The 57,671-nt window shown below is 42.5% G+C and carries 52 protein-coding genes and 1 tRNA gene (1 of these 53 only partly in view); 16 read left to right on the top strand and 37 right to left on the bottom strand.

Features of this window, described 5'->3' with window-relative positions; genetic code table 11:
- The first annotated feature begins 134 nt into the window (after window positions 1–134).
- On the top strand, window positions 135–746 hold the full coding sequence (locus CW749_RS14940; RefSeq protein ID WP_101113066.1) for an outer membrane beta-barrel protein: 612 nt from the start codon (window positions 135–137) through the stop codon (window positions 744–746).
- A gap of 375 nt (window positions 747–1,121) precedes the next feature.
- On the top strand, window positions 1,122–1,370 hold the full coding sequence (locus CW749_RS14945) for a hypothetical protein (protein ID WP_101113067.1): 249 nt from the start codon (window positions 1,122–1,124) through the stop codon (window positions 1,368–1,370).
- Between the two features lie 129 nt (window positions 1,371–1,499).
- Here CW749_RS14945 and CW749_RS14950 read toward each other — a convergent pair.
- Both CW749_RS14950 and CW749_RS14955 read right to left on the bottom strand, forming a co-directional pair.
- Window positions 1,500–1,574, bottom strand: a tRNA-Gly gene (locus tag CW749_RS14950).
- 116 nt (window positions 1,575–1,690) lie between these two features.
- Window positions 1,691–2,155 carry an Lrp/AsnC family transcriptional regulator gene (locus CW749_RS14955; protein ID WP_101113068.1) on the bottom strand — a complete coding sequence of 155 codons (465 nt, stop codon included), beginning with the start codon at window positions 2,153–2,155 and terminating at the stop codon, window positions 1,691–1,693.
- A gap of 410 nt (window positions 2,156–2,565) precedes the next feature.
- On the opposite strand from CW749_RS14955, the gene CW749_RS14960 reads away from it, so the two are divergent.
- The gene (locus CW749_RS14960; RefSeq protein ID WP_101113069.1) at window positions 2,566–3,519 is read left to right on the top strand and encodes a hypothetical protein; all 954 of its coding nucleotides are present in this window, start codon (window positions 2,566–2,568) and stop codon (window positions 3,517–3,519) included.
- A gap of 35 nt (window positions 3,520–3,554) precedes the next feature.
- On the opposite strand, the gene CW749_RS14965 is transcribed toward CW749_RS14960, so the two are convergent.
- Together CW749_RS14965 and CW749_RS14970 are read right to left on the bottom strand one after the other, a co-directional pair.
- Window positions 3,555–4,268 carry a DUF1223 domain-containing protein gene (locus CW749_RS14965; RefSeq protein ID WP_101113070.1) on the bottom strand — a complete coding sequence of 238 codons (714 nt, stop codon included), beginning with the start codon at window positions 4,266–4,268 and terminating at the stop codon, window positions 3,555–3,557.
- 77 nt (window positions 4,269–4,345) lie between these two features.
- On the bottom strand, window positions 4,346–5,302 hold the full coding sequence (locus tag CW749_RS14970) for a DHH family phosphoesterase (protein ID WP_101113071.1): 957 nt from the start codon (window positions 5,300–5,302) through the stop codon (window positions 4,346–4,348).
- A gap of 241 nt (window positions 5,303–5,543) precedes the next feature.
- Here CW749_RS14970 and CW749_RS14975 point away from each other — a divergent pair, with 241 nt between their 5' ends.
- Window positions 5,544–5,903: a diacylglycerol kinase gene (locus tag CW749_RS14975; RefSeq protein WP_101113072.1), complete on the top strand. Its 360-nt coding sequence runs from the start codon at window positions 5,544–5,546 to the stop codon at window positions 5,901–5,903.
- A 71-nt stretch (window positions 5,904–5,974) separates the two neighbouring features.
- Here CW749_RS14975 and CW749_RS14980 read toward each other — a convergent pair whose 3' ends face one another.
- Window positions 5,975–6,193: a ribosome alternative rescue factor ArfA gene (locus CW749_RS14980; RefSeq protein WP_101113073.1), complete on the bottom strand. Its 219-nt coding sequence runs from the start codon at window positions 6,191–6,193 to the stop codon at window positions 5,975–5,977.
- A gap of 96 nt (window positions 6,194–6,289) precedes the next feature.
- Between CW749_RS14980 and CW749_RS14985 the strand changes: the two genes are divergently transcribed.
- Together CW749_RS14985 and CW749_RS14990 are read left to right on the top strand one after the other, a co-directional pair.
- The gene (locus CW749_RS14985) at window positions 6,290–7,060 is read left to right on the top strand and encodes a DUF4344 domain-containing metallopeptidase (protein WP_101113074.1); all 771 of its coding nucleotides are present in this window, start codon (window positions 6,290–6,292) and stop codon (window positions 7,058–7,060) included.
- Between the two features lie 540 nt (window positions 7,061–7,600).
- Entirely contained in the window at window positions 7,601–10,762 is a 3,162-nt protein-coding gene (locus tag CW749_RS14990) for an Ig-like domain-containing protein (RefSeq protein ID WP_101113075.1), read from the top strand.
- Window positions 10,763–10,850: 88 nt separating this feature from the next.
- On the opposite strand, the gene CW749_RS14995 is transcribed toward CW749_RS14990, so the two are convergent.
- Both CW749_RS14995 and CW749_RS15000 read right to left on the bottom strand, forming a co-directional pair.
- Window positions 10,851–11,162: a hypothetical protein gene (locus tag CW749_RS14995; protein ID WP_101113076.1), complete on the bottom strand. Its 312-nt coding sequence runs from the start codon at window positions 11,160–11,162 to the stop codon at window positions 10,851–10,853.
- Window positions 11,159–12,133, bottom strand: a complete 975-nt coding sequence (locus CW749_RS15000) for a hypothetical protein (RefSeq protein WP_101113077.1) — start codon at window positions 12,131–12,133, stop codon at window positions 11,159–11,161. Before CW749_RS15000 ends, CW749_RS14995 begins: the two co-directional genes overlap by 4 nt.
- 295 nt (window positions 12,134–12,428) lie before the next feature.
- Between CW749_RS15000 and CW749_RS15005 the strand changes: the two genes are divergently transcribed.
- A complete protein-coding gene (locus tag CW749_RS15005; protein ID WP_101113078.1) occupies window positions 12,429–12,809 on the top strand; it encodes a VOC family protein in 381 nt (126 codons plus the stop codon).
- Between the two features lie 54 nt (window positions 12,810–12,863).
- Here the strand turns inward: CW749_RS15005 and CW749_RS15010 are convergent, their stop codons facing one another.
- The 23 genes from CW749_RS15010 to CW749_RS15120 all read right to left on the bottom strand — a co-directional run bounded on the left by CW749_RS15010 (window position 12,864) and on the right by CW749_RS15120 (window position 40,723).
- The gene (locus tag CW749_RS15010) at window positions 12,864–13,478 is read right to left on the bottom strand and encodes a fumarylacetoacetate hydrolase family protein (protein WP_101113079.1); all 615 of its coding nucleotides are present in this window, start codon (window positions 13,476–13,478) and stop codon (window positions 12,864–12,866) included.
- Between the two features lie 33 nt (window positions 13,479–13,511).
- Entirely contained in the window at window positions 13,512–13,964 is a 453-nt protein-coding gene (locus CW749_RS15015) for a MarR family transcriptional regulator (RefSeq protein ID WP_101113080.1), read from the bottom strand.
- 29 nt (window positions 13,965–13,993) lie between these two features.
- Window positions 13,994–17,662 carry an AAA family ATPase gene (locus tag CW749_RS15020; protein ID WP_101113081.1) on the bottom strand — a complete coding sequence of 1,223 codons (3,669 nt, stop codon included), beginning with the start codon at window positions 17,660–17,662 and terminating at the stop codon, window positions 13,994–13,996.
- Entirely contained in the window at window positions 17,659–18,939 is a 1,281-nt protein-coding gene (gene sbcD / locus CW749_RS15025; RefSeq protein ID WP_101113082.1) for an exonuclease subunit SbcD, read from the bottom strand. Before sbcD ends, CW749_RS15020 begins: the two co-directional genes overlap by 4 nt.
- A 137-nt stretch (window positions 18,940–19,076) precedes the next feature.
- Complete coding sequence (locus tag CW749_RS15030; protein WP_101113083.1) at window positions 19,077–19,487, bottom strand: VanZ family protein; 411 nt, start codon at window positions 19,485–19,487, stop codon at window positions 19,077–19,079.
- A 25-nt stretch (window positions 19,488–19,512) separates the two neighbouring features.
- Window positions 19,513–20,379, bottom strand: coding sequence for a UTP--glucose-1-phosphate uridylyltransferase GalU (gene galU / locus CW749_RS15035; RefSeq protein ID WP_101113084.1), 867 nt, complete (start codon window positions 20,377–20,379; stop codon window positions 19,513–19,515).
- A gap of 126 nt (window positions 20,380–20,505) precedes the next feature.
- Window positions 20,506–21,813, bottom strand: a complete 1,308-nt coding sequence (locus CW749_RS15040; RefSeq protein ID WP_180958415.1) for an HlyD family type I secretion periplasmic adaptor subunit — start codon at window positions 21,811–21,813, stop codon at window positions 20,506–20,508.
- Window positions 21,814–21,823: 10 nt separating this feature from the next.
- Window positions 21,824–23,524, bottom strand: a complete 1,701-nt coding sequence (locus CW749_RS15045; RefSeq protein ID WP_101113086.1) for an ATP-binding cassette domain-containing protein — start codon at window positions 23,522–23,524, stop codon at window positions 21,824–21,826.
- A gap of 211 nt (window positions 23,525–23,735) precedes the next feature.
- Complete coding sequence (locus CW749_RS15050) at window positions 23,736–24,641, bottom strand: hypothetical protein (RefSeq protein ID WP_101113087.1); 906 nt, start codon at window positions 24,639–24,641, stop codon at window positions 23,736–23,738.
- Window positions 24,642–25,025: 384 nt separating this feature from the next.
- A complete protein-coding gene (locus CW749_RS15055; protein WP_101113088.1) occupies window positions 25,026–26,279 on the bottom strand; it encodes an O-antigen ligase family protein in 1,254 nt (417 codons plus the stop codon).
- A 2-nt stretch (window positions 26,280–26,281) separates the two neighbouring features.
- The gene (locus CW749_RS15060) at window positions 26,282–26,977 is read right to left on the bottom strand and encodes a heparin lyase I family protein (protein WP_180958416.1); all 696 of its coding nucleotides are present in this window, start codon (window positions 26,975–26,977) and stop codon (window positions 26,282–26,284) included.
- A 58-nt stretch (window positions 26,978–27,035) separates the two neighbouring features.
- A complete protein-coding gene (locus CW749_RS15065; RefSeq protein ID WP_101113090.1) occupies window positions 27,036–27,758 on the bottom strand; it encodes a WecB/TagA/CpsF family glycosyltransferase in 723 nt (240 codons plus the stop codon).
- Complete coding sequence (locus CW749_RS15070) at window positions 27,758–28,870, bottom strand: glycosyltransferase (RefSeq protein WP_101113091.1); 1,113 nt, start codon at window positions 28,868–28,870, stop codon at window positions 27,758–27,760. The genes CW749_RS15065 and CW749_RS15070 overlap by 1 nt, the downstream gene beginning before the upstream one ends.
- A gap of 2 nt (window positions 28,871–28,872) precedes the next feature.
- Window positions 28,873–29,766 carry a glycosyltransferase gene (locus CW749_RS15075; RefSeq protein WP_101113092.1) on the bottom strand — a complete coding sequence of 298 codons (894 nt, stop codon included), beginning with the start codon at window positions 29,764–29,766 and terminating at the stop codon, window positions 28,873–28,875.
- Between the two features lie 20 nt (window positions 29,767–29,786).
- Window positions 29,787–30,917 carry a glycosyltransferase gene (locus CW749_RS15080; protein ID WP_101113093.1) on the bottom strand — a complete coding sequence of 377 codons (1,131 nt, stop codon included), beginning with the start codon at window positions 30,915–30,917 and terminating at the stop codon, window positions 29,787–29,789.
- Between the two features lie 12 nt (window positions 30,918–30,929).
- On the bottom strand, window positions 30,930–32,342 hold the full coding sequence (locus CW749_RS15085; RefSeq protein WP_101113094.1) for an oligosaccharide flippase family protein: 1,413 nt from the start codon (window positions 32,340–32,342) through the stop codon (window positions 30,930–30,932).
- Window positions 32,335–33,315: a polysaccharide pyruvyl transferase family protein gene (locus CW749_RS15090; protein ID WP_180958417.1), complete on the bottom strand. Its 981-nt coding sequence runs from the start codon at window positions 33,313–33,315 to the stop codon at window positions 32,335–32,337. The genes CW749_RS15085 and CW749_RS15090 overlap by 8 nt, the downstream gene beginning before the upstream one ends.
- Window positions 33,316–33,319: 4 nt before the next feature.
- The gene (locus CW749_RS15095) at window positions 33,320–34,315 is read right to left on the bottom strand and encodes a glycosyltransferase (protein ID WP_101113096.1); all 996 of its coding nucleotides are present in this window, start codon (window positions 34,313–34,315) and stop codon (window positions 33,320–33,322) included.
- A gap of 9 nt (window positions 34,316–34,324) precedes the next feature.
- A complete protein-coding gene (locus CW749_RS15100; RefSeq protein ID WP_101113097.1) occupies window positions 34,325–36,535 on the bottom strand; it encodes a polysaccharide biosynthesis tyrosine autokinase in 2,211 nt (736 codons plus the stop codon).
- A gap of 27 nt (window positions 36,536–36,562) precedes the next feature.
- Entirely contained in the window at window positions 36,563–37,096 is a 534-nt protein-coding gene (locus CW749_RS15105; RefSeq protein WP_101113098.1) for a polysaccharide biosynthesis/export family protein, read from the bottom strand.
- Between the two features lie 8 nt (window positions 37,097–37,104).
- Window positions 37,105–38,355, bottom strand: coding sequence for an outer membrane beta-barrel protein (locus tag CW749_RS15110; protein ID WP_101113099.1), 1,251 nt, complete (start codon window positions 38,353–38,355; stop codon window positions 37,105–37,107).
- Window positions 38,356–38,368: 13 nt separating this feature from the next.
- A complete protein-coding gene (locus CW749_RS15115; protein ID WP_101113100.1) occupies window positions 38,369–39,769 on the bottom strand; it encodes an undecaprenyl-phosphate glucose phosphotransferase in 1,401 nt (466 codons plus the stop codon).
- A gap of 306 nt (window positions 39,770–40,075) precedes the next feature.
- Window positions 40,076–40,723, bottom strand: coding sequence for a LuxR C-terminal-related transcriptional regulator (locus CW749_RS15120; protein WP_101113101.1), 648 nt, complete (start codon window positions 40,721–40,723; stop codon window positions 40,076–40,078).
- A 563-nt stretch (window positions 40,724–41,286) separates the two neighbouring features.
- Here CW749_RS15120 and CW749_RS15125 point away from each other — a divergent pair.
- Both CW749_RS15125 and CW749_RS15130 read left to right on the top strand, forming a co-directional pair.
- On the top strand, window positions 41,287–41,769 hold the full coding sequence (locus CW749_RS15125; protein WP_101113102.1) for an acyl-CoA thioesterase: 483 nt from the start codon (window positions 41,287–41,289) through the stop codon (window positions 41,767–41,769).
- Window positions 41,770–42,065: 296 nt separating this feature from the next.
- Window positions 42,066–42,317, top strand: coding sequence for a hypothetical protein (locus CW749_RS15130; RefSeq protein ID WP_101113103.1), 252 nt, complete (start codon window positions 42,066–42,068; stop codon window positions 42,315–42,317).
- Window positions 42,318–42,806: 489 nt separating this feature from the next.
- On the opposite strand, the gene malG is transcribed toward CW749_RS15130, so the two are convergent.
- From malG to malE, 3 genes are all read right to left on the bottom strand, one after another.
- Window positions 42,807–43,697 (bottom strand): maltose ABC transporter permease MalG, encoded by an 891-nt coding sequence (gene malG, locus CW749_RS15135; protein WP_101113104.1) that lies wholly within the window; start codon window positions 43,695–43,697, stop codon window positions 42,807–42,809.
- 10 nt (window positions 43,698–43,707) lie between these two features.
- Complete coding sequence (gene malF / locus CW749_RS15140; RefSeq protein ID WP_101113105.1) at window positions 43,708–45,279, bottom strand: maltose ABC transporter permease MalF; 1,572 nt, start codon at window positions 45,277–45,279, stop codon at window positions 43,708–43,710.
- Window positions 45,280–45,402: 123 nt separating this feature from the next.
- The gene (gene malE / locus CW749_RS15145) at window positions 45,403–46,584 is read right to left on the bottom strand and encodes a maltose/maltodextrin ABC transporter substrate-binding protein MalE (RefSeq protein ID WP_101113106.1); all 1,182 of its coding nucleotides are present in this window, start codon (window positions 46,582–46,584) and stop codon (window positions 45,403–45,405) included.
- Between the two features lie 397 nt (window positions 46,585–46,981).
- Here malE and malK point away from each other — a divergent pair, with 397 nt between their 5' ends.
- Entirely contained in the window at window positions 46,982–48,091 is a 1,110-nt protein-coding gene (malK, locus tag CW749_RS15150; RefSeq protein ID WP_101113107.1) for a maltose/maltodextrin ABC transporter ATP-binding protein MalK, read from the top strand.
- 77 nt (window positions 48,092–48,168) lie between these two features.
- Here the strand turns inward: malK and CW749_RS28210 are convergent, their stop codons facing one another.
- From CW749_RS28210 to CW749_RS15170, 4 genes are all read right to left on the bottom strand, one after another.
- On the bottom strand, window positions 48,169–48,339 hold the full coding sequence (locus CW749_RS28210) for a hypothetical protein (RefSeq protein WP_180958418.1): 171 nt from the start codon (window positions 48,337–48,339) through the stop codon (window positions 48,169–48,171).
- A 141-nt stretch (window positions 48,340–48,480) separates the two neighbouring features.
- On the bottom strand, window positions 48,481–49,134 hold the full coding sequence (locus CW749_RS15160; RefSeq protein ID WP_343232619.1) for a LuxR C-terminal-related transcriptional regulator: 654 nt from the start codon (window positions 49,132–49,134) through the stop codon (window positions 48,481–48,483).
- 627 nt (window positions 49,135–49,761) lie between these two features.
- Window positions 49,762–49,962 (bottom strand): chromosome partitioning protein ParA, encoded by a 201-nt coding sequence (locus tag CW749_RS15165; RefSeq protein ID WP_101113110.1) that lies wholly within the window; start codon window positions 49,960–49,962, stop codon window positions 49,762–49,764.
- A gap of 79 nt (window positions 49,963–50,041) precedes the next feature.
- A complete protein-coding gene (locus CW749_RS15170; RefSeq protein WP_101113111.1) occupies window positions 50,042–51,958 on the bottom strand; it encodes a methyl-accepting chemotaxis protein in 1,917 nt (638 codons plus the stop codon).
- Window positions 51,959–52,230: 272 nt separating this feature from the next.
- Here CW749_RS15170 and CW749_RS15175 point away from each other — a divergent pair, with 272 nt between their 5' ends.
- The 6 genes in view from CW749_RS15175 to CW749_RS15200 are tightly spaced (at most 9 nt apart) and all read left to right on the top strand, a layout consistent with a single transcriptional unit that may run on beyond the window.
- The gene (locus CW749_RS15175; RefSeq protein ID WP_101113112.1) at window positions 52,231–53,187 is read left to right on the top strand and encodes a MoxR family ATPase; all 957 of its coding nucleotides are present in this window, start codon (window positions 52,231–52,233) and stop codon (window positions 53,185–53,187) included.
- Between the two features lie 9 nt (window positions 53,188–53,196).
- A complete protein-coding gene (locus CW749_RS15180) occupies window positions 53,197–54,117 on the top strand; it encodes a DUF58 domain-containing protein (protein WP_101113113.1) in 921 nt (306 codons plus the stop codon).
- Between the two features lies 1 nt (window position 54,118).
- On the top strand, window positions 54,119–54,607 hold the full coding sequence (locus tag CW749_RS15185) for a DUF4381 domain-containing protein (RefSeq protein WP_101113114.1): 489 nt from the start codon (window positions 54,119–54,121) through the stop codon (window positions 54,605–54,607).
- Complete coding sequence (locus CW749_RS15190; protein ID WP_101113115.1) at window positions 54,604–55,566, top strand: VWA domain-containing protein; 963 nt, start codon at window positions 54,604–54,606, stop codon at window positions 55,564–55,566. Before CW749_RS15185 ends, CW749_RS15190 begins: the two co-directional genes overlap by 4 nt.
- Window positions 55,559–57,478 carry a VWA domain-containing protein gene (locus CW749_RS15195; protein ID WP_101113116.1) on the top strand — a complete coding sequence of 640 codons (1,920 nt, stop codon included), beginning with the start codon at window positions 55,559–55,561 and terminating at the stop codon, window positions 57,476–57,478. The genes CW749_RS15190 and CW749_RS15195 overlap by 8 nt, the downstream gene beginning before the upstream one ends.
- Window positions 57,472–57,671 carry the beginning of a BatD family protein gene (locus CW749_RS15200; protein WP_101113117.1) on the top strand. Its footprint extends 1,429 nt past the window's final position, so only the first 200 of its 1,629 coding nucleotides appear in the window; its start codon is at window positions 57,472–57,474; the stop codon falls past the right edge of the window. Before CW749_RS15195 ends, CW749_RS15200 begins: the two co-directional genes overlap by 7 nt.

Raw genomic sequence — 57,671 nt, forward strand, 5'->3', positions numbered from 1 at the left:
ATCTATAAAGGCGGCAAAAAATGCCGCCTTTTTTATTTCCCTTCCACGCTTACACTCACTTACCAATCTGCCACTCAATAATGTGATATTCATCGTAAAATGTTCGCCTCTTAAACGATGCCTTCACAAAAAATATGACTAAGTTCTACCTTCCATTTTTGCTCCTTTCAATGCCCTTTCAAACGAATGCTTACGAAAAAATTAATGACCTGATGCTGAATGTTAAGCTCGGAAAAGCGAACCTGTCCGCCGTAAACAGCGTTGAAAATTTGGAAGGAACAATACTCGGTCTTGGTATTACATTCCAAACCAATGAATATACGGGCAGTGAGAATACTCTCATCGGTTTTGAGATGGGAATGGAGCAATTTTCCGAAAGTGGAGAAACCGTCGATTTTGCAGGAAGTAAGATGCAAAGTGATGTGGTGTTGAATACTTTTTCACTTTCTCCAGTATTCACTTACATTCCAATGCAAAACATACAGCTTTACGGTAAAGCCGGGCTTGGGTTTGCCTTTGGAACCATTCAAGGAAGCAACCCACTTCATTCAGGGTCAATCGACATGTACAGCCATGGTGCATCTTTGGGGTTTGGAGTTGGAGCTAGATACCAAATCAAGAGAATCTTGCTGGGAATTGAGTACACCAAGCAAGACTTTACATCCACGTTTTCCAGTGTACAGACGCAATTTAACGGCAAAGGACGCATCAACAGCTTGATGCTTTCCGCTTCCTATCAATTCTGAAAATAAGCATTCTATTGATTAACTTAGTACACAACATTCAATCTTCAAACTCAAATCATTGAGCCCTAAAATAAACATGTTTCACGTATAAGAATGGGTTGCGAAAGTTATATGTAACATCGAAAAATATATTAATCAAATAAATTCAACGACATATTTTTAACCATAAAGTAAATGGAAATATGTATTACATAATGAAACATTGACCACCTAGATGTCATATAAGCTACTGAGTAAATTGCATGCACAGAGCATAACCTCTAGCTTAACACCACAGAGCAAACGCCTTTAGAAGGCATGCAGTCTGTATTGTTGGTTAGAGTATTCAAAAACAATAAACAACTTTGAGCGACATCGAAGGAATAAAAACAGCATATGAATCAAGATTTTTTAAACCTCACCCGTACCCAAACAGACTTCATACAGCGCCACAACTCACCCTTGATTACCTTATCGATTCAAGTTCAATGTATCGGTAATACAAAAGAAGTGTATACAGTGGCAGACAAACGGAATGCTGTTGGGAAAATAACACTTATAGAGACATACAAGCAGATGGATGGTGAGTGGATGTTTAGTACTTCTATCGAAACGTACACGGAGTCTGGTGAGTTCTTAAATTAAGATACTGGCGAAAAGAGCAAGATGAAGGAGTACGCCCTTTTAATCGCGCAAATTCTATAAAGATAAATCTAGGTATTGATTATTGGTATCTACAAGGAAGTATAAGAGATTCAAGCAGTACGAAAGGATTGGAGCGTGCAGCGGGAATCGAACCCGCATCATCAGCTTGGAAGGCTGAGGTAATAGCCATTATACGATGCACGCATCATCGTGGAACGAGTTCTATATTGCCACAAGCATTGAGAATTGGAACCCCTAAAGGTCACTTTTTTCTTAGAAACTCAACTGGTTGCTTGATTTTAAATCAACATGAACAAGCATTAATCGAATATTTGAATTCTCGTGTCGTATTTTACCTTGTTCATGGAGATCAAAGTTCGAAAGTTCTTCACGTTTGGATTGGAATACAGCAACTCATCGCAAAGTGATTCATAGCTTTCCATCGTAGGGGAATCAACAATTAATACAAAATCGACCTCGCCAGTCACCTTATAGCACTCTTTTACTGCCATCGACTTGTTTACTTTATCGATGAACGCGCGGTTCAACTCCAGTCGATCTCGCTCCATGATGACTTCCACAACTATATGAATCATAGGACCAAGCTTTTGATGGTTGATCAAAGCCAGTTCCTTGCTGATCACTCCTTCTTCTTTAAGCCGTTTCACTCTTTTAAAACAAGCGGGAGCTGAGAGCCCAACAGACTCCGACAGTTCGACATTAGTGACCGAGCTGTCTTCCTGTAAACGTCTTAAAATGGCTTTGTCTAATTTATCTAAAAACATACTTACCTTACTAAATTTTTACTTCGATAACCGTGTATGGGGAGCCTTGGCTTCTAAAGATATGCGGCTCACTCTCGCTTAAATTACGGAACTGGGTCTGCTCGCCCCCAAACAATCTAGCACTTAAGTTTACTCAAGGAATGGCGTTTCACTTTTTAACTTTCGTTATGGAATTCACGTCCAATTTAGCCCAAAAGTCTCGTATGTTGGTGCAGTTTATGCTTCAAAAGTTACGCCCCCTCAACACTTTGATTGTGCAGTCATTTTAATTTTTTGAAATATTATTAATATAATAAGATAGAAAAAGAAATTTATGAAAATATTCATCTCTTTAAACTAAAATTATTTTTCGCCCCTTGGAATAAAATAGAGACAGCCAAATAACTTACGATAAGGAATGAGGAGTACCTATGAAAGCCATTTGGAAAGGAGGCGTTAACCTAATAAAAGACATAAACCATGTTTATTGGACACTACTAAAAATAATGGTGCCTACTCTCATCGTTGTGAGAGTGTTAGATATGATTGGAGGAACGCAGTATCTAGCTTCAGCGCTTTCGCCAATAATGGAAATATTGGGGCTTCCTCAAGAGTGGGGATTAGTTTGGGCCGTCGCCATTCTCACCAACATCTACACTGCTATGGCGGTTTTCTACGACATTGCGAGCCAATCAAACTTTACAGGTGCACAAATCTCAGTTCTTGGGCTGCTAATATTGTTCGCGCATTCGTTACCCATTGAAGGTGCGGTAGCAAAAGCGACAGGAGTCCCATGGTGGATAACGCTCTCATTTCGAGTGGGCGGTGGTTTAGTGATTGGATGGATTGCTCATATCACATACCAAATCGGCGGATGGCAGCAATCCCCTGTTTCATTACTCTGGAAACCTGATCCTATTGGTCACAGTTGGTCCCAATGGGTTTTAGACCAGAGCCAAATGTTAATATCGATATACATTATTATTGCTGCATTGATGACCTTGCTAAAACTACTTCGGTTATTGGGAATAGAAAGGTTGCTCCACATAGCCCTTTCCCCATTAATGAAAGGGCTCACCATTGGGAAAGAGGCAACCAACATCACTATTATTGGAATGACGCTAGGGCTAAGCTTTGGAGCAGGATTGCTGATCAATGAGGTAAAGCAGGGAAAGGTCTCAAAACGTGACACATTGATCGTCGTCTGTTTTTTGGGCTTATGCCACAGCATTATCGAAGATACCTTATTAATTCTTCTACTGGGTGCCGATATTTATGCAGTGCTTTGGGGAAGAATAGCGTTCTCGATCATAGTTATCGCAATATGGGCGCGGTTAATAAAGCGCCCACGCCCTCACACCAATATAATTGCTGATACCAAATGATCGTTTTTATTTGAACCAAATGTGATCAACAAACCTCAGCGAATGTAACCCGCAACAGTTTGAATTGGCTGACTCTGATTCCCCTGAGTCAGCCAAACAGCGACAGCATCCGCATTATTAGGTGACATGATATTTTGGAAGTCCCAGTGTTGTTCTGCATTCATTTGGTATTTATTCAAAACCACAAAATCATGCTCCAATTCTCGCCCTCTATTTTCTCCAGCTTTAATCTTTGTTTTTTCATCCATCGCCAGCAAAACTAAGTGCGCTGTATATTTACCTTTCTGATCGTATTTTAATGAGAAGTCATCTTGATTCTTTTCGAGCGTGAGTACCCCGCGATCATTCTGGCTTTTTGTAGGGAGCGGGCTTCGCGAGAAAAATCCACGCCACTCTTTTCCATCAACAACGAACCCAGGCGTATAAACAGAACTGATCGACCCATAAGCGCGATACAAACGTTGTCTTTGGCTATAAGCAGGGTGAGCGAATTCATCTTTCCACCCCAAGTAATCCCAATAGTCGACATGAAACGCAACTGGAATGATCTCTTCCCATAATTTTGCTGAAGATTGGAATTTACTTAAGAACCGATCAGCTGGTGGGCAACTCGAACACCCTTCAGATGTAAACAACTCAACGAGTTGTGCTGGTTGCCCTTGGTGTGTCCATGTTTGAGCTGATACAGATGTCGACATTAATAGGGCTGTCGCACTAAGCCCAAGTAAAGTGAAAAAATGGTTTTTCATGGGTGCTGTCCGTTTATTGACTCAAACAGACAGACCTACAAACTCATTATTTTCTTTCATTTTACTTGTAGAAGAGCCTAGCGGTAGTAGGACTCTATACGTTCAATAAAACGCGGTAAATCGGAAGGCTGTAATGCGTTTATCCCTGCCGCGGCTTCACGCCCTCCCCCAGTTGGAAATTCACTGCAAATTTGCCCGGCACCTTGTTTGTTATTTAGCGGTGCGCGCAGGGAGACTGTGTAAGAACCATCTGAATTACTGGTTAAAACCGCGTGAGCAGACGTCGGGGTTGAATTGGCTAAATGGTTCCCTAACACTCCACTAATCCTTCCAGACCAAGGCTCATCTGGTAACTGGATGACCGTTAGCAAATCCGATTTATGGGTAGCGTTCGCTGCTAAAGCGTTAGCAAAGTCATTCTCGTAAGCAGATTTAAGTACGTGATAAGGAGAATCCGACTGCTGAATCGCATCAAATGGAGACGAGTAAGGCAACAAAGCGTTAAACAAATCGGCTGGGTGATAATGCAAATCTTCGACTGCTGCACCGTAACCATTGTAATTCACCAGCGTACCGAACTCTTTTAATTGCTCTTTCTGTGCCTTGGTCAATGGAATTTGATCAGCAAGGGCATCCGCTCGTGCAATCATATTATCGCCGTATGCCGCCGTGATAGCCCACAAGCGGTATTTCCCAGCTAAGAGTTTATCAACAATCAAAGCCGTGCAAGTGTTTGGGTCGGTATCAATATGAGCTTGAAGATTATCCGCTTCCGGAATGTCGCCCGGTCTATGATGATCGGCGTAGAAAACCTTTGTACCGACCTCAAGCGCATTTAACAAATCGGCTTTGTTCTTTTCCATTGAGATATCGAGAACGGTCAGGTCATCACCTTGCTGAACATCGATTTTACTGATGAGCTTTATGTCACGCTTAACGCCAGTAACGAGAACTGCGTCTTTAGGTTGGTTCAGCCTAAGCTGTAAGAGGGCGATTATGCCATCTGCATCGCCGTTAAAAATATCGTAATTCATCCATATCTCATTCTATTGCACAATCCTTATGCTCAACTCGCTAACGCAACATTGGTAGAGCACACGTATAGAGTAAGTGTTGCCGTAATCCTGTCAACGAATTTAAAACTATGAAAATAGAATAAAATATTCTCTAAAAAACATATGAGATGAACACTATGCTAGGCTCGTCGAACCTAGCATCTAGAGGTGACTTAGGTATACAATGCGTGCTTTGTATTGAAAATACTGTAGGAAAATAATGAAACCTGGTGCTACCGGACTTACTCGCGTTGTGCATGCGACACGCTACTCAATGAAAGGTTTAAAAGCGGCTTGGATAAATGAAGCGGCTTTTCGTCAAGAAGTGGTATTACTCGTATTTCTCAGCACATTGACGTTTTTCTTGCCCGTAACTCCGCTAGAACAAGTTGCCATGATCAGTGTTGTGCTTTTGGTGATCATTGTTGAACTGCTCAATTCTGCCATTGAGACTGTGGTAGACCGATTTGGTTCAGAATGGAATGAGTTAAGCGGGCGCGCCAAAGACATTGGGTCGGCGGCGGTATTTGTCGCCTTGTTACTGGCAGGACTTGTCTGGATAGGTATTCTGTTCCTATAGATTTACCAAGCTAAAAAATACCAAAGCTTTAAAACGTTCTTTAACGAAAGAGCCCTATTCGAAGAAAGCGATTATGCCGCTTGCTTTGAATAGGGCTCTTTCCCTTTATGCTTGTTGCCTCGGCTAAAACTGCCTTTTCCTTTCTTCGCTTTAACCACTCGGGTTTTATACAGCTCACTGGTGACTATCGCTTTAAGCGCATTATCTTGAATCACGCCTCTACCGTGTTCGTGTTGCATCTCAACCACATTTTCAGTGGCAAGCTTCGCATTTTTGCGTTTCTTTGCCATTTTAGACTCCTTTGTTTAATTCGCAGGCAATATTGGCTTTCGTAGTTAGGAAAGTCAATGCTAATTTTAGAAGCATAACCTCAAAGGAATGTCTTTATGAAATATACATTTTCGACCTGTTTTTTTGCGGCACTGCTTTCTGCCTCATCATTAGCACAGAACAATATTGCTCTTAACTATTTAACGCCACTCAATGACGAAGAGAAGACCATAAAATCTTTACTCATAGACAGCGGAGTTAACGAATTGGTGGTCGGATTTGGCGACACTCTGTTTCCCTTCAAAAATACACTAACGATTGAATATGGTTCTGACGACGGTCCGCTGTTTGATCCCGAAACCAATAAAGTTCAAATGCCCTACTCTTTCGTCACAGAAGCGCATCACCATTTCGCAAAAAATGATTATCAAAAGAAATACGGCAAGAAACCCGAGCTAGGGGCAATAGATACAGTGCTTCACACCCTGATCCACGAACTGGGGCACGCATACATCGCAGATCAGCAGATCCCCGTATTAGGTAAAGAGGAAGATGCTGTTGATAATCTGGCCGCCATCATAATGATTGAGTATGTAGAAAACGGAGCGGATGCCGCTATCAGCGCCGCAGATATGTTTGATTTCGAAACACAAGGACAGCCAGACAAGTACCAACTCGTCGAATATGCTGGTGAGCATAGCTTTAATTTGCAACGTTACTTTCAAACACTGTGCCTTGTTTATGGTAGCGACCCTGAAAAATTTGCTGGCTTACTGGATGAAGTAGGAAAAGAGTATCGAGAGGAAAGAGAGTCTTTTTGCGAATATCAGTACAACACCACCAGAGACAATTGGCACACTTATCTGGGTCAAATAGATAAAGAATGATGGTGTATTACCCAAGTAACCTCAAGATACTTGGTTCAGCGAGAATTAACTGGCTTTCAAACAAGGCACCGATATGAAGATCTAGTCATTCTAAATCAAGAATCGGTAACGCAGTATGAAAGCCAGTTAAACTCGCCCTTGGGAGCCCATATTCTGTCCCATTTCATCGTCAAAGAACTTGGAAAGGACGCGTCATTCCACCGCGTTCTTCTCCTTGCTCTGAAACAGACTATGAGGCTCTGAATCCTGTATCTTGAGGTCACTTGGGTATAGACCTCAAAATCAAATCATTTAAACTGAGCCTAACTCTCTGAGGTTGTGATAATAAACGACCTATATCGCTTCTATCCAATAAGAGTAGAAGCGTATTTCCCATTTTCTTTACGTTCTCCGCTTTTTGTTTAACGCTTTAAAAAACCGATACTTACCCTTCCTATACAATTTTTCTTCCTAAGCACTTTTTGCTTCTCTCGTCATTTTTACCCGAGATAGAGCTTAACAAACCCAATGTCCTTCCAGACCCATTGCCTGAGCCCAAATATGCATTTAAAAACACTTCTTTTCACCCTATTACTAAGCAGTCTTGTATCGGGCTGTGGAGGAGAGTCATCCCCCTCTTCTCAATCTAACGGAAATGGAAATAAACCAACCACTCCAGGAACTCAAAAACCCACTAAACCGACCCAACCAGAACACCAAGTTTCTGATCACGAACTGCTGCCTTATTCTTTCAATGCTGTCGTTCAAGTTGCTGGGCGACCACATACTGTGGAACTGCAAAAATTTTCTGTCAGGCAAGAAAATGCCACCTTTTATGTGTTGAACACAGACAAATCTAGCCAAATGGAGCCCCTCAAATACATTCCTGAGGTACGAAGCTACCGAGGCAAAGTGGTTGGTCAACCAGAATCGACTATCGTCGGGTATGTTGATGGCAATAATCAGTTTTATGGCAGAGTTTTTTATGGTGGTATCAAATCTTGGGAGATAAAGAATCTCAACGTAAAAACAAAATCAACTGTTGTTGCCAGTGCATCTACAACGCTGAATCGGTCACCGGAAGATTTGAAACCAATCTCAACCTCTCATGTACTTCCTGAGCCCTCTTTAAAGAGCCCAATACCAAGTATGAAGGATTTCTACCTACAAAGAGCAGATATCACTTTTCATGCAACGGAAGACAGTTACACAAAAATATTCGGCAAAAATCTAGAGTCAGCCATTGGAGGCATGGATTACATGGCAAATTTACTGGACTATTTGTTTACAAGAGATGCGCTGATTCGTTTCAGTTATCCCGGTGGCTTGATCACTCAAAAATCGGGGAGTGTTACTCAATCAGCTCAGCAAACGGCACTCAGAAATGCATTAAAAGGCAAATTCTCGTTGTTTCACTATTTCACTGGCCCCAAAAACTCCGGCGCAAATGCTGGGCTTACCAGCTTATGTGAATTCAGTGTATCGGCTTGGTGTACACTGCATGAAGTCGGTCATGCATTTAATTTGGGGCATGATATTGGGGTAGAAACCAACAGTGTTATGGGTGCGGTTGAACTGATCCCAACCAATGCGATATCGGTGATCAAATCTTCTCCAGCAGCAACACGAGGAACGATTGTTGGGGCGTTGCGCTCCCCTATAAGCCCTAACGCGAATATCGATCACATTGATGTATCGCGAGATGGTCAAGCCACGATCAATGTGTTGGACAATGATTTCGATGCCAACGGTCCACTTTCTGGAGGCACCATCAAAATTCATAGTGTGGACTCGCGCTCACTTGCCTATGGCAACATCTCTTGGGAGTACAATGGTAAAGTCACCTACCAAGCACCCAAAGGGTTTGTTGGAGACGACCACTTTCATTACACCATCATTGATGACACTGGGATGAAAGATGAATCGGAAGTCCATGTAAAAGTCATATCCGATTCTAGAGTCGCCTTTTTTAAGAAAAGTAACGCTACTCGCCACACCAATCTACAACCCTACAACACAACAAAATATAGAACGACCCCAGTGGACCAAGTTCATAACCTCGCGGGTAAAGAACAATTTATTTCGCTTCTTCACAGCAACGCTAAGTACCCAAATTTAGGGTTTACCCAGCAAGTGTTAAAAGAAGGCGGATACGATACCGTTTATGAAAAAAACAACACGATGGCACTACGTGACTATATGCCGCACGAGCTCGCTCCCGGCCGCTCCAGCTTTTCAGTGTCGTTAGTACTCACTCAAGACGGTGATTTTATTTCTCGTGATAGTAATGGTGACTTTCACAAAACCATCCAAGAGCTTTCATTGATAGGGCAAGGGAAACTCGATGACGGCTACTCGTTGTCTTATTTTAACGGCAATCAACATCGCGTTAAGCTGAATGGTTCTCCTGCTAAGGGGCTAGGATGGACGCTAGTGTCTCGCCAGTTCTTCACTCAGCAACGTTTTAGCCAGCGCCCACATGAGATTCATGCGTTTGCCTCACCTGATTCGGTCACAGTGAATGACAATAAACCGCATGTCATCACTTGGGTAATCAATCGAGAAGCAAACACGGTGACGACTTACGTCGATGGCGTAGCTATCCCAATGGCATTAGATAGCAATCCGACTCACTTTGTAGAAGATGTACCTTTGCCTGCAAATTTGGGGGGAATTTATCCTGGTGGAACACATTATTGGTACAGTTCAGGGAGAGATTTACATACAGAGTCTTACGGTCCTTGGTTTATGAGAACCACAAACTCCGATGCTGGGAAGAAAAACCCAAGCATCTGGGAAACATCAACGGAGTTCCTATCCAAAAACATGGACGTCGACAACGTACAGATTTTCACTTATGCGTTGGCTCCTGCACAAGTCACACAAATTGCTCAGGGAGTTTACCCTGCTTATACGAATTCACCTTACAACGGTCAGGCAGTATTCTTCGATAAGCCCATTACGTTGACATGGGAACATGACAAAGCCAGCAGCTTCAAACTGGTGTATGGCTATGAGCCGTCCCTCAAGCAACCAAAGTTCTCTCAAGAAATAGGGGCAAAAAACACTCAAACGGTCGCAATTAATGATGCCCATGAAGCCTTATATTGGCGTATCGATAGTAATGTAAATGGAAAATGGGTAACTGGGCACACTTGGTCTGTTCGAAATCAACTCCAGATTGGGAATATGTTGTCACTCTCGTTTACCCAAGACGAGCTAACCAATTCGGCGCAGACGAACGCTGCTCCGTGGGGGAAGAACATCGAAGAGGACTTCGGTAACGTCAGCGTAAAGGTCAGTAATCAAACGGACTCTAACGGACGCTCAACACTATTGCTGCGTGGTGACAACGCCAACATCACATTTACCAACAATAGTGGTCGAGAGTTCAAGCAACTCAACGTATCGCTGGGATCCTATAACCAAGAGAAAGTTGGCGAGCTCGCGATCCAGTACCGCTCAGGCAGCCAATGGAAAGACGCAAAAGTACTGCATAAAAATGGATTGCCGACAGGACAAAATTACAACGGCATGTACTCCCACTCTTCCGGAGTGGGAAACGGAAAAGGCGGACCGGGCAAAAATCGTTATGCACCAGCATCTACTGATAATTTAAGTTCATATAAAGTGTCATTTCCATCTGGGGTCTTTGAAGTAAGAATCATTGTTCGAGGGCATAAAGACGTTGTGGCGATCATAGATCACGTGACTTTGATGTAGAAAGGTTGGATAGAGATTAGGGTTAACAGCCCCTAATCTTTACTCGTTTAAACTGATACCCAAGTGACCTAAAGGTACTTGGGTATACTCAAGATACTGCATCCAAAATTTTATCAATGGCCTCAATAACCTTCTTAGAAATCTTCAAAAGTTTGGCGTGAGAATCCAGAGCCTCTTCGGCCTCTATCGCAACGTTTTGCTGTTGCTTTAGCAGTTCGATGGCAATCGCAACCTCACTCGACGATTTATCCGATTTTGCCAATACCCAGCGATCCAGCCGCATAAACAACTCGTGCTGTTGCTCTCGAATCTCGAATTGTTCATCACCGATTGCAGATTGCGCTGCTCGGTTAAGCGCCTTCATACTAGCTTGCATCTCTTTGAATACGGCGTCCGTCATTTGTCTTGTCCTTTGCAACTTAGCTTACTATCAACGACCTCAACACCTTCTTCACAGTTTTCTAGTAAACCTTTTGTTGTATTGAATCGCGCAGTGACGTCTTTCATCCTAGCTTGACTTTGCACCAACGTCGCCTTGGTAAGCGTTCCGCTATTGAGGCTTTCTGCCACCTGATTATGGCTCATTCGAAAAGTATCAATGGCTTTGATCGTTTGCTGTATGAGAATAGGTGTCGCGGCCATTTCTTCCCATTGCGCATACAATCGCTCTATCTCATCTCGACTGGCTTTTAGTGGCATCTGACGAATGTTTGCTCTTCGGTTGAAATCCTGAACTTCTTCGCTTAAAACGTATGAGCGTGATAGATAAATTGCCGTGCCGATTTGATGTTCTTCAATCAATTCGACTAGCCTGATGCTAAGCTGAGAAACAATTGCATCGGAGTTTGTAATGACTTTTTTAAGTGCCCGCTGCTTTTTATCTTCACTGTAGCTCCCAACTAGAGCCACCAGCGCACTTTGAGCTATCCCTTCCTTTTCTTTTGGTATGGGCAGGCTAACCCATTGTGACGACTCTGCGGCTTGATACAAATGCAAAGCTGCCAACTCCGCATCAGCCTCATTATTGGCAGAAGCCAGATCATTAAGCGCTTTTGAATAAGCAAGAAGCGCTTTTGATATTGCAATAATGGGAGAATTTTCTGGAAGTTGGTAAGTTGCTAAAGGCTCAAACTCATCGGAATTTAGCTTTGCTTTAGAGGAACCATTATATTTAGCGGCAAGATGGGTGAGATCGCGGTGAGATTTCGCCTGATTATATTCACTAACGACCCCAGATACATGTTCAAGCATGTTGGTCGCAGACTGGCTAAAATCTGCAACTTTATTTTCCGGCACGTTAGAGCACCCCAAAAGTACCGATATCGTAGCCATTGCTACTGCATTTTTCGTAAACATCCTTTTAACTTTCATCGCTCACTTCATGTGTTGAAAAACATACTTGCACATATAATGTTGACTATTTGTGACTTCATGCACGAATTTTTAGATAACACCACCCAGCCCAACATTTAATTAAATCTTTAATTTCAGTCATTTATATTTATAGCACTGCGTATAATTGAGCATAATCACTTAGTTGTTCCTTAATATGAGACCCTTACTTCATTAGCCGATATATGTTACAAAGTTTGGGTTGGCTAACGCTACGCTCGCTCTTTTATCTCGGTGCTAGAATTACACCAGAGTAGACAATTTGAAAGGAAACATGATGTCTGTTGATCGATTGATGACCACACTTTGTACCCACAATTTACTCGCATCTAAACAATTTTATCAAACACTGTTTGGGTTTAATGTAGGCTTTGAAAGTGAGTGGTTTATCCAATTGGTCCACCCCAAAAGCAACGTTGAATTAGGGCTTATCACAGCAGAGCATGAATTGGTTCCCCCTCGGTATCAGGGAGCAGCTAGTGGCTTATTTGTTACTCTTGTCGTCGAAGATGTCGATGCTGTATTTAAAGCCGCCGAGCAGAAAAATTACGTTGTTCTTCAAACACCTGAACCCACATTTTATGGTCAAAAAAGGCTATTATTAGAAGACCCAGCTGGCGTTCTTATTGATGTTTCCACGCCACTTCCTATCTAACGTTGCTTTATTACGCATTACCCGGAAACGTAAGACAGCAGAAACGGGGTAGCACTATTTTGCTACCCATTCCGTTTCGATAAGTGTTTTATCTTGGCATTTAATTCTTGCTAAAAAGAGGTCGCCCTTTTCAATGGTTCCGACTCCTTTTGGTGTGCCTGTCATAATGACATCCCCATCTTCTAAACCGGTGTAACTTTGCAGTTCATCCAAAATTTGAAGCGGCGGATACAGCATATCTTTAGTACCACCAGACTGAACACGAACGCAGTTTATGAAGAGTTCTAAGGTCAAATTGGGTAAATCTCGCTGAGAAATAGGGACAAAACGACTGAATACAGCACTACCATCAAACGCCTTTGCTCTCTCCCATGGTAGCCCTTTGCCTTTCAGATTAGATTGAAGTGTTCTCTTGGTTAAATCCAACCCAAATCCAACATAGCTAAGCTTACCTTCCATTACCACAAAGCAAATTTCTCCTTCGTAGTGGAGCGTTTCACCGTGGAATGAGTGAAGCGTAGAACTGATAGAACTATTGGGTTTGTTGAACACCACCATTTGGTCTGGAACACTGTTGTTTAGCTCAGCAATATGTTCTGAATAATTTCGACCAACACATAGTACTTTTGAAGGTGTCACTGTCCGTTGTTCAACCTGAATGGTGTTCATCGCTAATCCTTGAGTTAATGGTTAATCCTAAAGTTAGTCGCGATCGAGCTTATTGAGCAACTTTTCACATAGCTGCTTCATTTGAATCAAATCTTCAAGATCCATATCCAATGCACACAGCATGGCGCTTGGCACTTTTTCAGCTTCTAACTTCAGTTCTTGTCCTTGCTCGGTTAGGTGCAGCTCTCTCACACGCTCGTCATGTTGTGCTCGCCGCCTTTCCACCAGCCCTTTGCTCGAAAGCCGTTTCAGTAATGGCGTAAGTGTACCTGAATCTAAATAGAGTTTATTGCCTAGCTCTTTGACATTAATACCATTTTGTGACCAAAGCACCATCATAACCAGATATTGTGGATAGGTAAGATCAAGCTTTTCTAACAGCGGGCGATAAGCACGTACCACGGCATTAGTAGCGCTATAGAGTGGAAAGCAAAATTGATTTTCCAATTGTAGAACTTTTTCGTTCTCTGTCTTTTTCTTCGTCATTATTTGTTCTATAACCCTAATATACCAATTTATACTCGATATTCGGATGCGAGCTCACTGATGCCAAGCCCACTTTTCTTAGACACTTTTAATTGAACCGGAATACGTTCTTTCATCGCCTCAATATGGCTAATAACACCAATCATTTTTCCAGACGCATTTAAGCTATCCAAAGCATCCAATGCTATATCCAAAGTTTGCGCATCCAATGTTCCAAAGCCTTCGTCTAAGAATAATGAGTCGATACTCGTCTTGTGGCTCACAAGATCAGATAAAGCCAGCGCTAATGCTAGGCTCACCAAGAAGCTTTCGCCACCAGACAATGTTTTCGTATCGCGTTCACTGTCGCCTTGCCATAAATCCAGCACACTAAGTTCTAAGCCTTCACCTTGCTTGCGTTGCAATTGATATCGACCGTACAAGCGAGAAAGCTGCTTATTCGCCAGATGAATCAAGTTGTCGAGCGTTAAACCTTGTGCGAACTTTCTGAATTTATCGCCTTTTTGGGAACCAATCATGGAATGCAGATACTGAATATCATCGTAGACGACCCGATAGCTCTCTATTTCTTCAAAAAATGCCGCCTGATCATTTCGCCTTTGCTGATCCGATGCCAACTCTTGGTTAATTTCCCCTTCCCGCTTGGTTCGTAGATCCAGTGCTTGCTGAACTTCCTCTAGTTTAAAAGTCAGCGCTTCTAAACTGTCTTTATCCCATTCGGGGGCATTAACGTGCTCATTCATTTCACTCAGTTTCTTTTTGCAACTTTCAAGTAGCGTTTGAGACTGCGTGATGGCATGGCTAAGGCTTTGTTGAAGCGCCTTTAACCTGCCTTTTTCGTCTTCAGCCAACAGCGCGGCTTGGTACGCTTCTGTGTTCTCAAATGGGCTGATTTCCAGAGCTGTTAGCCAAGAGTGTTCGGCTTCTTTAAGCGATTTTTCTGTGACATCTAAGTTTGTAATCAAGGTCGATTTTTTGCCTAGCGCATTCGCTAGTTTTTCCTGTGACAGTTTTAGCTGACCATCAACACTCTTGTGCAAGCTATCTAGAGTAGTCACTTTTTCACGAATTTGATTTCGTTCATTAGTAACCACCTTGTCTTTAAAAGCTTCAAAACGCTTCGATTTAACCGCAGTCAGAGCATGCTCTGTATCTTTTACTTGCTGAAGCTGAACGTTTAGTTCATTCGATAATTCTACTTTCTGCTTTGCCAACGTATCAGAGTGGCTTTGAGTAACCGCGATGCTCTGCTTTAACTCTTCTAACTTTTGACTGGACTGTTGATACTCTGAAATTTGTTTTTCTAATCCATCAAACCACTGTTGGGTATTTTGAGAAGGAAAACTCAGCCCTAAAGATTCAACCTGATGTTTAAACTCGTTTTCGGCGGTTTGTGTTTCTTTGGTTAAGCCTTGAGATCTAGCGAGTAATTCTTTGGTCATTGACTCGGACATTTGCAAATCTTTATCCAGTAACTGCAACCGCCCATCTAATTGCTGTAATTTTTCAGATAGATCATTTTTGCGCTTTTGAGTTTGTTCTAACTCTTTGAATGCGGATTTATTCTGTAAAAGGTGTGTTTTGGTAAACGTAATTCTTTGTTCCAAGCCTCTAACTGCATTCATTGCGCTGTTTGTATCTTCTATAGAAATTGGCACTTCCAGATTTGGTACTTTCTGATACCACTCAGAAGCAATTTTCCCTAGCTCAACTTGAAGAGAGTCCGCTTTCTCTTGGTTCTCTTTTTGGTGACGTTCTAACGTGCTTACTTGAACCGAAAGTGCTTCACCAGATTGTTTAATCTCTTCGAGTTGCTTTTCTGCTTCACTCTTTTTTGACACAGTTTCAGGTAGTGCTTCAATACCATTTTCCAGTATTGGGTGCTCTAAGCCACCGCACAGAGGACAAGGTGTGTCCGGAGACAATTGAGCACGGTACACTGCCAAATGCTCCTCTTGAGACACCAACTGGTGAAGGGATTGCACCAGTTGATTCTGAGACTTGTATTGTGCTCGCATGTTATCGCGTTGTGTAAGCAATACTGCGAGATCTGATTTCTGCTTATCTCGTTCCTGATCGATATTTCGTTTCTCGCTGTTTAGCTCACTCCAGCGCTCCTGACTATGCTGAAGCTGTAAAGTCAAAATTAGCTGTTGATTTAGCCGCTCTAGATCTGACTCCAGATTCTCGACCGTGCCATTTTGACAAAGCGCCTGAAAAGCAGCGGTTGCTTTTGTTTCTTCGTCATTCAGCTCTAAATAAGTAGGGGTAAGCTGCGACTTCTCCGATTCTAGCTGGCTCTTTTTCCTTGTATGCTCACTGAACTCAGACTCTGCCTGCTTTAGCTTTTGGATTAGGTGTTGGCTTTCCTGCCATTGGTTTTGAATAAGAGAGGTTTGTACTTTCCACTTTTCTAAGTTTGGGGCAACCTGCGCAAGCGTTTCATTTTGCTTTAGAAACAGCTCCGTATTCCGCAATTCATTACTTTGAGATACCGCCAATAGCTCAATGCGCTTTAATTCCTCTTGCACGTCGTTAAGTTTGGCTTCGGATTGTGCGACTGACTTTGACTCTGTCTGTATCTTGTTTGCCAGTTGTTCCATTTGGTTATCCAACGGTAAAACCGTCTGGGTAATCAAATCTTCTAGATCATGCTGCTCTTTTTTGGCGTTAACGAGCGCTTGCTGGGATTCATCAAGCTTTTGATTTAGGGATTGGAAAGCCTCTTCTAATTCCGTCGTTTCGCGAGTTAAGCCCGTGATTTCAAGTTGCTGCTGCGAGTGAGACTGATTCAGTTCGGTGCACTTGGAATAGAGTGGTTGAAGGCGTTCGGCAGGCTCAGAAAACGAAAGCTTATCGAGGTCGTTTTGAGATTCTAGTTGAGATTTCTGTGCGGATTCCAGTGCAACTTCTGCACTTTGAAGCTCATTTTCCAAACTCGCTTTATCATTCTTCCATCGGATGCTCATGTCTAATTGCTGCTTAGACAATTTGGCATCGGATTGCAGAGTAACCAAGCTATCGAGCTCCGCTTTCAATTCACTGCAATATTCCGCACTGAGTAACTGCACGCCTTGCGCTTTGGACTCTAACGCGACCATCTTCTGTTTGGATTCTGACCAATGTTGATGAACGCGCTCCGATATCAAGCCATAAATCTCGGTACCCGTTAGCTCTTCTAGCAGCTCCGCTCTTTCTGACTCTTTCGCATTAAGAAACGCAGCGAATTGCCCCTGGGAAAGCATCATTGATTTAGTGAAACGATCGAAGTCTAGACCCGTTACTTGCTCAACAACTTCTAATTTCTTTTTGGCTTGTGAGGCAATGATTTTGTTGTTTTCAACTTCAGCGAGTTCGACAACGGCTGCCTGTAGGTTCCCATCGGATTTGCCATGGGAACGTCGCATACTCCAAAACGCACGATAGGCTTTCCCTTTAACGTCAAATTCAACCTCAGAGAGGCATTCCGCCTCTCCTCTTGTCATCACTTCATTGTTGGAAGGTGTGAGTAACCCAAGGCGTGGGGTTTTGTGATAAATCGCTAAGCATATAGCATCGAGAAGCGTGGTTTTTCCAGCCCCCGTAGAGCCTGTAATGGCAAAAAGCCCATTATCGTTAAATGGCGCTTGAGTGAAGTCTATTTTCCACTCGCCTTTGAGCGAATTGAGGTTTTTGAATCTTAAAGAGAGGATCTTCATTTCATTGATTCCTCAACTTCCGACACGATCTTCAAAAATGTGTTTTGTAATCGCACCTTTCTTTCAAGCTCTTCATCAGATTCAAACACTTCTTGATCCAACCTTTTCTCAAACACATCAGCTGGTTTAAGCTCATCTAGCGTCTCGTTCTTTTCTTGCGTCAGTGCCTTTCTGCGTGAAGACTGGCTGCGTTTAAGTTGCAGTACTTCTACAGGTAAGTCCTCAACCAGTAGCTGAATACGCTGTTGAAGATCGGAAAGATAATCGTCTATTTCTACCTCAACGCTAACCCACATTGATCCATCCCCAACCTGATGTTCATTCTGAGCCTCTTTTGACGAATTCTCATCTAACCGGTAATCATTGAGCTGAGTTTCAATTTCAGCCAAAGAGCCTGAAATGGTTGCCATTGCTTGGAAGCGGGGAACAAAAATAGGTGTAATGGTTGGTGAGAGGCTTTGTTCAAACTCCAGCAACAATACTTGTTTCTCTGATTTCAGTTCATCAAAGCTTAATGGAATAGGTGAGCCGCAATAGCGAATGTGTTCCTTTTTAGCCACTATTTGGGGGCGATGAATATGCCCCAATGCGATGTAGTCTGCGGGCGGGAAACCGTCAGCGGCAAATCCTTCTAAGCTGCCTATATAAATATCCCTGACCGATTCAGATTGTTTCACTCCCATAGCAGTGAGATGCCCAGTAGCAACAATAGGGATAGCTCTAATTGAGCTTGCACGTTGCAATTCTTTTTGTCTGCTGAGTGCGTGGCTATACACGCTCGCATAATGCGTTTTAATCGCGTCTGCCAACGCTACTTTTTTGTCTATCGATGATTCACCAGATTGACTGACCACCAGATCCCTTGGGCGTAAAAAAGGTATAGCGCACAGCAAAGCACCAATATCACCCTTATCATCTTTTAGTTCTATTACTTGCTGATCATTTTCTTCAAGACTGCTTGCGATTACGTGCGTATTGAGATAAGCGAGAATCTGCTTTGTTTCATTCAGTACTGAAACAGAATCATGGTTACCACCCAAAACAACCAACGCACACTGCGTTTTTTGAAGTGCAACAACAAATTGGTTGTACATTTCTCGAGCGTAGCTTGGTGGTGAGCCCGTATCAAAAATGTCACCAGCAACAATCAGCGCGTTAACTTGATGCTCAGTGATCTGCTCTAAAAGCCAATCTAAAAAAGCCTGATGTTCGTTTTTTCTGCTCTTGGTGTAGAAGTTTTGACCTAAGTGCCAGTCTGAGGTGTGAATGATCCGCATGTCATTGTTTTTTCGTTTTTATCATGTAGCCAGTTTATACCTAAGTAACCTCAAGATGCTAGGAAATGGTATTAGGGCAATAACAGGCACTGTTTAGGCGTATCACTTGGTTAATGAAGTACGGGTAAGAGTCTAAGCTATTTGAGATCTTTCGAAAAAAAGAATGAAACTTGGTAAAGTAAAACACCACCAAGGCACCCAAATATATTACACGAGAGATCAACCCAAGAAAATTGCCGGCTGGGAATCCAGATCTGGGAAAATTCGTCGATCAGCATTAATAACAGCAACAATCTCAGAAACGGTTTACCCGTTACTTTACTTGCGAGCGTTGCTGTAAAACCCAATATAAAAGCAAAAGAGAAGTGAAAAGCAAGATCGTAGTGCTGAATAGCATAACGCAGGTCACCGGAAAGCAAACCGATGCTCTGCAGTATTGAAAGGCTGCCTACCAATGCGATACAGCTAAAAAACAGACCAATCACCAAGCTCTGTTGAGCTGAGTTGGAACGATTGGTCTGGTTATCGAGTTCTTTCATCTTTGTCATAATCTCAGGAGAGTATCCCCTTCAATTATTTCTTACCTGTTACCTTTTTGGCAAGTTTTGAAGCGTGGCCTTTAAGATAAACATTTTCGTAGCAGTAATTGGTCGCTTCGATATAGCCTTCAACGCTACCACAATCGAATCGCTGACCGTCAAATTTGTATGCTAGAACACATCCAGATTGCGCTTGTTTAAGAAGCGCATCCGTTATTTGGATTTCACCACCTTTGCCTGGTTCAGTTTTCTCGATCAATTCGAAGATATCAGGTGTTAAGATATAACGGCCGATGATCGCAAGATTACTCGGTGCAGTGCCCGGTTCAGGCTTTTCTACCATGTCATCAACACGGAATAGTTTGTCCTTGATCATTTCACCAGAAATCACACCGTACTTGTGCGTTTCTTCTTCTGGTACTTCTTCAACCGCAACTATTGAGCAACGAAACTGCTTGTAGAGTGCGACCATTTGCGCCAATACGCCTTCACGCTTGTTCACACAAAGGTCATCCGCTAGAACGACGGCAAATGGCTCATCACCGACCAATTCACGCCCAGTAAGAATAGCGTGACCTAACCCTTTCATCTCACGTTGACGGATATAGGTAAAATTAGCGGCGTCGATGATTTCACGAATATCAATCAGCAGCTCTTCTTTGTTTGTTCCACTGATTTGGTGCTCTAACTCGTAGTTTTTATCAAAGTGGTCCATTAGAGAATGTTTACCACGCCCCGTAACAATACACATATCGGTCATTCCAGCCTGTATTGCTTCTTCCACACCGTATTCAATCAATGGTTTGTTAACGATAGGCATCATTTCCTTAGGCATCGATTTTGTTGCTGGTAAAAAGCGCGTTCCATAGCCCGCTGCCGGAAAAAGGCATTTCTTGATCATCTCAACTCCGTTTTCGTTGTTCAGTTATGGGTTAACCCATAAGATTTAAATTGGTGTTATTGGTGAAAAGGTCAACGACCTTTCGTATCTCACTTTAATTAAGTGATTGTAATATATGAATCTGTTTCAGCTTTCTCTGAAGGCTCTCAGTAAACTGACTTTCAGTGGTTCTAACAGGTAGTCTAGTGGTCGTTTTTCTTCTAGTAGTACATAGACTTCCGCTGGCATCCCTGGATACAACTCCAAATCTGGGTTGTTGGATATTTCTTGGCTATTTAGCTTCACTTTTACTTTGAAACCACTCAGCTCCTCGCCATCAGAATTCGTTCTGTCGGCATCGATGTATACAACCTCACCTTGCACCGGAGGCGTTGTTCTGAAATTAAACGCCGAAAGACGAATCAAAGCTTGCTGACCAACCCTAACCACGTCAATATCATTAGGGTTAATGATCGCTTCTACAATCAAGCTGTCGTTGTCTGGAACAATTTCCATCAGGCTTTCACCTGCCCCAACGACTTCACCTGCAGCATTCACTTTCAACCCTAATACAACTCCACTAGCTGGACTCTTTACGACCGTACGAGCCTGCACATCCTTGGCGAGGTTTAATTCTGCTTCTAAGGTGATAAGCGCATTGCGAACCTCTGCGATTTGAGTTTCAACCTCAGAGCGATTTCTTTGTTGAATCGCACTTTTTTGCTGATCCAGTTCAGATAGCGATAAGATCTGCCCATCCAATTCAGACTGAACCGAAATAATGTCTGATACTAGTAAAACTTCTGACCTCTTGAGCTCCAGTACTTTTAAGCGTGAGGTGAAACCTTCGGCTAAAAGCTGATCATGCATTTCTATTTCGTCGTTGAGAAACCCCAACGCTTGTTTCCTCTGTGCCAACATCTGAGACGAGAAGGAGCGCCGATTTCGGGTCTGTTTCAAGCGTGAGTCTACGATATCCAACTCCTTCATCCGCATATCCATGCGGCTGGTAAACAGAGAACGCTGATTGGCGATTAGCGTGTCAATCTCCAACGCAAGGTGGGGAAACTGCTCTTTGTCAATAGAAGGAACATAACGGGACAAATTATCTCGTTCTGCCAGTAATCGTTGATATTCTATTTGGCGGCTAATCCAAGTAAGCTGAGTTTGCTTTAGTCGACTCTGAAACGTGATATCTGAAATTTTTATCAGCGGAGCACCTTTCTCGACTTTCTGACCTTCACGAACATACACTTGGGCAACAATGCCGCCTTCTAAGTGTTCAATGCTTTTCCGTTTACTCTCGACAATAACAATACCCGAAGCTATCGCAGCGGAATCCAGCTTCGCAAACCAAGTCCAAGCCGCAAATAAACCTAAGCTCAAGAACAAAAATATTGTCGCGCGCTTTATGAGACGATTGTTGTCGGTCATTAACTGTGTTGAGTCATTCATCATGAAGCCTTTAGTATTTTATCGCTTGGTAGTTTGAGTGACTGGCGATATTCACGCTTTTCTTATCCAGTTTCGTTTTATTTTCGTACGCTTCTGAAATGACACCATCTTTAAGTTCAACGACATAATCAGCCAGCTTCATCATTAACGGAGAACTGCTTACGAAGATGATCCCTACTCCGTTACTTTTTAACGTTTCGAGGTGTTTAACCAAATATTGAATCGTTTGATTATCAAGAAATGCCGTCGGCTCATCCAAAATGAGAAGTTTAGGTTGGTAATAAAAGCAGCGAGCTAAGGCCAAACGTTGCATTTCACTACGAGACAGTTCCACCCCTTCTAACCCCAGCATGGTTCCGTAGCTTTGCGGGAGCTTCGCGACAAAGCTGTGGCACTGGGCTGCTTTACTCGCATTTACGACATTTTCAGGGACATGCATATCTAAATGATCACCAAACCCACTGATATTGTCAGATACAGTCGCATCAAAAACATCAATCACTTGGGGTAAATAACCGATGGACTCAGCGAGACGCATGGTATCCAGCTTGTCGATATTGATCCCATTGACTCGTACTTGCCCTTTAGTTGGCACATAATAATTCGCCAAAAGCTTGAGCAAGGTTGATTTACCAGCTCCGGATGCCCCTTTGATAGCCAAGCAATGACCAGGCTTTAGGTTGAAACCAATGTTGTGAACCAAAAGTCGGTCGCCTAGCCCTCGATAAGTCACTTGGTCAACAGACAACTCAATCTCTTCTAATGCGATATCCATTTTGCTGTCTTCTTGATGACTAGAAAAAACAGCACTGATTCTTTCGAACGCTTCTTTCGATTCCAACCAATTGAAGTATTGGTTTGCACCTTGATCTATCGGTGCCAGTATTCTGCCTAGTAATATTGAAGCTGCCAAAAGCGAGCCAGCCATTATCTGTTCGTTAATAACCAACCAAGCACCAACCGCAAAAACACCAATTTGAACAGTCATCCTGATCATCTTAATGGTGCTTTGACCATGATTAGTGAATCGCTTTGAACGCTGCTCTTGTTCAAGGGTTCGGCTGTGTTTTTGATTCCAGCGCTCCAGTACTTTTCCTGAGGCTTGATACGCCTTAAGTAACTTCCCCTTACTAAACAGTTTTTGAACTGAGGACGATTGCTGGATCGCCATATTCTTCGCTTCGTTCATATTTTTGTGTGTCAACAGCAGTAACAAGCCACTTGCCGCCGATAGCACCAGTGTTGCTGCAAGCGCATAAGCGCCGAGTACAGGATGAAGAAGAAATAGAACAATGATGAAAATGAGCGACCAAGGAAGGTCCGATAAGCTTCGATGAAAAGGAGAAGATAGGTATTGCTTCGCCAACTGATGATCTTTTACCGCTTTGTGTGCAGCTGCTGCATTCTTGGAGGATAAATTAAGGCTCTTTTGAATCAGCAATTCGCCAAACGATTGATCATAAATAGACGATAGATTATTGAGAACTTGTTGTCGTGTATAGTCCATCGCAACTTGTACGATAAGGAGAAAGACAGCAATTACAGCAAGAAAAAGGAGTGTATCCGTACTGCGAGAAGAGAGTACACGGTCAAACACCTGCAAACTGTATATTGGCAATACCAATACTAAGAGGTTCGCAAATACGGAGAATATTTGAAAATAGAAGAAGTTTTTCTTGCGATAAGAAGTAAATGTAGACCAACGTTTCATAAACGATTTCTGCCTGTGAGTCTTTTAATATTTATTATGTTTCTAGCCTGCTTAGACTCTTAAAATAAAAAACCTAAGACAAAACAAGTATAAAGTGCCTCAGGCTTCACGGGCATACTCAGAATGCATATTGGGAGTAATTTCACCCCTGTGCATGAGCCAAGTACTAAAAGGGATCGCACTTAGCTGGCGATCCCTCATTATGACTGGCTTATACTGGAGCGAAGTCCGTATCAGTAGTCAGTATCTGATAGGCGTCGTCAGCCGTGTAAACTGTCACAGAGTAGAACACATCAGCATTCAGACCTTGCGCCTGCAAGTACATTTCTTCTGCAGAACTCAATGCGCTGCTGGAATGTCCAGTAATGCTTCCGTCCAGTGTTAGGTCAATGTTAGACAGTACTAAACCAAATCCAACTTCCGATTCAGCATCATTTGCAGCCAGTAAGGTGCTGTCAATAGTGAGCGCAGCTGGCGCAACTTTCCCTGTGCCTTTAACTACTTCAAAGTTTTCAAACGTCACCGTATCTGTGCCACTCAGCTTTAATACATCGAAACCAGAACCACCGTCTGCATCACGCCCAGTTACACCTGCAGCTGGACCAAGTAAACCAGATACATCAACCACATCATTACCTGTGCCCGCATCAATATCAAAGCGTGTGAACTGAGAATTCTTAGCATTTGTGATTGAAATGGTGTCGTTTCCCGCACCTGAGTTAATTTCGAAGAGATTGCCCCAGCTGATGCTATTTGAGAATGCGGATACAGAAATATTGTCGTTACCTGTACCAGTGTCGATTTCACCACGCTTAGCGTTAGAAACCGCGATTGAAGCGCCGTTGTTGTTCTGGTTATCGATATCTACATCGACAAAGTTGTTTACGTAAACAATTTGATCAGTACCATCAACTTTCGCTTCTTTGTAACCCGCTTTATTCCAGCTATCAGAAGAAAGGATCGTGGCGCTCAAAACACCACTCGTAGACTCAAGGTTTACACCATCTGCAGATACCAAACCCGCTCCAACTAGAGATTGAGTTGCATTTCCTGCAGTAAGACCTGACGCTGAGCCTGTGCCATCTGTATTAGTTGTCCCTACATATGTTGTAGTCATTTCCATGTCTCCAAAATTATAAATAACACAAGTTAACTAGCACCAAGATTTAAGGCTTATTATTTTTGGTGCCACATTGTTGAAATCATGAAAAATTATATTGAGCTTAACGTCAATTTGACACTGCTCTGACAGACAATAATGACAAAATAGGACTGCAGTATTAGAGTTTCCTAACCTAATATTAAAAGGTTAATTAAATAAGGTGAATTTTACTAATTTTAGGCATGACAATATTAGCCTAGATTTTTAAAAAATAATGAATAAAAAACCCCAGTACTATTTATTTATTAGAAAACATTATATAAAAATCAACAAGAAACGGATTAAATCTTAATATATCAAATAGTTAGAATAAGCCATACCAAACTAATGAATGAGTAACTAGTTCAGTTGGTCTTCACCTTCTACTTCTCGAGAGTGGCAGAACAAAATCATACTTAGCACCAAAACCCAAATAAAAGCATTACTTACCAATACTCCACTAGATGCTGATGCAATAGTTAAACCGCCAGTAATTACTGCAATTGCAACCGATAACTGCTGCTCATAAGTATGAGTCAGCGTTTTAGACATGAGCGCTGAAAACATACTTTTCCCCATCCAGACAAGTACCGCTATGCTCCCCGGAATACCAATACCTAGCACAAGATCCATATATGAACTGTGTGTTGTTTTCGCTGCCCAACCAAAAGCCGAGGAGTATTGATACATGATTTCTGGTCGACTAAATACACCAATTCCATAACCTAGCAGTGGTCGTTCCAATATCAAATCAAATAGAACTTCCCAAAGCCCTGTTCTTCCTGTCAGAGTTGGATCTTTCCCAAGTAATATCAGAATGTCGTGTAGAAAAACATTCAATAGAGTGATTGAAAAAATAAGACCTACAGAATAAAAAGCTAACAATACAATTTTCTGACGAATCATTGGCTTGGCGATTACAAAGCGTACAAAGAAAAAAGTAGTCATTACTATGATCATTGTCAGCAACGCAGTTATTGACTTAGACATAATAACCATTAACAAACAACACAAAAATAAGCTTAACTGTTTCATATCCCTACGCTTTGATCCAAACCACCAACGCTGAAAAAATATGATACTAATAACGGCAAAAAACGAACCTGCACCGTTTTTATGAACAAACAAACCTCGCCAAGAACCTGCGTGTACACCATTCATTATCGCGTATTGAGGAAATACAAACACATAGATAATATTCAATACGACGACCGCTGTAAAAAAGGTAACCAATGTATTGTATAGGGCTTCTGGTCCGTAATAACGGTAATAAAGAAAGACAGGTATCGAAACAACAGACACCGAAATTAAATACCTCAGTGCAAGGCTTGAGTTCGGAGAAAATAAAATCGAAAGTAAGCTGAACGCAATAATGGTGTACGCCAGTAAACTTATCCTCATTTGCACAAATATTCTTTTTCCCGTTAAGAAAAAGAACAAAGCAATTAAGCCCAAGAGTGCCATTTGCATGAACTTTTGAGGTGTGTAGCTGATTTGATTCAGCAGGTGCTGAGCAGCGGGGTAACCGAAACCCATGTTAGTTGATCGGACAAGCACAAGATAAAACAGTGCGGTCAGACAGAAAAAATTAAAAGAGTCTCTTCGAATCAGCATACTTAGTTAAGCTCCAAATCCTTAACTTTCAAGCTTATTTCGGGATACTTATCCCAACTTGTTGGTTTATAAATGCCCAGTTTAAAAAACGGCATTCTGGCATCATTAAACGTGTTTGGACCGCATGTTTCGCTCAGTAAAACTCCATTTAAGTAGGTTTTGAGACACTCGTTATTAGAGGTAGACAAGACACCTTCTATTCTAAACTGATTCCATACATTAGCTTCATAAGTCACGCCTTCGAAAAGTTTCCGCGAACGAATAGAATTACCATTAGACGCACAGGAACCATATTCAGTACTGGATACCTTTTTATGATCCCAGCGATTGAACATCCTTAGTTTTCCATTTTTGGTTTCTAGTGCCATGATAGGGCAACGCCAGATTTCCCCTTTATCAGGGAAAGAATGAATTTGAAAATAGCTATGCCATTGATTGGAATATTGGTAAGTATCATCAACCATAAAACGAAAACTCAAGGAGAAGGGTTTATCCCGCTTTAGCCCCTTTTGAACTGCGATTTCACAGCGCTTTCTGCCTTTTTTAGGCTTCAGTTTAAACTCTACAGATGTACTAAGAGAACCTTTATCCCATAATGTCGGGTGGCATTCGTAAACCAAGGAAATCGGACTTACAGTAGAAATAAATTCGTCTTGTTGAAGTGTTTTTTTGGGGCTGGCAGACGAAGAAAAAGTCATCGTCAAAGTTGCACAAACGAGAAGTCCCGCTGAACATCGATTCCTACTAACTAACATATTATCCACTCAATTTTACAATCATAGCTCGGGTCAAGAAAGTGACATTTCCAATAACATATCGATTGAATAAGCGCTTAGGTTCTTTCATTAGTCGGTAGGCCCACTCTAGGCTAAGTTTTTGGACCCATTCCGGCGCTCTTTCAACCTTACCAGCAATGAAATCTACAATTGCTCCACCGTTGATAGTCGATATGTTTGGATACGTCTCGCATATCATTTTAGACACAGCTTCCTGTTTAGGCATCCCCATAGCCATTACAACCAAATCAACCTCGAGGCTTGCAAGATGCTGAACATATACATCGGGTTCCTTAAAGCCATCAAGAACGGTCACTACTTGTACATTCTGAGATTCAAGCTTTTGTCTGGCAACGGTCAATTCTTTGTTTGTAGAACCAAACAACGCAACTTTTTTTCCTTGATACACCTGAGTTAGTAATATAGGAATGAGATCGGTGCCATTGAGATTGTGCCCTGGTTCTTTACCCAGCATTTTGAAAAGGATCTTTACGCCAATTCCATCTCGTAAAACTAGGTCACTCGCCATGATGGACTCGACAAAGCTTGGACTTCTGCATGCAAGATTAAAAGCATGAGCATTTAGAAAAGCAATGTTGAGCCGATTTCCCTCTTCTAGATACTGACGACAATGTTTTGCAACCAGATCGGTTGACTCAAAAACGGTGATTTTTGAGATGAACTGACGAAATTCCAATTTCATTAAATTACTGCCTTAATGTAGTTGAGCGCTTCTCTGGCTCGCACAGCCCAGGTATTTTGCTTTGCAAACGCTTTTCTTTGTTCTCTTGTTGACGCGGTATCAGATTCAATTGCCTTGCCTATTGAATCTACAAATTCATCTTCCGTTTCGACAACATTTACCAGCCGCTTGCCTTGTTTATCAAAGTCACACTGGCTTGCAACCGAAGGGATCCCAGCCGCGCAATATTCATATAGCTTTAATGGGTTACGATACTGATTGAAAGGGGACGCTCGGTAAGGGCATATGCCGACTCTAAATGAGGATATAACATTAGGTAACTGTTCGTATGGAACCAACCCTGTAAGCGTTAAATTAGAATACTTATGAGAGAGAGCCGAAATGTCGTCATTCCTGACCTTTCCGACCATCATGATGGTCATATCAGGGTAGCGCTCGCAAACTCGTTCAATAAGCCGTTCGTCGGTCGATTCATCGATTGAACCCACAAAACCAATCACATTTTCTGGCGTAGAGTCTTTACCAAAGGCGTTAACCCAATCACTACCCACCGCGTTGGGCAAATATTTTACTTTTGGTTGAGTAATCAGCTTAGAAAGCTTTTCGACCAGTTGATGGCTTGTCGCGAAACATGCGGCGCTGTTTGCTACGCATGCTTTCAAAGTTTTCTGATAGGAAGAGTAATGAGAAAAAGCGTACTTTGTATCGTCATCGTAATTGTCGTAGTGCGTATAAGCGTAGGGCACGCCAACGCCTTTCAAATATAGATACTGGTCTGGCTTATAAAACCAAAGACAACTCACCTTGCTTCCACAACGCTTCCCCGCTTTTGCCACTTGCCATTTAACCGGTAACGTCACCGCAATCCAACGGAAGAATACATTGCTCATTGTCCAGCTGATAGGAAGTAAGGTAAGTAAAGGCATAACCTGTACATTACCTATCCTTTCCGGAGCCTTATAGCTGCTATCTGCCTTTAAAAACCACATAGGTCTTTTAAAATAAAGCAAAGGTGTACCTTCACTGGCCAATTCTTCACTTATCGCCTTAATAAAAGGACGGCGATGAAATTTGTGGTATTGGTCACTGATTGAAAAAATTGCAACGCTCATGGTTAACGACCTGCTGCTATACCATCACTTACGAATATGCCTTTATAAAAACCCAACATCCAGGCAAAACCACAAAAATACATGACGGGACATAACACGATTAGCATGAATGGGCTAAACGCATACTTGAGATTACGAATATTAATTCGAGTAATTTTTGCCAACATCATCAAAGGTAGTAGCAGTGCAAGTAACCATTTGTTCATGCCACCTTCTTTTGACTGATAACGCAGGAAGAACAGGTTGTTACCTGTTATGTAGATTTTTTTAATGACCTTTTTGAAGGGGGAATCCTGAATCTGGTAGCCAATGATGTCTGGGAAGAAATATAATGTATGACCCATACGTACAAGTCTTTCGGTTAACTCAGTGTCCTGCATACGTGGAATATCACTAAACCCACCTACTTCATCAAACAGAGCTTTCTCGACAATCATGAGCGCCGAGCTTAAGTTCGCGCGCTCAGTAGGCGTGCGAGAAGATTGGGATTCGTGATTAAAATAATAATGCTCGATATAGGAAGTTAACGTTACATCCCCTTTTTTATCGAGATCTAATGCACCACCAAATATCTTGGCGCCATCTTTTGCATGCTTCGCAACAATTTTAAGCGCTTGTTCATCCAGAACCACATCGGCATCAGCAAAAACGAGATAATCGCCGTTTGCAGATTTAGCCCCAATGTTACGACCGCCGCCAGGGTTAAAACGTTTCTCTTCTTTAAGTAAACGAACAAACGGGTACTGAGCACAAATCTGGTCAACTTCATCTCCTGGAGAACAGTCAACAACCAATACCTCTGCATCAATCTTATCCATCTGCTTAGCCAATGCAGACAGATTGCGCCCCAAATTATCTTGTGATTGGTAGGATGGAATAATTACGGAAAGTTTCACTGACGTATCCCTAGTAAATTTCATTGATTCTGCTGCAACACATTCTGATAAATGCCTTCAAGTGCCGCACACTGTTTATCTAAGTTATGAGTCTGGCGAACAAACTCGATTGCATTTTGGCTGTATCGGCTCCAACGTTCATGGTCATAAGACAGGTTAACAATCGCATCAGCCAACTCGTCAACGTTTTCTTCACTGACTACAGTTCCAGTCTCACCATCGATTATGGCTTCAGGCATACCGCCAGTATTAAATACCACAGCTGGAGTTCCTACAGCTTGTGCCTCAACAATCGTTAGAGCAAGTGCCTCTTCTTGTCCATTGGGCAACCTGATACTTGGTTGAACATACACGCTTGCTCTCTGCATCCAGTGTTTTACCTGCTCTGGTGTTTGACGCCCTGTAAATTCAACCTGGATACCTATAGTTTGGGCCAACTTTTCGAGGTGAGTTTTTTCCTCCCCATCGCCGATCAGCACGAGCGTGTGGTCTGGTGCCAGCTTTTGGACTTTAGACATGGCTTCAATCAGGTATTTGTGTCCTTTATAAGCTGTCATTCGCCCAACACAAAGAATGATTTTTTCTCGTTGTATTGATTCATCTGGCTCAAAGAACTGAGTATCAATACCTATGTAATGTCGAATGATCTTATTCTCAGGAAACCCAAGCTTTATCATCCTTCCCTTCACCCAATTCGATACAGCAATAAACTGAGTCGCGTTATTGGCTAGCTTCGCTCTGTGTCCCATATATCGAATATGCAATCGACCATGCTTTTCTATTGAGGGGGACTCTATGACATCAAAGCCATGAAACGTCACAACTAACGGGGCACCTAATTTTTCTGCAAGAGACAGCGCCGTCAATCCATTTGGACCAAAATGAGCATGAATCAATTCAGGTTCAAGCTTTTTCATCCGTCGGAGTAAATTAGGAAGTACTAGGCCCAGTTTAAACAACTTATCTGTCACTGCACCCAAAACACCAGATTGAACAATATGCGTTCGCTCATTAGGTAATGAAAGCCCTCTAACAACTTTATCGCTGCCCACATATTGAGCTTTGAAATGTTTTAATGCTTCTCCTTGCGACCTGATGAATGTCTCGGAGTATGCGAGAAGGTGATTTGAAAAAATAATGACGTTATTCATAATAATTCTACTTTATCTATTCAGAAACTGGCGAAGGTCCTGCTGCCAGGAGGGATAAACCAGTTTCATGCAAAGCACATAGCTCGCTGCACCAATCAAGCAGGTGGCTAATGAGATGATCGCCAAAGAGGATTCTATGTACTGTCCGGAAATAGCAACGGCAAACACCATACCTAGGGAAGCCATCCAAGCTGCAGATACGGGTTTAATTTGATTAAGCCCGTTAAGACCGAATATTTTGCTATAGCCTTTCATGCTAAATGGCATTGTCACAAAAACACGCAGCAGCATACCGAGTGCGGCTGCCATTGCGCCATAAGATGCGCCTAACACAGCAGTGACCGCTAACGCTACGATTGTGCCAACCATGTCAGAAATCAAAGCTGTGCTGGGTTTGGCTACGGCTGTAAAAGATACCGGAACATAGATCCGTGCAAGGCTAATAACTGCGACGATAGCAAAGATTTGAGTAGGTAGAATCGCATCTAACCACTTATCACCAAATAGCCAAGGAACAAGTGTAGGAGCCACTAACGCTAAACCTACGAACAGCGGCGTAACAATCATGGCGGTAAATTTCGTAGATATTTGGAATAACTGACATAATTCTTCTTTTTGATTCTGTCGACGCGAAAACACAGGCAGAGCATAGCTAAGTAAACCACTGGCGATTGCACTCCGTGGCATTTCAACCATTCGCCACGCAAACCCAAACAGGCCAACCGCCGCAGTCCCTGCTGTCATTCCGAGCACAATAGGAATACCGCGAATGGAAGCATCCCAGCTCAAACGTCGAACACACAACATCCAGCCGACAGAACTCAGTTCAAAAAAGGCTTTGCGCTGAAAACTTAACCCGATTCTGTGGTTGGTTACCAAAAGGAGATAGCCGAGACCAACAAGCTCAATAATGACCGACTGGGCTACTACAGCAACGCTACCGAAGCTATATAGCGCCAAACCTATTCCAGATGCTGCCCCAACCAGACGAGAGAACATAGAACGCTTCGCCAAAGTATCAAACCGACCTTCTCGTCTAAACTTGGCGACATAAAGAGAGGACACACTTACCAAAATGATATGTAGGAGAGAAAATGCTATAAGGTTAAACAGAGCAGGGTCTAGCTGCATCAGCCCACAAATGGTTAACACTGTCGCACAAAGGAATAGGCTGATGCTTATTCCTCCCCAAAAAGCAGTATCAAAGTGAGTCGAGTCTGGATTATTGTGGCGAACTAACGCATCTTCAAAAAGATTTCCGAATATAAGAGCGATCCCTTGACCAATGGACAAAGCTAAGACCGCAACACCAAACTCAGTCGGCGTTAGCAATTTTGCGTAGATAAAGAAACTCGCAATCGAGACTACTGTCATGCCGAACTTCTCTACGGCGATCCACAGCAGCTTTGCAATTCGGTTATTCATTTGCCGCTTTCTTGATGCTTTGCGGTTCTTCACCTTCGAGTTTTAATCCGAGCCAGCAACTCGCATAACGTTTTAGTTTTCCGTAGCTGTTATCTCTCATAACAACATCGTTTCCAACTAAAAGAGACAGAATCATCCCATGAAGGCGATCTGTATCAACAACGCTGTAAGACGTAAATTTCTCTACACTCCGCTGAATCAAGTTGTTGGTATACCATTTCCAGAACGCATCAAGACCCAAGTTCAAATGAAGTTTGTTTTCATACCTAGCCAACCTTCTGGCTATATTGTAACAACGTTCATCAAAGGGTTTGAAAAGGTCATCCCAATCAAATCTGTCGCCATCGTCGCCAGTGTCTGTTGCTTCAATATCACGTCTTCTCAGGCTTAATGTTCCTTCAGACGTGCGGACAATTCCTTTCCAACGATCAGACATTGCAAACGCCATATCAGGTAGAAGTTTGAGATGTTCACCATCAAACGCTTCACTCATTACCTCGAATGAGTGCTCATCTCGAACAAACATATAAAGGTTGTTATGAGACTTATACAGTGGAACCTTTTGAGTTAACTGAGAAGGATCTTGATAATGAACAGACTGCGGCATGATCAGAATCGTGTTTTCCGGAAACGACTCGATTACACGCTCGCGTAACGACTGATGATGCGGGTATAAATCACCGAAATTACCACCGCCATGAAGCACAAGAACCGTCTCTTTTGGAATTTTCTTACTGAACAAGCGTTCTTGGTTTCGTTCAGATATACGTGCAGTGATATTGACGTCCAATGCCCTAAAAAGCGCTTCAGTTCCTTCAGCAATCAAAAGGTCACCAACATTAAGGTGTACTGGATAATCAATAAAGATTGCGTCTTTGTTCTCTAGATGTGGTCGAAAGTTTTCAACCAAAGTTTTTTTCAACGAATCTAGAATCTGTTCGTTGAATTCAATGATAGGGGCTGATTGTTCCACGATATTATCCTTTAGGCTTTACTGGCACAGGTTTAGCACTACTCAAACGCTTCTTAACGCGTTGCATAACGCTCATTCCTTGAGTAGGTGAACAAGAGTCCATATATGCCTTAGCTTGGGCGTCAGAATTCACACTTGGCTGAGTTTTCCATGCTGCTAATGCTTTGGGCACCATAGAAAAACCTTGGAAAAGCCCCTTAAATGTCGACCAAATAAGACCAGAGCGAACACCTCGCCAAACTAAAATACCCGTGTGGAATATCGCAGTTGGTAGAAAGGTTTTAAATTTAAAATGAAGATACGTTTTGTTTCGAACGTCAAATGTCCAGCGTCCACCAGTCCATGCAACACGGTGCTCGGCAGAAACTTTGTGACCAATGACGACTTCCGGCGTGTACTTAATTTTGTAATGGGAATTCATCAAGCGCTTCGACAGATCAACTTCTTCATGTAAGAAAAAGAGGTCTGCATCATAGCCATTAATCCCATCAAAGGCGTCACGTCTGAGCATATGACCAGCCCCAACGAAACGATCAGTGTAGAAAGATTGCTCTGAAGCTTCTTCCACATTTTGATGGTAAGACCAACTTGTCAGATCATCTTCTTGGCTGCCAAAGCGAAGAATGCGGAACGCTAATGCACCAATTTCGGGTTCGCCTTTCATGATTTCACATGCTTTTGCTAACTGATGTTCATCAATGAATTCAGCATCATTGTCCAGCGCGACAATAAAATCTCCGGAGCCCTGATCTGAAGCTTGGTTTCGCCCTCCAGGAACACCTAAGTTAGTGCGATTGCACACCAGTTGTATACGGGGGTCTTTAAGGCAATGTTGACGTAGTCGCACTAATCCATCGGGCTGCGAACCTTGGTCGACAACAATAATTTTCAGCTCAATACCCTGTTGAGTCAGCGCGCTGTCTATGGCATCAAGCGTGTCGTCAATTCGATCCCAAGAAAGAATCGTAATATCAACGGTTGGTTTATCTAGCATTTCCATTATTTTGACCTAGCTTTGCTCGTAAGTACCGTAGTACTGGTAAGCATCCTGAGTTTTACTCTGATCTTGATTTAAAATGACACCTTCAATGACGCTCTTGTATTTGAGCATTCTTGAGATAGCGAAATTCAACTGATTTACTTTTGTGCTATTGGCTTTAACAACCATTACACAGGAGGTAGTCACATTAGCAACCAACATTGGGTCGGTTACAACATTCACTGGTGGTGTATCTATTATTATTCGGTCGTACTTATCACTCAGTAATTCGATCATTTCTTTGTATTGATCTGAACCGAGCAACTCCTGAGGATTAGGGATTAGCAATCCAGATGTCATAACATCCAACCCAGATTCCTCATGGTGATAGATACAATCTTCTAATTCGGCACCCATAAGAAGGTAATTGGTCATCCCAGGTTGTGCGTTGCTAAGGTGAAAGCGCTCTCCAACTGAAGGCTTGCGAAGATCACAATCGATCAGGAGTACTTTTTCCATTGCGGCAAATGATTCCGCTAAGCTAACCGATACCGTTGTTTTTCCTTCACCAGGAACAGAAGAAGTGACTGCTACACACTTACGCTTGTTCTGCATAAGAGTTAACTTGAGTGAAGTGCGAATACTTCGTATCGATTCCCCGAACTCTTTATGTTCTTTATCGAGGAAAAGCTCTGCGCCAATCTTTTCTTTGCGATATTTTTTCGCCTTAATTTTTGGAACACTTCCTAAGCCAGAAAGCCCGACTTTATTCTCTACATCAACACGTCTTTCGAAGGTGTTTCTCATCGCCTCAAGAATAAACGCCATCGCTAACCCAAATACAAACGCGCCTATAGCAGCAATCAAGATAATCAAGACTTTTCGAGGCTTCGCTGGAACTAAAGGGATGCTTGCTTTATCTGTAAAACGTGCAATGGCATTTTGATAGTCACTGGTTGCGGATGTTTCTTTCTGACGTGTTAGGAACAAATCATACAATTGTCGGTTGGTATCCACTTCTCGTTTACGTGTTTCAAATTCTGCTTTTTTAAAATTGGCTGACTGGAATTCTTTTTTCTTCGATTCAAGCTCTCTTTTTAGTCCTCGTTCTTGTGCAAGAGCTGTTGAAAGCTCTTTCTCAATTCCCACCACTAACTGGTTAAGAATTTTGCCAGAACGAGATTGGAGTGCTTTCAATTCAGCCTGCGCTCGAATCATCTTGTCATGCTTCGGACCGTAGCGTTTAGACAGCTCAAATACTCGCTTTTCCGCGTCCACTTCGTTAGAGCGAATATCGCGAATCTGCGGGTGGTTAGAAACTTGCTTTATGGCATATAAACTTGAGAGGTCAGCGTTACTGTTTTTTTGCAAAACAGAGTACAGGGATTCAGCAGCCAATCTGCGGTCTCTTGCTTCAGACATTTGATTGGTTAGGTTGGTAAGTTCCGTTGTCGCTAAACCGTCTATCCCAGCGGCGTCCACCAAACCTTCACGTTCCATAAAACGCGCTAACTTTCGTTCCGATAGTTCAAGCTGGTGTTCAAGCTCTCCTAGACGGGAATTGATCCAAATAGACGCTTGCTGATTAGCTTCCAATTGCGATTCAATGTGGTTTTGAATGTACGCTTCACCCACTGCGTTTGCGACATTCGCAGCCAATAAAGGATCATCCGAAAGATAAGTAATACTCACTAACTGGGTTTCTTTTACTGGGCTGACCGCGAGATTACGCTTGAATTCACGAAGAATATTCTGGCGATGACTATCTCTGAGTTGCTCTTCAAGAATAGGGCGAGGTTTTTGGATGTAATCAGACAACAACGGCAACTCATAGAAAGCGTTTTTTACATCTTTAATCAACGCCTTGATACCACTTGGCTCCGATTGTTCAGTCGCGATATCGTTGGCATCAATAACACCAATACCCAGCTCACTGATTACCTTTTCTGCAATTCGATTTGATCGAATGATTTCATACTGTGTTTGATAATATTCTTGCTTACTCGTGTCTACACCAACTACTTGCTCAATTGAAATCACTTTGTTTTGCTGATTTTCAATTAACAAAGTGGACGTCGCTTTATATTCCGGCGTTATAGTAAGAACATAAAAAGTGACTAAAACTACAACAAAAAGGGTAAATGCTAAAACGGATATTAGATTTTGCTTTACTAACTGAATGTATTTACTTAGGTCAATGAACTCGTCATTGCGCTTTAAGTCATCGCTTTTAACTATCATAAAATTTGAATTCTGATTCTTGTTGGATTAGAAAAAACTTTGCTCAATGACAATGATGTCACCTGGGTTAACAGCTTTGCTCAACGAAACGCCTTTTTGCGTTCCTCCCTCACCATTCGGGGTGATGTTGATTTTTTTGCGTGCCGCTCTGTCAGTAAAACCACCAGCAAGCGCTATAGCTTTATCTACCGTAAGTCCAGGTTGGTATTCATAGCCTCCAGGCTTTTTAACTTCGCCGTTGACATAGATCTCTCGGAATGAAATGAAGTTGACCATTACCTTGGGCGTTATCAGGTAATCTCCTTTCAAACCTTTTTCAATAGCAAGCTTGAGTTGTTGCGCTGTTTGACCCTTTGCGGTCATTTCACCCAAGTATGGGTAATCAAAGGTTCCACTTGAATTAATTAACAATTCATCGAACGATAGATCTGGCTCTCCGTAAACGCTTATCTGAATACGATCACCAGGTCCGATTTTATATGTAGTCGCAAATGACGCCGAAAACGCTTGAAGCGGAAACAGCAGTAATAATGCAACAAAAGATAAAAATGTTTTATTCATAACCCCAACTAATATGCAATAGAACCGGAAACCGACCATACCGTTTGGTCATAGCCATAACCTTCCCAGCTCGATGTTTTATTTGTTTTTCTGACTCCAACGAAGAAGTCCACTAATTCACTAAATTCATATCCAACATTTGCTGCCCACTCAAAAGACTTATCATCTCTTAACACACCATTCTGGAATGCACCGGTGTATTCTTGAGATTGAGCCACTACAACGGCTCTGGTGTATATCTGAGGGCGCCAATAGTGTTTCCAGCCGACATTAAGATTCGTGTCTTTGACGTAGTCACCGTCTTGATCTGGGTCTCTGGCAACCTGTTCAGTTTTAACGCTCCAAGTAGAGTGATAAAACGGATTCCAATCTACCCCTACTAACCAGCTCAAACCTGCAAAATCCTCACGATCCGCATCAATAAAGTCTTTATCTTGCAGACCAATTTTTGCGTAACCTTTTACTTTCCCTGTGGGGTCCCACTCTAAACCTACAAAGTAGCTATTCGTATTACTGTTCTGAGAAGGCACACCATTTGCGGTAAGAGCATACGTTTTCTTTGCAAACTCATACTCTAAAGTAGCTTTAGTATTAGCCAGCCATTGATAAGAAAACTTCAACCCAGCGTAGCGATTGTCATAATCTCTAAAACGTGTGCTCCTGCCATCGTTCGAGCCACCAATATCCCGAAAATTCTTGTACTCGATATCGCTGTAACCAATTTTGGTCTCTATTTGCCCTTTCGCTCCGCTTGCACCGTAGGTATAGGTAGTCACGGCAGAACGTTGGCGGTAATCCAAAGGGCTATCGATAGCGGTTGAGGTTCCATCTCCTTCACTTAAGCCAGTACCACGGGCTTCATGAAGGTCGGCAATTCGAAAATCGACACTTACAGCATGGCGAAGACCAAGCCTCAGTAGGTTTTTGCTTTCAAGAGTGTGATCTGTAAAGTTATCTTTTGAGCTTGAGAAATAGCGACCATCACTCAGTCTGTACGACAATACAAATTCATGTTCACGAGGTTGAAACCTCACAGAAATGTTCGGATCTAAGATCAAAAATGATGTAGAGACTGCGTTTTTCGATTCAGACGCTCGCAATAAGTTGTCATTTTGTCCGAATTTCGCTTTCACTCCAGGCGCTATCTCAATCCCTGACTCCGTTACAAAAGGCTCTGCAGCTGAGGGGAGACTTTGGGTAAAAGCAATGACTCCCGACACCAAACAGAAGGACTTTTTTAAGGAATATTTCATCGTCATAAGGTACTCGGTTTTAGTAAGCCGCTTTGCCAGTGAACCCTTTAAATATAGTCAGAAATACAATTTTTAGATCCATTCCAAATGACCAGTTCTGGATGTAGGCCAAATCGAACTCAACGCGTTTTTCCATTTTATCGATAGTATCTGTTTCGCCACGGTATCCGTTTACTTGTGCCCAACCTGTAATACCCGGCTTAACTTTATGGCGTAACATATATCTATCAACAATTTGACGAAATTCTTCATTGTGGCTGACAGCATGTGGGCGAGGTCCTACAATCGACATGGAGCCTTGAAGGACATTGAAAAATTGAGGGAGTTCATCAAGAGATGTTCGACGAATAAACGCACCGAAGCGTGTCACTCGTGGATCGTTTTTGGTCGCCTGTTTAACGACCGCACCATTATCCATCACTTTCATTGAGCGAAATTTCCACACTTTGATTTTTCGACCATCCAACCCATACCGATCTTGTTTAAACAACACTGGTCCAGGAGAGGAAAATTTCACACCCAATGCAACCGCGGCTAATACAGGTGAAATCATCAATAGAATGATAGAAGATAAAACGATGTCTTCGACACGTTTAATCCACGAAGAAAACCCATTAAATGGTGTATCGAAAACACTTAAAGTATGGACCTCACCAATGTGGTGCCATCGGGAATGCAAAAGGTTATACGTGAAGAAATCAGGTACTAAATAAGTATTGGCAGTCGTATCAGAAAAACGAGCAAGAAAGTCTGAGATCCGTTTGTTCGCATGTAATGGCATTGCGATATAAACATGCTCAATCTCGCCATTTTTTGCACGTTCCAACGCTTTCTCTACATTGCCCAATATCTTATATGATGTCGATTTCTGTAAGCGCTCTGCATTACGTTCATCATAGAAACCATCCAAAACGACACCGTGTTGGTTGTTACGTTCAATTTCACGCGCGAGCTTAAGACCATGCTCAGTAAAGCCGATAATGACCGCTCGACGTGTATTGAAACCTTGTTTGCGTAGGTTCAACAACACGAATCGGTAAATACAACGCCAAAGCATTAACAAAATAGGAGCAACGACAAACCATGCACCAATAACAACACGTGAAAAATCTACGCCTGTTTTAGTGAAATAGCCAAGAGCAAGAAGAATAACCGTAGCAACAAACCATGGGAGTAACGTAAGTTGGCACTGCTCTCGTAATGTGTTAGTTCGCCATGAGCGATATAGGTTGGCGCTTTCGGCACCCAAGAGGTAGGAAATAATTGCGATAACACCGATCAAGTTGTAGTCGCGATTGAATTCACCGACATATAAGAGGGTTAATACAAAAAGCGACCCACCAATAATTCCGATGTCGGCTAAACGAAATAAAAATGCAAATTCAGTTTCATAAGAGCGGATCAAGCCCTTTTTTTCCATATCCATATCTGACCGCTAGTTGTGTTGATTTAAAGTACACAGAATTTGCGCACCTCTTTTCCATACGAAATACGACTTAACCAACGTGACAACACAGATAATTATGCTTTGTTTGGTAAGTGTAATCGTAAAAGCCTAAAAGAGCTACGCGACTAGTTATTATGATTGTTAATTCGGTAGATAATTTATCGAAAAATTGAAATTATTTAAGTGGTTAAAAGAATGATTTTGTCAGGCACCAAAAGTAGTACTTCATTTCATCCTAATTTAGTGCCCAAACATCACCCGACTACAGTACCAATAAAATTATAGGTGTTTTTTCGCCCAAGCCATTGCCTGAAGACGATTTTTAACTTCTATTTTTTTAAAAATATTATATAAATGAGATTTGATAGTATGCTCACTTATGAATAACTTATCCGCAATTTCTATATTGGATTCCCCTGTTTTTAACGTTTCGAGGATTTCTATTTCTCTACGGGTCAAATCGACTTGAATGGCCTCATCTTCCATGTAGCTTGAGTCATTTTTTTGATAAAAGCTCAATAGCTGATTGATTACTTTACGAGGTAACCAATTTTCACCTTGGGAAATTGAAAGCAACCCATTGCATACACTTTCAAGATCATCCCTTGCTCCAAAACACCCATGAAGCTTTTTCCATTTAACTAACTCTTTAAATTCAACATCTTGCTCACTATTAAGCAAAACGACAGCCGTAAGCCCCTCTGATTTAGCCAACGCCGAAGCGACCCAATCAATGTTATCCTTAACACTCAAATCCACAAGTGCGATAAACTCCTCTCCCATGAGCAGTTCGCTTTCCAAGCCTTCATAATCTACTACTGTCACCAATAATGGGACGTGTGATTCAACATAACTTTTGAAATAGTTACTTTGAATGTTCTTGTTGGTAATGAATATTATATTAGCTTTATTACTTGTGTTATCCATACTAATACCAGTTTCCCATCAGTCTATGTTAATGCCTTTTCTGTAGGAGTATCTCCGTACTCATTGTTTTCCAGCATCATTCTTATCTAGTCAACCGACTTAATAAAGTAAGCAGAAACTTGAGAGTATACAATCGACAAGTGACTTTGCAAAAAAATCCATTCTATATATAACGCTTTATAACTGCTTTCTTACTATTGAGACGGTAGATACCCGCTAAGAATCTTGTTGTATTTATAAAACTCGACTATTTGCCTGCACTTTCTAATACCTTACTAATTCTAGTATTAGAATATTAGTGCATTTTTGAAACCCCAGCCAAAAAGTACTAGTATTTCGTCTCATGTAGAGACGGTACGATATTCCATGAATGCACTAATATTAAAACATCGCTAATATTTGAGGTCCCACGCAAATTTAATGATATACCTATAGGTATATGAAATTTATTGTTGATATATTTCGTTTTTATTGAATTTAATTTTCCTCAGAGTTATTGGCATCACAGACCAGCGCTAGCCTCATGAACTACACTTAAGTTTTAAGCATTACGACTGGAAATTATGAGCAACAGCCAACGAGAAATAACCCTGCGCTTTCTAGCAGAACCCACTGACGTCAACTTTGGTGGAAAAGTTCATGGTGGCGCCGTCATGAAGTGGATTGATTTGGCAGCATATGCGTGTGCGGCTGGGTGGAGTGGAAAGTATTGTATTACCGCTTATGCGGGTGGTATACGATTTGTTGCGCCAATTCGCGTAGGAAACCTTGTCGAAGTCACAGCTAAGGTTATATACACAGGTCGTAGCTCAATGCACATTGCTCTAGATGTGCAGGCTGGTGACCCCAAATCCGCCTCCAAGATACTTACCACGCACTGTATTGTCATTATGGTCGCTGTGGATGAAAATGGTCAACCTACTCAAGTACCTGAATGGATACCTACTGACGTGAAAGATATTGAGCTTCGCGAATCTGCTATTCGGCTAATGGATATGAGGAAGCAAATTGGTGCGGAGATGGAAGCACACGTTAAGGACAAATAGCATTTTCATTTTCAGCTCACATTCAAAATAGCCATCTCGTGCAAGCGAGTTTTTAGCTATTTTAATGTGAAAATGGTCCAAATTTCAGTTTATCCAAATAAGCTCAAGACTGAGCTTATTCAAACTCGCTCTTAGGACCTTTTCTTCTGGTCTATTTTATCTTCAAACAACTTAGAAAAGGCGACTCCTCCGTCGTATTCTTTTCTCACTGAAGATCCTGTCATCAATGTTTCATCTTTATTTGTTCTAATGCTCTCCACTATCATCATTCGGTTTGGCGCATAGTAAATTGAGCAATGATTAAATTAAGTGAACAAACAATCAAAGATTTGAAATCTGTTGAGTACCAATGGGTTCGAACACTTTACGCTGAAGGTTATCAGCCCTTTGAAATCAATCACTACATCCAGACTTGTTTTGGAGGAGACGATGTTTTTGCGGATTTATTTAGACGAGTAGCCCTTGATCAGGAGAGCATCTACGTACTAATGCGGCACCTTGGGTGGGCACCTTCCAATCGTGAATATTTGTATGGCAAAGCGCTTTGAACTACCTAAAACGTTATTGATAATCACTACACACAAATTAAATTTACAATTTTCTCATTAATTAGATTGAACTGCCCCGCAATTTTTCTGATAACTTAGTTATTAACTTTCGAATCGGCTTTGCACACAAACAAATCCTGTTATATTGAATCAATCTCTCATTATTCCTAATTAATGAGAGATACTTACTATGAAATATAGAACACAAGGTGGATTTATAAATATTTTCATAAAGCCACGAGAAGAAGTTTGAGCGCTTTTTCTGTTTTCTTGTGCTGTGCTATATAAAGTTTTGCAATAAAAAGCCCAAGCTCAGAGCTCGGGCTATCGTTACAAAAACTGTTAGACAAATACGTAAGGAACTCAGCTAACAGCCAGCTATGCGTAACCAAGTAATTTGCAGCGCACTTAAATCAACTGATCAGCGGCCAAACCAATACGTTGATAGTACACAGATTATTATATTCGTGAATAATTCACGAACTCCTATTATCCTTTAACTCCCCCCGCTGTCAATCCTCCAATAAGCCATCTTTGCGCCAGTAAGAACACGATAGTTATCGGAATAGCAGATAAAACCGCCGCAGCAGCGAAATCTCCCCATAGATAATTTTGCGGGTATAAGTATTGTTGCATACCAACAGCTAAAGTATAGGTCTCAACATCGGAAAGTAGCAAGGATGCGACAGGAACTTCTGTAATTGCCGCTATGAATGCCAAAATAAATACAACGGCGAGAATGGGCACAGAAAGCGGCAGTAAAACCAACCTAAAAGCTTGCCATGGTGTTGCGCCATCCAGTGCTGCCGCTTCTTCCAGTGATGAGTCAATTGTTTCGAAGTAGCCTTTAATCGTCCAAACATGCAAGGTAATACCACCCAGATAGGAAAATATTAGCCCACCATGCGTATTTAGACCCACAAATGGAATGTACTGCCCTAACCTATCAAATAAGGCATACAATGCCACCAGAGCCAGTACAGCAGGAAACATCTGAAAGATCATCATTGCTTTCAATAGGGTTGTTTTCCCACCAAATTGTAACCTGGCAAACGCATAGGCAGATGTTGTCGACAATGCCACAATAAGCACAGAACTGATTGCGGCCACCTTCACTGAATTCCATAGCCACAACAAAACGGGAAATGGAGGTGGTGTCACAGAGCCATCAGCGTGAGTAACGGTAAACCCAAGCGCCAACTTCCAATGCTCTAGAGATGGGCTTGAAGGAATTATTTCCCCCGTTGCAAAATTGCCTTCTCGTAAAGAGATCGCAATGACCATAACTAATGGAAATAAAATCAGCGCCAGAAAAAACCAAAGCGCAATATGCGTTGCCCAAACTCTGTATTTCAGCGATTGTCCTTGTACCATTGGCATAAATCTACTCCTAACGCTCAGACAGTTTGGTAAATTTAAGATTAAGCAGAGCCAGCCCACCCACTAATAAGAAAATCAGCGTTGCTATTGCACTAGCAAGACCAAAGTCTTGTCCCCCAGAGCCTTCAAATGCGATTCGATAGGTATAGCTCACTAGCAAGTCGGTATAACCAGCGGGTTCCGATGTTCCAATGCGGTTTGGTCCCCCTTCTGTGAGTAGCATGATCATAACGAAGTTATTAAAGTTGAAAGCAAACGTCGCAATGAGTAATGGTGTTAGTGGTCGCATCATCAGCGGCAACGTTATGTGGAGAAAGTTTTTTATAGGACCAGCGCCATCAATGGCAGATGCCTCATACAAATCATTCGGAATCGCTTTTAATAGCCCCATGCATAAAATCATCATATACGGGAAACCCAACCATGTGTTTACAACTAGCACCATAGTTTTGGCTAAAATAGGATCAGAAAACCAAGTCGGGCTGATCCCAAAAATTGCATTCAACACCATGTTGATTTCACCGAAGCTTTGGTTAAATAACCCTTTAAAGATGAGGATAGAAATGAAAGACGGAACCGCATAGGGGAGGATCAGCATAACTCTATAAACGGCTCTCCCTTTTAATGCCTCCCACTGAACAACGCTCGCTAATATCAAGCCTATAGACAGGGTGAACACAACCGTACAAACCGAGAACACTATCGTCCAAATGAAGATATTGATAAACGGCTCTTTGATTCCCTCATCTTTCCAAACACGTTCAAAGTTGTCGGTTCCTATGTTAACCACATATCCCGGAGAAATAGGGTCGCCCTGAAATTTACCGTTTGAAAACGCTTGATAGTGGCCAATATCGTCATTGGGCTTAAATATTTGTTGGGTTTCTTGATTAACCAGTGTTCGCCTGTCTTCTAGCAGATGATACTTAGCCTGTACCGAACCAAACTTCCTCAAACCGTTCATTGTCACTTCGTCACCGTTTGGCAGTGCGAGAGTGAGTGTAGAGAGTGTCTTACGGTGCTTTATAACTGTTTTCATTTTTTCTTTGTTGCCTGTGGGGTTAGCAACAGAAAACATTGGGATTGCAGTCGATGTTATGTTGTCAAATTCAATGACTGGTGATGCCGCCCACTTCCCCGACTGATTAACAAATATCCGGAAACCATCCTCAGAGCTATTCAGTTGAAATGGGTAGTTCTCTCCACTTTGAAAAGTTTGACCAAGCAGGACAGATTGAGCTCGTTCGAATGAAAGTTGGTTCTTCGCACTGTAATTCGTCAATGCTAAGCCGACGGTATAAACCAAAGGAAACACGACAAACAAAATCATCCCCGCAATACCTGGGTAGATATATCGATGCGCGTAGGTTTTCTTGCTACCAAAGATTGCAACGGCAAGCGCGGTTAACACAACTGTGAGTATCGCAAAAGCAAACTCACCTTGAGCATACATTAGAATACTAGCGTAACCGTTAACCAAAGAAATCCCTCCCAGCACCAACCATTTGATGATAAATCGTGCTGAGAATGAAGGTGAGGATACCGTTTCGCTTAACGATTCAGTATTAGAAAATGACGGCATATAAAGACTCGCAATGCAGCAAAGAAAAATTAATTCGCGCCACTGAATAGGTGCAGTGGCGCTATAAGCTCAAGGGCTCGCAATAAACAAAAAGTAACCTGAGATTTAGAGTAATCTGTCTGGTTACTTAGTCATTTGCTTTTCAGCGTCGTTTAACGCGGCTTCTACACCCTGACGACCATCGACAATGTTAATGACGGCATTTTTTGCCGAGCTCCAGAAAGCATTCATTTGAGGAATATTAGGCATCACTTCCCCGTTTTGCGCATTGATCATCGTCGCTGCTATGCGCTTGTCTTTCGCAATCTCTTGTTGAAAAGTGTTTAACGCGACGGCACCTAAAGGTTTATCGTTATTGATGGTGCGTAAGCCTTCGTTTGTCAGTAAGTAGCTTTCAATAAACTCAACCGCCAAATCCTTGTTTGGAGAAGCCGTACTAATGCCTGCGGTTAATACACCGACAAACGGCTTGGATGGCTGCCCATTGAACTTCGGTAGTGTCGCTACCCCGTAATTAATGCCCGATTTCTCTATATTTCCCCAAGCCCAAGGTCCATTAATTGTCATCGCAACGTTGCCTTTGTTGAACTCAGACTCCGACACCGAATAATCCATATCTGGAGAAATTACACCTTTATCAGCCAGTGATTTAACGAAATTCATTGCAGCCGCGACACCTTCTTTATTGATGCCAGCGTCTTTTACGTCGTAGCCACCTACTTTACTCTTAAATGCATAACCACCATCCGCCGCCATGAGTGGCCATGTGAAATACGGTTCTTTTAGGTTCCACATAATGGCTGATTTTCCGTCTTTCTTTAGTTTTGCATTGAGTGCTTCCATCTCTTCCCAGTTTTGCGGAGGGTTTGGCACTAAGTCTTTGTTGTAAATCAGAGATAAAGATTCAACAGCGACGGGGTAACCAATGAATTTGCCTTTATAGGTCACTGCGTCCCATGCAAAATCGACAATACCTTCTTTGATTTCCTTGGAAGGGTTCACTTCAACTAATAAACCCGATTCTGCGTAGCCACCAAAACGGTCATGTGCCCAAAAGACAATATCGGGTCCATCTCCAGTAGATGCGGTTTGTGGAAACTTATCTTGTAAAGAATCTGGGTGCGCTACCGTCACCTTGATACCAGTATCCTCTTCAAACTGTTTGCCCACTTCGGCTAAACCGTTGTAGCCCTTATCACCATTAATCCAAATCGTTAATTGCCCTTCTTCAATGGCTGCACTTGCAGCGAAAGATCCAAGAGACGCTAGGGTGCAAAGCGCAAATGCACGTACTGGAGCATTCATATTGTTATCCTTTTTAATATGTAGAGATACGTAGATAATGATGCTAGAACGACAGGGAAACATCATCATCCTAAATGCTACGCCTTCCCATAGACACTAGCGTTTCGTGACCGTCATTGTATTTATCAATAACTCCAGATCACAAAATATGACGATTTTGTGACTTCCACCTCGCCCACTAATTTCTAATCACATTAGGGTTTGTTGATTGTACTCAAGGCCTCCTCCTTAACTACTCCCCCTGTACCTCACTTACTTAGGATGACCCATTTTGTTTTGCAATCGGTCATTATAAAGCACAATTATTTTTGAGGCTTCTGAAGGTCTTTGATATTTTAAAAGCCCTCTAATCTCGAAAAATCTTTATAGCTCAAAAGGTTAATCTAAGGAAAGCGATATGGCGAGTGTTACGCTTAAAAACGTGTCAAAAGCTTATGGCGACACACTTATCTCAAAAAACATCGACTTAGAAGTCGAGCAAGGAGAGTTTGTCGTATTCGTAGGACCTTCAGGCTGTGGAAAGTCGACTCTACTTCGATGTATCGCGGGGCTTGAAGATATTACATCAGGCGATCTCTACATTGGTGAAACAAGAATGAACGATATTGAGCCATCCAAGCGAGGAGTGGGCATGGTCTTTCAATCTTATGCTCTCTACCCTCACCTCAATTTGTTCGACAACATGTCGTTTGGTCTCAAATTGGCTAAAGCCAATAAAAACGAAATAAAGAAGCGAGTCACTGAAGCCGCCGACATTTTGCAATTAACGCCATTACTCCAACGCCAACCTAAAGCTTTGTCTGGCGGTCAACGTCAACGTGTTGCTATCGGGCGTACATTGGTTTCGCAGCCAGACGTTTTTCTGTTAGATGAACCACTTTCGAATCTGGATGCTGCGTTAAGAGTCCAAATGCGCAGTGAGATAACTAAATTGCAACGCCAACTTGGCTGCACAATGATCTACGTAACCCACGATCAAGTTGAAGCCATGACAATGGCAGATAAAATTGTGGTTTTGGATGCCGGTTGTGTTTCTCAGATAGGAAAACCTTTAGAGCTTTACCATTACCCTAAAAATCAATTTGTCGCTGGATTCATCGGTTCACCAAAGATGAACTTTATTGATGTAAAAATAGAAAAGGTCGAATCAGATCAAGTTTTGGTTCAAACAGAGGGCAATCAAGCATTTTGGATTCAAGTCGATGGGTCCACGGTGAGCTCTGGCGAAAAAATGGCATTAGGCATAAGACCAGAACACCTTGTTGAACATTCGGCATCAGACCATATTATAAATGGGACGGTTCAAGCGGTTGAAAAACTAGGCAATGAAACGCAAATTTACCTAAGCTTGAATGACTCAGACACGCAAGTCATTTACAGGGCACCAGATACGATTGAGGTAGAACCCAACCAGCCGTTTACTATCGGAATTCCCACTCATCGATGCCACTTGTTCCACAAAGATGGGAGCGCATGCCAGCGTTTGTACAAAGAGAAAGGTGTTTAAAACAATATGGCTTCTAGGGGGACTTGGAAGCCGTAGTTGTTACAATGCAAGATGGGCTGTTGGCTGTGGCGTTACGACTAACTCGAAGTATCAGACCACTTTATCCGGTTATACACTTCCTCATGAAGCGTTTGGTTAGATTGCTCAAGACGCAAAATCAATGATTCAATTCTATCCATCCAATTCACATCTTTATTTCGATCGAGAGCGTTATCATGAATATTTGTTTTATGCTCTTTGTCAGCCATTCCTGTGCTCCCCATAAATCCACTCTTTTCCTAAGCACCATCTTTAGTCTGCTTTTATTTGGGCTATAGCGCTCAAGCTAAAGTACTAAGGAAAACCATATTGTAATCATAGCCCAATTTTTTGTGGGAGGAGCAAAGCCGTTAAACGAGTTCTTCTTGGCTGATGTTTTCTTTTGCCCAAATCAAGGCTTGAAGACGATTTTTTGCATGGATTTTCTTAAATAAGTTATGCAAATGTGTTTTGACCGTATTTTCGCTAACAAACAGTTTGTCTGCGATCTCTGTGTTCGTTGCACCCTTAGCCAAATGTCGAATGATCTGTTGCTCACGGCGAGTCAGCTTTGAATAAAGCGCATTAGTGGTGCTCTTTTGGCGCTGTCGATAATACATGATGTATTCTTGAGCCAACTTACGGCTTAACCACATCTCGCCGTTTTGAATAGCATTCATGCCCTTTGATAGCGTATCAATATCATCATCCAAATAGAACACGCCCACCAAACTCGTCCAATCCAACAGTTTTCTTGAATCGATGTCTTTCTCACAATTCAGTAAAACCTCTTGGCTTTGCGGAAAGTAGCGATTTTTGTACTGCGAATACTTTGGTAAAAACCCAGAATTAATAGCACTCATGTCAATAACAACAAAATTATCTGTCTCGATAGATAAACCTAACTCTCGACCTTCTAATATCGAATCAAGCTGTAAAACCCTCACATATATGTGTAATTTTTCTTCTAAAGACCGCTGAAGTAGCTGTGATTGCATTGTGTTATTTGTTATTAGAGTAAACACCACAGTGTTCCTTTTAATTATTTTGCCAACCAAGTTGAGCTGTATACGTTATAAATATAAACGGTAATGTCAAGGCACGCACTTCAAATACAACAAAATGCGTATAAACATGGCATCTAAACCATTGATTAAACTACAGTCTCATTTTTGAGAAATGTCTTTTATTCTATATTTCGAATTCTGTTCGAATAATTTTATCGAATGAAGAACCCATTAATAAAGTGACCAGAATCACTAACCCTTGAATATATTTAATTCTAAACATTACTTAAAGCTTTATTATTTAGAATGCTGTCTTGCCTATTTATAATAACATTATCCATTTTACGGGTTATATTGGTATTGATTTTAATATCAATTAATAGAAAATTGAGTGAACATGCAAAACTCAGGTTCACATTGGTGAACTCGGTTCAAATAAATGGTCGATCGTACTGTTATATATTGGAGAAGTCTCAAAGCAATAAAATCATGCATCGATGATATGACCTGATCCCAAAAAAACTTGCTATAACCAAATACCTCAAGATGCAGGACTCAGAGATCTCAAAGATGAGGTTATTTGGGTATAAAAAAAGCGCCTGAATAGGCGCTTTTATACTCTATGTTTTCACGTTAGAGGCATTTCTAATGAACGGGCTTAGTCCCTTTCTCAGAAAACTTGCCGAAGTACTCTTCCATGATTTCTGGAGTCAGTTTCCCTTCCGCTTCAAGTTCTTTTAATTTAGCGACAATTTCTCGTTGCTCTTCCAAAGAAGGAAGTTTTACTTCAGGCTCACTGACGACTTCTTCAGTCATTGCGGCAAGATCTTTTTCGAAATCACTCATAACGTACTACCTTAAAAATAATTTCCTAAATTCTAACTATTCATCACCATGGATTCCAGCAGAAATGAAAGCTCAGCCCTTAGAGCTTAAAGTTGCTCACCATTGCATCCAAACGTTTAGATAGCGACTGAAGCTCTGCGCTCGCATCTGCAAGCTCTTGTGCCGTGCCTGTAGTTAGCTCATTAATCGCATTGATCTCTTCAATGTTTTCATTAATGGTATGAACCACCGTCGACTGCTCTTCAGTTGCTGTTGCCACCTGGGTATTACGGTCAGAAATATCGCTGATGCTCTCTGAAATGCGCCCAAGCACTTCCACAGCTTGATCGGTCGATTCAACCCCTTCCATCGTCACTTCTTGACCAGCTTCCATAGCAGAAACCGCATCTTGAGCATCCGCTTGAAGTTGATTAATCATTTTCTGAATTTCTTCTGTCGAATCTGCGGTACGACTTGCAAGGTTTCGCACTTCATCAGCAACGACGGCAAAACCACGTCCTTGCTCCCCTGCTCGCGCCGCTTCAATGGCTGCATTTAACGCCAACAAGTTGGTTTGCTCCGATATATCGCGAATAACATCCAGTATGGAGCCAATGTCTTGTGTGGTTCCAGCCAGCTTCTGTACAACACCGCCAATATGGTCGATATCCGAAGCCAATCGGCTAATCGCATCTTTGGCACGGAATACAACACCACGACCATCTTCCGTATTAGATTCTGCGCCACTTGCCGTCTCCGCAGCGGTTGCCGCATTGGAAGCAATTTCACTGATCGTTGCACCCATTTGGTTGATAGCAGTCACCACTTGAATGGTCTGGTCACGCTGATTTTGACTGTTGTCATGCGTAATATGAGACTTCTCAGCCACACCTTCCGCAGCAATCTGCAAAGCATTACTGGTTGCTGCAACCTCTTTGACGGAGTTATGGATCTTCTCGATAAAGCCATTAAAGCCCTGAGAGAGTTTTGCAATCTCATCATTCCCATTAATTTCTATGCGCTGCGCTAAGTTACCGTCGCCTTCACCTAGCTGGCGGAAACGCTCCGCAATCACGTTAATAGGTTTGGTAATACTGCTCGCAAGAATCAGGCTCAATACAACAAAAATCAAAGCAACAATTAGCGTAGTCAACATCATTTTTTGCGCGGTAGAATCTAGTTCTGCAAACACCTCTTCGACTGGCACTTGCGCCACAATAAACCAATCCATCGAAGCCACATATTGGCTTACAACAAATACATCTTTGCCGTCATATTGAGCACGAACGATGTTATAACCCGATTTATTTAAAAGCTTTGAAGCTTCTGAACCATAGATACCCGCGAGATCAGAATCCGATTTTGAAGATTGCTTATGAATCTGAACCTTTCCCGACGAATCTGTTAAAAAGACAAAACCCGATTGCTCTATCTGAAAACTGTTCAATAGAGAAACCATATCGTTTAAAGATTTAGAGAGACCAGACATCGTCTTACCAGATACAATCTGATAGTTGGCGAACATTTTCACTTCGCCTGTCGATTCGGTAAATACACTCACCATGGTTTCTTGACCTGATGAAGTGAAACCAAAAAACCAACCATCTTGCTGACGATTTAGCTGGCGCAAAAAGCCATTCTGATTCCAATAGTAAGCGGTGTCACGATTGGCAACTGACGCATCATTCAACTTATATTGGTTGCGAACATTATTCAGTTGGTCAACCAACATTTTTTCCGTAGCTGGATCGCGCTCTGTAGAGCTAACAGCTTGTTGAATAAACGTGTTGTTTGCAATTTGCTCCGCAGCAGAAAGAAGCTGAGTCACTTCTTGATCGACTTCAGAGCTGACGAGATTAAGCATGGAAGGAAGTTCAATTTCAACCAAGCGATGCTCCAATACATCACGAGCTTGGTTTTGAGCCATAAATCCAACAATACTGGTGGAAGCCAATACCGCGAATGCCATGCCAATTACGATCTTTTGTTTAATGTTCATAGACAGAGAACCGAACATACGATTGCCTTTTTAAAAACTTTGGTAGGAGGAGTCTCCAGCACTCTTGATTTTGTCAATACAATTTGAGACGGAGGAGGTAACAGTTTGTAACGTATCGGCAGAGTATACAGAACCTTTACTGACTTTATTACAAATAACTTGTAAGCATTCTAAGAAATTGCACACAGTGTCTTGATTTTTATAAACGAACCAATATCTTGTTGCTGAACTTTTTAAGAATTTATGAGTCGGACTTGTCGACTAAATTGTAATTTGGAGCCTTTCAACGCATGCAAGTGAACTTATTTCAACAATTGCAGACGCATTTAAACTCACAGGTCATCGGACAAAGTGAGCTGGTAAAGCAAATTCTTGTCGCTTTACTGGCAGACGGTCACATTTTGGTAGAAGGACCGCCAGGGTTGGCAAAAACGCGTGCCGTAAAATGTTTAGCCGACTGTATTGAAAGTGATTTTCACCGAGTTCAGTTCACGCCAGACTTACTGCCCGCCGATCTCACGGGCACGGATATCTATCGCCCAGAAAATGGGTCGTTTACCTTTCAAAAAGGTCCCATTTTCCATTCACTGATTCTTGCCGACGAAATCAACCGAGCACCCGCCAAAGTACAGGCCGCAATGCTCGAAGCCATGGCGGAAGGACAAGTAACCGCTGGCAGCCAAACCTATTCGCTACCGGAACTCTTTTTAGTCATTGCGACGCAAAATCCAATCGAGCAAGAAGGGACATACCCGCTACCTGAGGCTCAGCTGGATCGTTTCCTGCTGCACCTTGAAGTGGATTACCCAGATGCTGAAAGCGAATTGGCTATCCTTCGCCTAAACCGTGGTGAAGCGTTGAACGACGAGAAAACAGAACGAGTCACAATCAGCCAACGAGATATCTTTGCCGCGCGTAAAGAAGCCCTTAGCTTGCATATGGAAGAATCCATAGAGCAATACATCATTCGCCTAGTCATGGCGACACGCCAGCCAAGTCAATACAGTGATGAACTTGCTCAGTGGCTAGAGATGGGGGTGAGCCCGCGCGCCACTATTGCGTTAGACAGAGCCGCTCGTGCTCACGCTTGGCTTAGTGGTCGTGACTTTGTGTCGCCAGAAGATGTTCAAGCGATGGCTTATCCAGTACTTAGACACAGAATGCTATTAAGTTATTCTGCACAAGCACAAGGCATCAGCGCTAATCATGCCGTCAAAACCATTCTTTCACTGGTCGGCAGCGCGTAAGAGTTCACTATGTCCAACATGCCTCCTTACACCAATGGCGCTTTTCTTTCAATTGAAGAGCTGCTTTATTACAAAAGTCAGACTGCAAAATGGCTACCTCCCGCGAAAAGCTTGTGGTCTCAACTCAGTGGAAGCCATCAAAGCCGCAGCAAAGGTCGTGGAATGAACTTTTCTGAAGTTCGCCAATACCAAGCTGGGGACGATATTCGATCCATCGATTGGCGAGTCACCGCTCGTACCGGAAAGGCTCATACAAAGTTGTTTGAAGAAGAGCGTGAGCAGCCCGTTATTTTGCTTATCGACCTCAGTAGCCAAATGCGATTTGGCTCTTCTTTGTTGCTTAAATCCGTTCAAGCGGCTCATATGGCAAGCCTAATCGGATGGCTAACGGTTCAAGCGGGTGATAGGCTCGGCACCGTGATATCGACTGGGAACGAGATAGTCGACATTAAGCCTATGGCGCGTGCAAAAGGGGTATTGAGCGTTATTGAAGCCATAATAGAGGCTCACAACCATGCGTTACAAAGCCCCAACCAACCACCAGCTTCCATCAACTGGTCTACATCGCTGCAAGAGCTCCATAGGCTTAGCCCTAAAGGCAGTGAGATCATCCTGCTGAGCGATTTTATATCGTTTAGAGAACCAGACTTCACCCTACTTAGCCAAGTGGCTCAACACAATCGTATACGTGCTATTCAGTTTTATGACCCTCTTGAACAAGGGGAAACAAGGTACAAGGGGCAAAATGCCGTTAGCGACGGCAAGCAAAGCCGATGGGTGGATTTTTCTTCTTCCAAAACCAAACACAGTTTTCGTCAGGATTTCAGCGCCCGCTCAGAAATGTTAAAGAATGGACTTATGAAACAAGGTATTCATTTTAGTCAAATTTCGGCCGGCGATAACCTGATGAACCAATTACACAGAGGTTAGAATGCAAAACAGCCCTCAATCTCTTAATTTAGCCCCCATTCAACTGCCTCAAGAGCCTGGGCTTTGGCCTCTCGCTTGGGGCTGGTGGGCAGTCGCTATTATTATCATTGCAGCCCTGTTGGGTGTGGCGTTACTTTTTAAACGTTATCGAGCGAATCGCCACGCAAAACGAATAGCACAAGAAAAACTCAAGCAAATTAAATCGGCGAAAGATGGCATGCAGCTATTGCGTCAAGTCGCTTTGAGTTACTTTCCAAGAGAACACATTGCTTCGCTTTCAGGGCGAGATTGGTATGCATTTTTAGATCAACAACTCAAAGCACCTCGGTTTCTATCCAAAGCCAGCACTTGGGATGAACTCCTATACATGCCCAGCAGTCAATCGGATAACACTTCTCAACCAACTGAGCTCTTAAGTGATATTGAATATTGGATTAACCACGCCCTTCCACCTCGTCGTTCGGCAGCGAACAGTAAGGGGGGAAGATGATCGATTTTGAATGGCTCTGGGCATTTCTACTGCTTCCACTTCCTTTGCTTGTGTACTTTCTTGCCCCAAAAACGCAGGAAACACAAGCCATTCAGCTACCGAGTATTCCGGATACGCAGATGGGAGAGACGCCTAATCGAAGTGGTCAAAAACTGCTGCTACTTGGCATTTGGCTATTACTTGTTACAGCAACGGCTCGTCCTGTTTGGCTTGGCGAGCCCGTAGAGTTTTACCCAGAGCATCGAGATATGATGCTTGTCGTTGATCTCTCCTACTCCATGAGCAAAGAAGACATGCTGGAAGATGGCGACTACATCGATCGTCTCTCTGCGGTTAAAAATGTGGTCGGCGAATTTGTGGCTAAACGAAAAGGGGATCGGCTTGGGCTCGTCTTATTCGCCGATCATGCGTACTTGCAAACCCCACTGACTCTCGACAGACAAGCGGTAAAGTCTCAGCTTGATCGCACAGTGCTAAAGCTCATCGGAACCAGTACTGCGATAGGAGAAGGTATTGGCCTTGCAACTAAAACGTTTATAGACAGTGACGCCCCACAAAGGGTTATGGTACTGCTTAGCGACGGTAGCAACACTGCCGGAATTATAGACCCAATAGAAGCCACAAAAATTGCCAAAGAATACGGTGCAACCATTTATACCGTGGGCGTAGGTGCAGGCGAAATGGTGGTAAAAGACTTCCTATTTGAGCGAGTGGTAAATACAGCAGAAGATCTGGATGAGAAAACGTTGATTCAGATTGCAGACATGACGGGCGGGCAATACTTCCGCGCCCGAAACAGTGATGAGCTTGCCACCATTTACGACACTATCAACGCACTTGAGCCCGTATCAAGTGCTAGTCAAACTTGGCGTCCTAAGTCCGAATGGTTCTGGCTACCGCTTTCAGCCGTTCTATTTTTGTCTTTGATTCTAGCGTCACTTAGGAGGAATCATGGCTGATTTTCTATTTATGAGTCCTTACTGGCTTTTAGGAATCCTCCCTGCGATTGCTTTGAGTTTCTGGATAAAAAGAGGGAGTTCCTCTAAAGGATTGATTGCGAGCCATCTTGCTCAAGCCATGGGCATTACACAAAATCGTGCACGTTACATCCACCATTTCTGGTTTGCGTTTTGGTGCATCAGTTGTATTGCCCTTGCCGGCCCTAGCTTCGAAAAACAGACTCGTCCGGCATTCAATGTCAGCCATGCTCGCGTATTGGTTTTGGACATGTCGCGCTCTTTATACGCCAACGACATCAAACCCAATCGATTACAGCAACTTAAATATAAAGCGCTCGATCTCCTCCCTGAATGGAAAGAAGGCAGCACTGGTTTGGTCGTCTTTGCCGGAGGTGCCTATACCATTAGCCCATTAACAACAGACAGCCAAACACTCGCGAGCCTTATCCCTGATCTAAAGCCCGAAATAATGCCGCATCAAGGCAGCAACGTAGTAGCCGCTGTTGAATTGGCGATAAAGCTAATGAGCGATGCTGGGCACCAAAAAGGCGACATCATATTGCTGGCCGATGAACTGACTAAGTCACAAGCGGGAAGCGTCACAAAGTTACTTGGGAGAAGCTGGCGAATGTCTACCGTTGCTATTGGCACTGAACAAGGTGCGCCTATCTTGCTCCCAGAAGGTGAATTGCTGAAATCTCCAAGTGGAAACACGGTGATTGCCAAAACCGAATTTGACGGCTTCAATCTAGTGGCTCGTCACTCTGGCGGGGTTTTCTCTCCACTACGTGGTGATGGTAAAGATGTAGAAGCCATTGCAGCGCTTTCGATTACGCCATCCACTTCTTCTGACAGCGACAGTCAAGAAGTCAGTGACCGAATTAATCACGGTTATTGGTTGTTGCCCGCTCTGGTCATCGCAGCTCTTGGTTTGTTCCGCAAAGGGTTTGTATTTGCGATTGTTCTGCTCGTTTTTCCGATGCCTAAACCTGCGCTTGCCTCTCCATTCCAAACAGACGATCAAGCAGGATTCCAAGCCTACCAAAGCCAAGACTTTGAAAAGGCCGCAGAACTCTTTGAATCGAAGGAGTGGGCGGGAGCAGCTTGGTATGAAGCAAAACAATACGATAAAGCGATCGAAAGCCTTGAAGGTATTCAAACGGAAGGCGCTCAATACAACTTAGCCAACGCATTGGCGCAAAAAGGTGAGCTTGAGAAAGCACGAGACTTGTATGAATCTATTTTGGAAAAGAACCCAAACTTCGAAGATGCAAAACGAAATTTAAGCATTGTTGAAGAAGCGCTGAAGCAGCAACAGCAACAGCAACAGCAACAGCAGAATTCTCAAAGCGATTCGAATCAAGAACAACAGGACGAGCAAAACGCCTCTTCTCAAGAGGATAGCGCTGACGCTCAAAACTCGCAGGATCAACAAAACCAGCAAGGACAGCAACAACAAAACGGCGAACAGTCGCAACCTCAACAATCTAAGGAGTCGTCAGAAAATTCAGACGATGCTAGCCAAACAGTCGAGCAAAGTGAATCTCAGGATAAAAAGGGGTCCGACGACTTCAATGGTTCTGAAGGGAAACCAGACTCTGACAGAAAACCAGACGCTGATAGAAAACAAGGTTCTGAAGGAAAGCAAGATTCAGAAAAAGAGGACGAAAATGAGTCATCACCTCAACCAGCAAGTTCTGAGCGTGAGTCTGACGATGATTCTGAGGAAGATACTTCAAACCAAATTGCCACTAGCTCTCAAACCCAAGGCAGTACCCAAGAGGTCGATCCTCAAATTAGGCAATTGGAACAAATCCAACAACAAGCGGATGCAAGCCGTCTGCTTAGAGCACAAATGATTTTACAAGAAAGACAAAACCCTGCTTCTCAAAGGTCTGAACAATCATGGTAATTCGTAACTTCTTATCATCCGTACGGTGGTTTTTCTCCTTCACTGTCTTACTGGCTCTTGCAACACCAACTGCATTTGCAAACGATGCCGTTGCAACGGCAACAGTGAGCCGAACCAGCGTCGCCAAAGATGAAGTATTCCAACTCAAAGTCTCAATCAATAAGCGTGTATCGAATAGCAAAGTCGACTTTTC

The sequence above is a fragment of the Vibrio sp. vnigr-6D03 genome (genome assembly GCF_002835515.1).
Taxonomy (GTDB): domain Bacteria; phylum Pseudomonadota; class Gammaproteobacteria; order Enterobacterales; family Vibrionaceae; genus Vibrio; species Vibrio penaeicida.

Bases quoted from the DNA above. Each gene is read 5' to 3' on its own strand.
- CW749_RS14940 (WP_101113066.1), top strand. From the start codon at position 135: ATGACTAAGTTCTACCTTCCATTTTTGCTCCTTTCAATGCCCTTTCAA.
- CW749_RS14945 (WP_101113067.1), top strand. From the start codon at position 1,122: ATGAATCAAGATTTTTTAAACCTCACCCGTACCCAAACAGACTTCATA.
- CW749_RS14955 (WP_101113068.1), bottom strand. From the start codon at position 2,155: ATGTTTTTAGATAAATTAGACAAAGCCATTTTAAGACGTTTACAGGAA.
- CW749_RS14960 (WP_101113069.1), top strand. From the start codon at position 2,566: ATGAAAGCCATTTGGAAAGGAGGCGTTAACCTAATAAAAGACATAAAC.
- CW749_RS14965 (WP_101113070.1), bottom strand. From the start codon at position 4,268: ATGAAAAACCATTTTTTCACTTTACTTGGGCTTAGTGCGACAGCCCTA.
- CW749_RS14970 (WP_101113071.1), bottom strand. From the start codon at position 5,302: ATGAATTACGATATTTTTAACGGCGATGCAGATGGCATAATCGCCCTC.
- CW749_RS14975 (WP_101113072.1), top strand. From the start codon at position 5,544: ATGAAACCTGGTGCTACCGGACTTACTCGCGTTGTGCATGCGACACGC.
- CW749_RS14980 (WP_101113073.1), bottom strand. From the start codon at position 6,193: ATGGCAAAGAAACGCAAAAATGCGAAGCTTGCCACTGAAAATGTGGTT.
- CW749_RS14985 (WP_101113074.1), top strand. From the start codon at position 6,290: ATGAAATATACATTTTCGACCTGTTTTTTTGCGGCACTGCTTTCTGCC.
- CW749_RS14990 (WP_101113075.1), top strand. From the start codon at position 7,601: ATGCATTTAAAAACACTTCTTTTCACCCTATTACTAAGCAGTCTTGTA.
- CW749_RS14995 (WP_101113076.1), bottom strand. From the start codon at position 11,162: ATGACGGACGCCGTATTCAAAGAGATGCAAGCTAGTATGAAGGCGCTT.
- CW749_RS15000 (WP_101113077.1), bottom strand. From the start codon at position 12,133: ATGAAAGTTAAAAGGATGTTTACGAAAAATGCAGTAGCAATGGCTACG.
- CW749_RS15005 (WP_101113078.1), top strand. From the start codon at position 12,429: ATGATGTCTGTTGATCGATTGATGACCACACTTTGTACCCACAATTTA.
- CW749_RS15010 (WP_101113079.1), bottom strand. From the start codon at position 13,478: ATGAACACCATTCAGGTTGAACAACGGACAGTGACACCTTCAAAAGTA.
- CW749_RS15015 (WP_101113080.1), bottom strand. From the start codon at position 13,964: ATGACGAAGAAAAAGACAGAGAACGAAAAAGTTCTACAATTGGAAAAT.
- CW749_RS15020 (WP_101113081.1), bottom strand. From the start codon at position 17,662: ATGAAGATCCTCTCTTTAAGATTCAAAAACCTCAATTCGCTCAAAGGC.
- sbcD (WP_101113082.1), bottom strand. From the start codon at position 18,939: ATGCGGATCATTCACACCTCAGACTGGCACTTAGGTCAAAACTTCTAC.
- CW749_RS15030 (WP_101113083.1), bottom strand. From the start codon at position 19,487: ATGACAAAGATGAAAGAACTCGATAACCAGACCAATCGTTCCAACTCA.
- galU (WP_101113084.1), bottom strand. From the start codon at position 20,379: ATGATCAAGAAATGCCTTTTTCCGGCAGCGGGCTATGGAACGCGCTTT.
- CW749_RS15040 (WP_180958415.1), bottom strand. From the start codon at position 21,813: ATGAATGACTCAACACAGTTAATGACCGACAACAATCGTCTCATAAAG.
- CW749_RS15045 (WP_101113086.1), bottom strand. From the start codon at position 23,524: ATGAAACGTTGGTCTACATTTACTTCTTATCGCAAGAAAAACTTCTTC.
- CW749_RS15050 (WP_101113087.1), bottom strand. From the start codon at position 24,641: ATGACTACAACATATGTAGGGACAACTAATACAGATGGCACAGGCTCA.
- CW749_RS15055 (WP_101113088.1), bottom strand. From the start codon at position 26,279: ATGCTGATTCGAAGAGACTCTTTTAATTTTTTCTGTCTGACCGCACTG.
- CW749_RS15060 (WP_180958416.1), bottom strand. From the start codon at position 26,977: ATGACTTTTTCTTCGTCTGCCAGCCCCAAAAAAACACTTCAACAAGAC.
- CW749_RS15065 (WP_101113090.1), bottom strand. From the start codon at position 27,758: ATGAAATTGGAATTTCGTCAGTTCATCTCAAAAATCACCGTTTTTGAG.
- CW749_RS15070 (WP_101113091.1), bottom strand. From the start codon at position 28,870: ATGAGCGTTGCAATTTTTTCAATCAGTGACCAATACCACAAATTTCAT.
- CW749_RS15080 (WP_101113093.1), bottom strand. From the start codon at position 30,917: ATGAATAACGTCATTATTTTTTCAAATCACCTTCTCGCATACTCCGAG.
- CW749_RS15085 (WP_101113094.1), bottom strand. From the start codon at position 32,342: ATGAATAACCGAATTGCAAAGCTGCTGTGGATCGCCGTAGAGAAGTTC.
- CW749_RS15095 (WP_101113096.1), bottom strand. From the start codon at position 34,315: ATGGAAATGCTAGATAAACCAACCGTTGATATTACGATTCTTTCTTGG.
- CW749_RS15100 (WP_101113097.1), bottom strand. From the start codon at position 36,535: ATGATAGTTAAAAGCGATGACTTAAAGCGCAATGACGAGTTCATTGAC.
- CW749_RS15105 (WP_101113098.1), bottom strand. From the start codon at position 37,096: ATGAATAAAACATTTTTATCTTTTGTTGCATTATTACTGCTGTTTCCG.
- CW749_RS15110 (WP_101113099.1), bottom strand. From the start codon at position 38,355: ATGACGATGAAATATTCCTTAAAAAAGTCCTTCTGTTTGGTGTCGGGA.
- CW749_RS15115 (WP_101113100.1), bottom strand. From the start codon at position 39,769: ATGGAAAAAAAGGGCTTGATCCGCTCTTATGAAACTGAATTTGCATTT.
- CW749_RS15120 (WP_101113101.1), bottom strand. From the start codon at position 40,723: ATGGATAACACAAGTAATAAAGCTAATATAATATTCATTACCAACAAG.
- CW749_RS15125 (WP_101113102.1), top strand. From the start codon at position 41,287: ATGAGCAACAGCCAACGAGAAATAACCCTGCGCTTTCTAGCAGAACCC.
- CW749_RS15130 (WP_101113103.1), top strand. From the start codon at position 42,066: ATGATTAAATTAAGTGAACAAACAATCAAAGATTTGAAATCTGTTGAG.
- malG (WP_101113104.1), bottom strand. From the start codon at position 43,697: ATGCCAATGGTACAAGGACAATCGCTGAAATACAGAGTTTGGGCAACG.
- malF (WP_101113105.1), bottom strand. From the start codon at position 45,279: ATGCCGTCATTTTCTAATACTGAATCGTTAAGCGAAACGGTATCCTCA.
- malE (WP_101113106.1), bottom strand. From the start codon at position 46,584: ATGAATGCTCCAGTACGTGCATTTGCGCTTTGCACCCTAGCGTCTCTT.
- malK (WP_101113107.1), top strand. From the start codon at position 46,982: ATGGCGAGTGTTACGCTTAAAAACGTGTCAAAAGCTTATGGCGACACA.
- CW749_RS28210 (WP_180958418.1), bottom strand. From the start codon at position 48,339: ATGGCTGACAAAGAGCATAAAACAAATATTCATGATAACGCTCTCGAT.
- CW749_RS15165 (WP_101113110.1), bottom strand. From the start codon at position 49,962: ATGAGTGATTTCGAAAAAGATCTTGCCGCAATGACTGAAGAAGTCGTC.
- CW749_RS15170 (WP_101113111.1), bottom strand. From the start codon at position 51,958: ATGTTCGGTTCTCTGTCTATGAACATTAAACAAAAGATCGTAATTGGC.
- CW749_RS15175 (WP_101113112.1), top strand. From the start codon at position 52,231: ATGCAAGTGAACTTATTTCAACAATTGCAGACGCATTTAAACTCACAG.
- CW749_RS15180 (WP_101113113.1), top strand. From the start codon at position 53,197: ATGTCCAACATGCCTCCTTACACCAATGGCGCTTTTCTTTCAATTGAA.
- CW749_RS15185 (WP_101113114.1), top strand. From the start codon at position 54,119: ATGCAAAACAGCCCTCAATCTCTTAATTTAGCCCCCATTCAACTGCCT.
- CW749_RS15190 (WP_101113115.1), top strand. From the start codon at position 54,604: ATGATCGATTTTGAATGGCTCTGGGCATTTCTACTGCTTCCACTTCCT.
- CW749_RS15195 (WP_101113116.1), top strand. From the start codon at position 55,559: ATGGCTGATTTTCTATTTATGAGTCCTTACTGGCTTTTAGGAATCCTC.